General features: G+C 75.8%; 51 protein-coding genes and 1 pseudogene (2 of these 52 only partly in view). 32 read left to right on the top strand and 20 right to left on the bottom strand.

Annotated elements, in window-relative coordinates:
• On the top strand, positions 1–685 hold the 3' portion of the coding sequence (gene paaE, locus ACZ3J7_RS00720) for a 1,2-phenylacetyl-CoA epoxidase subunit PaaE (protein WP_465615377.1). 383 nt of this gene lie to the left of the window's left edge; 685 of the gene's 1,068 nt are visible here — the last part of the coding sequence; the start codon falls outside the window, past its left edge; its stop codon occupies positions 683–685.
• Positions 686–689: 4 nt separating this feature from the next.
• Here the strand turns inward: paaE and ACZ3J7_RS00715 are convergent, their stop codons facing one another.
• On the bottom strand, positions 690–1,373 hold the full coding sequence (locus ACZ3J7_RS00715) for an alpha/beta fold hydrolase (protein WP_465615375.1): 684 nt from the start codon (positions 1,371–1,373) through the stop codon (positions 690–692).
• A gap of 144 nt (positions 1,374–1,517) precedes the next feature.
• Between ACZ3J7_RS00715 and ACZ3J7_RS00710 the strand changes: the two genes are divergently transcribed.
• Positions 1,518–2,486 carry a helix-turn-helix transcriptional regulator gene (locus ACZ3J7_RS00710; protein WP_465615373.1) on the top strand — a complete coding sequence of 323 codons (969 nt, stop codon included), beginning with the start codon at positions 1,518–1,520 and terminating at the stop codon, positions 2,484–2,486.
• Between the two features lie 51 nt (positions 2,487–2,537).
• On the opposite strand, the gene ACZ3J7_RS00705 is transcribed toward ACZ3J7_RS00710, so the two are convergent.
• The gene (locus ACZ3J7_RS00705) at positions 2,538–3,635 is read right to left on the bottom strand and encodes an NAD(P)-binding domain-containing protein (RefSeq protein ID WP_465615371.1); all 1,098 of its coding nucleotides are present in this window, start codon (positions 3,633–3,635) and stop codon (positions 2,538–2,540) included.
• A 32-nt stretch (positions 3,636–3,667) separates the two neighbouring features.
• On the bottom strand, positions 3,668–4,579 hold the full coding sequence (locus tag ACZ3J7_RS00700; protein ID WP_465615370.1) for an ATP-grasp domain-containing protein: 912 nt from the start codon (positions 4,577–4,579) through the stop codon (positions 3,668–3,670).
• Positions 4,580–4,964: 385 nt separating this feature from the next.
• Between ACZ3J7_RS00700 and ACZ3J7_RS00695 the strand changes: the two genes are divergently transcribed.
• Positions 4,965–6,068 (top strand): vWA domain-containing protein, encoded by a 1,104-nt coding sequence (locus ACZ3J7_RS00695; RefSeq protein ID WP_465615368.1) that lies wholly within the window; start codon positions 4,965–4,967, stop codon positions 6,066–6,068.
• A gap of 105 nt (positions 6,069–6,173) precedes the next feature.
• On the opposite strand, the gene ACZ3J7_RS00690 is transcribed toward ACZ3J7_RS00695, so the two are convergent.
• Positions 6,174–6,545 carry a YbjQ family protein gene (locus tag ACZ3J7_RS00690; protein WP_465615366.1) on the bottom strand — a complete coding sequence of 124 codons (372 nt, stop codon included), beginning with the start codon at positions 6,543–6,545 and terminating at the stop codon, positions 6,174–6,176.
• 143 nt (positions 6,546–6,688) lie between these two features.
• Between ACZ3J7_RS00690 and ACZ3J7_RS00685 the strand changes: the two genes are divergently transcribed.
• From ACZ3J7_RS00685 to ACZ3J7_RS00670, 4 genes are all read left to right on the top strand, one after another.
• Complete coding sequence (locus tag ACZ3J7_RS00685) at positions 6,689–7,606, top strand: hypothetical protein (protein WP_465615364.1); 918 nt, start codon at positions 6,689–6,691, stop codon at positions 7,604–7,606.
• A 17-nt stretch (positions 7,607–7,623) separates the two neighbouring features.
• Positions 7,624–8,382, top strand: coding sequence for a peptidyl-tRNA hydrolase (locus ACZ3J7_RS00680; protein WP_465615363.1), 759 nt, complete (start codon positions 7,624–7,626; stop codon positions 8,380–8,382).
• Positions 8,383–8,503: 121 nt separating this feature from the next.
• Positions 8,504–8,860 carry an alpha-amylase gene (locus tag ACZ3J7_RS00675; protein WP_465615361.1) on the top strand — a complete coding sequence of 119 codons (357 nt, stop codon included), beginning with the start codon at positions 8,504–8,506 and terminating at the stop codon, positions 8,858–8,860.
• 119 nt (positions 8,861–8,979) lie between these two features.
• On the top strand, positions 8,980–10,254 hold the full coding sequence (locus tag ACZ3J7_RS00670) for an extracellular solute-binding protein (protein WP_465615359.1): 1,275 nt from the start codon (positions 8,980–8,982) through the stop codon (positions 10,252–10,254).
• A gap of 45 nt (positions 10,255–10,299) precedes the next feature.
• Here the strand turns inward: ACZ3J7_RS00670 and ACZ3J7_RS00665 are convergent, their stop codons facing one another.
• The 5 genes from ACZ3J7_RS00665 to modA form a co-directional block, all read right to left on the bottom strand.
• Positions 10,300–11,514, bottom strand: coding sequence for a PP2C family protein-serine/threonine phosphatase (locus ACZ3J7_RS00665; RefSeq protein WP_465615357.1), 1,215 nt, complete (start codon positions 11,512–11,514; stop codon positions 10,300–10,302).
• A gap of 128 nt (positions 11,515–11,642) precedes the next feature.
• Positions 11,643–12,566, bottom strand: coding sequence for a DMT family transporter (locus tag ACZ3J7_RS00660; protein WP_465615355.1), 924 nt, complete (start codon positions 12,564–12,566; stop codon positions 11,643–11,645).
• A gap of 203 nt (positions 12,567–12,769) precedes the next feature.
• Positions 12,770–13,834 carry an ABC transporter ATP-binding protein gene (locus ACZ3J7_RS00655; RefSeq protein ID WP_465615354.1) on the bottom strand — a complete coding sequence of 355 codons (1,065 nt, stop codon included), beginning with the start codon at positions 13,832–13,834 and terminating at the stop codon, positions 12,770–12,772.
• Positions 13,831–14,676, bottom strand: a complete 846-nt coding sequence (locus ACZ3J7_RS00650) for an ABC transporter permease (protein ID WP_465615352.1) — start codon at positions 14,674–14,676, stop codon at positions 13,831–13,833. Before ACZ3J7_RS00650 ends, ACZ3J7_RS00655 begins: the two co-directional genes overlap by 4 nt.
• Positions 14,673–15,467: a molybdate ABC transporter substrate-binding protein gene (gene modA / locus ACZ3J7_RS00645; RefSeq protein WP_465615350.1), complete on the bottom strand. Its 795-nt coding sequence runs from the start codon at positions 15,465–15,467 to the stop codon at positions 14,673–14,675. Before modA ends, ACZ3J7_RS00650 begins: the two co-directional genes overlap by 4 nt.
• 316 nt (positions 15,468–15,783) lie before the next feature.
• Here modA and ACZ3J7_RS00640 point away from each other — a divergent pair, with 316 nt between their 5' ends.
• The 8 genes from ACZ3J7_RS00640 to ACZ3J7_RS00605 all read left to right on the top strand — a co-directional run bounded on the left by ACZ3J7_RS00640 (position 15,784) and on the right by ACZ3J7_RS00605 (position 24,275).
• The gene (locus tag ACZ3J7_RS00640; RefSeq protein WP_465615348.1) at positions 15,784–17,142 is read left to right on the top strand and encodes a cytochrome P450; all 1,359 of its coding nucleotides are present in this window, start codon (positions 15,784–15,786) and stop codon (positions 17,140–17,142) included.
• A 95-nt stretch (positions 17,143–17,237) separates the two neighbouring features.
• Positions 17,238–17,747 (top strand): DUF2004 domain-containing protein, encoded by a 510-nt coding sequence (locus ACZ3J7_RS00635; RefSeq protein ID WP_465615346.1) that lies wholly within the window; start codon positions 17,238–17,240, stop codon positions 17,745–17,747.
• Between the two features lie 276 nt (positions 17,748–18,023).
• Positions 18,024–18,806 (top strand): MHYT domain-containing protein, encoded by a 783-nt coding sequence (locus ACZ3J7_RS00630; protein WP_465615344.1) that lies wholly within the window; start codon positions 18,024–18,026, stop codon positions 18,804–18,806.
• Positions 18,807–18,871: 65 nt separating this feature from the next.
• The gene (locus tag ACZ3J7_RS00625) at positions 18,872–21,379 is read left to right on the top strand and encodes a nitrate- and nitrite sensing domain-containing protein (protein WP_465615342.1); all 2,508 of its coding nucleotides are present in this window, start codon (positions 18,872–18,874) and stop codon (positions 21,377–21,379) included.
• Complete coding sequence (locus ACZ3J7_RS00620) at positions 21,376–21,777, top strand: roadblock/LC7 domain-containing protein (RefSeq protein WP_465615340.1); 402 nt, start codon at positions 21,376–21,378, stop codon at positions 21,775–21,777. The genes ACZ3J7_RS00625 and ACZ3J7_RS00620 overlap by 4 nt, the downstream gene beginning before the upstream one ends.
• 16 nt (positions 21,778–21,793) lie before the next feature.
• Positions 21,794–22,219 carry a DUF742 domain-containing protein gene (locus tag ACZ3J7_RS00615; RefSeq protein ID WP_465615338.1) on the top strand — a complete coding sequence of 142 codons (426 nt, stop codon included), beginning with the start codon at positions 21,794–21,796 and terminating at the stop codon, positions 22,217–22,219.
• Positions 22,200–22,793, top strand: a complete 594-nt coding sequence (locus ACZ3J7_RS00610; protein WP_465615336.1) for a GTP-binding protein — start codon at positions 22,200–22,202, stop codon at positions 22,791–22,793. The genes ACZ3J7_RS00615 and ACZ3J7_RS00610 overlap by 20 nt, the downstream gene beginning before the upstream one ends.
• A gap of 243 nt (positions 22,794–23,036) precedes the next feature.
• Positions 23,037–24,275 (top strand): MFS transporter, encoded by a 1,239-nt coding sequence (locus ACZ3J7_RS00605; protein ID WP_465615334.1) that lies wholly within the window; start codon positions 23,037–23,039, stop codon positions 24,273–24,275.
• 164 nt (positions 24,276–24,439) lie between these two features.
• Here ACZ3J7_RS00605 and ACZ3J7_RS00600 read toward each other — a convergent pair whose 3' ends face one another.
• Both ACZ3J7_RS00600 and ACZ3J7_RS00595 read right to left on the bottom strand, forming a co-directional pair.
• Positions 24,440–25,117: a response regulator gene (locus ACZ3J7_RS00600; RefSeq protein WP_465615332.1), complete on the bottom strand. Its 678-nt coding sequence runs from the start codon at positions 25,115–25,117 to the stop codon at positions 24,440–24,442.
• Positions 25,118–25,168: 51 nt separating this feature from the next.
• Positions 25,169–26,407 (bottom strand): sensor histidine kinase, encoded by a 1,239-nt coding sequence (locus ACZ3J7_RS00595; RefSeq protein ID WP_465615330.1) that lies wholly within the window; start codon positions 26,405–26,407, stop codon positions 25,169–25,171.
• Between the two features lie 227 nt (positions 26,408–26,634).
• On the opposite strand from ACZ3J7_RS00595, the gene ACZ3J7_RS00590 reads away from it, so the two are divergent.
• From ACZ3J7_RS00590 to ACZ3J7_RS00580, 3 genes are all read left to right on the top strand, one after another.
• The gene (locus ACZ3J7_RS00590) at positions 26,635–26,937 is read left to right on the top strand and encodes a hypothetical protein (protein WP_465615328.1); all 303 of its coding nucleotides are present in this window, start codon (positions 26,635–26,637) and stop codon (positions 26,935–26,937) included.
• A gap of 72 nt (positions 26,938–27,009) precedes the next feature.
• Positions 27,010–28,134 carry a hypothetical protein gene (locus tag ACZ3J7_RS00585; RefSeq protein WP_465615327.1) on the top strand — a complete coding sequence of 375 codons (1,125 nt, stop codon included), beginning with the start codon at positions 27,010–27,012 and terminating at the stop codon, positions 28,132–28,134.
• Between the two features lie 81 nt (positions 28,135–28,215).
• Entirely contained in the window at positions 28,216–29,064 is an 849-nt protein-coding gene (locus ACZ3J7_RS00580; protein WP_465615326.1) for an alpha/beta fold hydrolase, read from the top strand.
• Between the two features lie 83 nt (positions 29,065–29,147).
• On the opposite strand, the gene ACZ3J7_RS00575 is transcribed toward ACZ3J7_RS00580, so the two are convergent.
• Entirely contained in the window at positions 29,148–29,801 is a 654-nt protein-coding gene (locus ACZ3J7_RS00575; protein WP_465615324.1) for a DUF2306 domain-containing protein, read from the bottom strand.
• A 201-nt stretch (positions 29,802–30,002) separates the two neighbouring features.
• On the opposite strand from ACZ3J7_RS00575, the gene ACZ3J7_RS00570 reads away from it, so the two are divergent.
• From ACZ3J7_RS00570 to ACZ3J7_RS00555, 4 genes are all read left to right on the top strand, one after another.
• Positions 30,003–31,157 (top strand): sensor histidine kinase, encoded by a 1,155-nt coding sequence (locus tag ACZ3J7_RS00570; protein ID WP_465615322.1) that lies wholly within the window; start codon positions 30,003–30,005, stop codon positions 31,155–31,157.
• Positions 31,154–31,876, top strand: a complete 723-nt coding sequence (locus ACZ3J7_RS00565) for a response regulator (RefSeq protein ID WP_465615320.1) — start codon at positions 31,154–31,156, stop codon at positions 31,874–31,876. The genes ACZ3J7_RS00570 and ACZ3J7_RS00565 overlap by 4 nt, the downstream gene beginning before the upstream one ends.
• 58 nt (positions 31,877–31,934) lie before the next feature.
• Complete coding sequence (locus tag ACZ3J7_RS00560) at positions 31,935–32,906, top strand: hypothetical protein (RefSeq protein ID WP_465615318.1); 972 nt, start codon at positions 31,935–31,937, stop codon at positions 32,904–32,906.
• Positions 32,907–32,979: 73 nt separating this feature from the next.
• Positions 32,980–33,405 (top strand): hypothetical protein, encoded by a 426-nt coding sequence (locus tag ACZ3J7_RS00555; RefSeq protein WP_465615316.1) that lies wholly within the window; start codon positions 32,980–32,982, stop codon positions 33,403–33,405.
• On the opposite strand, the gene ACZ3J7_RS00550 is transcribed toward ACZ3J7_RS00555, so the two are convergent.
• On the bottom strand, positions 33,392–34,768 hold the full coding sequence (locus tag ACZ3J7_RS00550; RefSeq protein ID WP_465615314.1) for a cation:dicarboxylate symporter family transporter: 1,377 nt from the start codon (positions 34,766–34,768) through the stop codon (positions 33,392–33,394). The genes ACZ3J7_RS00555 and ACZ3J7_RS00550 overlap by 14 nt on opposite strands.
• Positions 34,769–34,960: 192 nt before the next feature.
• On the opposite strand from ACZ3J7_RS00550, the gene ACZ3J7_RS00545 reads away from it, so the two are divergent.
• Together ACZ3J7_RS00545 and ACZ3J7_RS00540 are read left to right on the top strand one after the other, a co-directional pair.
• Positions 34,961–36,589 carry a sensor histidine kinase gene (locus ACZ3J7_RS00545; protein ID WP_465615313.1) on the top strand — a complete coding sequence of 543 codons (1,629 nt, stop codon included), beginning with the start codon at positions 34,961–34,963 and terminating at the stop codon, positions 36,587–36,589.
• Positions 36,586–37,302 (top strand): response regulator, encoded by a 717-nt coding sequence (locus tag ACZ3J7_RS00540; RefSeq protein ID WP_465615311.1) that lies wholly within the window; start codon positions 36,586–36,588, stop codon positions 37,300–37,302. Before ACZ3J7_RS00545 ends, ACZ3J7_RS00540 begins: the two co-directional genes overlap by 4 nt.
• Here the strand turns inward: ACZ3J7_RS00540 and ACZ3J7_RS00535 are convergent.
• Entirely contained in the window at positions 37,299–37,916 is a 618-nt protein-coding gene (locus ACZ3J7_RS00535) for a class I SAM-dependent methyltransferase (protein WP_465615309.1), read from the bottom strand. The genes ACZ3J7_RS00540 and ACZ3J7_RS00535 overlap by 4 nt on opposite strands.
• Before the next feature lie 223 nt (positions 37,917–38,139).
• Between ACZ3J7_RS00535 and ACZ3J7_RS00530 the strand changes: the two genes are divergently transcribed.
• Together ACZ3J7_RS00530 and ACZ3J7_RS00525 are read left to right on the top strand one after the other, a co-directional pair.
• Positions 38,140–39,513 (top strand): diaminobutyrate--2-oxoglutarate transaminase family protein, encoded by a 1,374-nt coding sequence (locus ACZ3J7_RS00530; RefSeq protein WP_465615307.1) that lies wholly within the window; start codon positions 38,140–38,142, stop codon positions 39,511–39,513.
• A 67-nt stretch (positions 39,514–39,580) separates the two neighbouring features.
• On the top strand, positions 39,581–41,101 hold the full coding sequence (locus tag ACZ3J7_RS00525; RefSeq protein WP_465615305.1) for a pyridoxal phosphate-dependent decarboxylase family protein: 1,521 nt from the start codon (positions 39,581–39,583) through the stop codon (positions 41,099–41,101).
• 22 nt (positions 41,102–41,123) lie between these two features.
• Here the strand turns inward: ACZ3J7_RS00525 and ACZ3J7_RS00520 are convergent, their stop codons facing one another.
• On the bottom strand, positions 41,124–41,948 hold the full coding sequence (locus tag ACZ3J7_RS00520) for an inositol monophosphatase family protein (protein ID WP_465615303.1): 825 nt from the start codon (positions 41,946–41,948) through the stop codon (positions 41,124–41,126).
• A 327-nt stretch (positions 41,949–42,275) separates the two neighbouring features.
• Positions 42,276–43,046: a MerR family transcriptional regulator gene (locus ACZ3J7_RS00515; RefSeq protein ID WP_465615301.1), complete on the bottom strand. Its 771-nt coding sequence runs from the start codon at positions 43,044–43,046 to the stop codon at positions 42,276–42,278.
• Positions 43,047–43,238: 192 nt separating this feature from the next.
• Between ACZ3J7_RS00515 and ACZ3J7_RS00510 the strand changes: the two genes are divergently transcribed.
• Genes ACZ3J7_RS00510 through ACZ3J7_RS00500 form a run of 3 tightly spaced genes read left to right on the top strand, consistent with a single transcriptional unit; the run spans position 43,239 to position 46,698 of the window.
• Positions 43,239–44,813, top strand: coding sequence for a flavin-containing monooxygenase (locus ACZ3J7_RS00510; protein WP_465615300.1), 1,575 nt, complete (start codon positions 43,239–43,241; stop codon positions 44,811–44,813).
• Positions 44,810–45,811 carry an alpha/beta fold hydrolase gene (locus ACZ3J7_RS00505; RefSeq protein WP_465615299.1) on the top strand — a complete coding sequence of 334 codons (1,002 nt, stop codon included), beginning with the start codon at positions 44,810–44,812 and terminating at the stop codon, positions 45,809–45,811. Before ACZ3J7_RS00510 ends, ACZ3J7_RS00505 begins: the two co-directional genes overlap by 4 nt.
• Positions 45,808–46,698 carry an SDR family oxidoreductase gene (locus ACZ3J7_RS00500; RefSeq protein WP_465615298.1) on the top strand — a complete coding sequence of 297 codons (891 nt, stop codon included), beginning with the start codon at positions 45,808–45,810 and terminating at the stop codon, positions 46,696–46,698. The genes ACZ3J7_RS00505 and ACZ3J7_RS00500 overlap by 4 nt, the downstream gene beginning before the upstream one ends.
• Positions 46,699–46,911: 213 nt before the next feature.
• Here the strand turns inward: ACZ3J7_RS00500 and ACZ3J7_RS00495 are convergent.
• Positions 46,912–48,990: pseudogene (locus tag ACZ3J7_RS00495) on the bottom strand (discoidin domain-containing protein).
• Between the two features lie 474 nt (positions 48,991–49,464).
• Here ACZ3J7_RS00495 and ACZ3J7_RS00490 point away from each other — a divergent pair.
• A complete protein-coding gene (locus ACZ3J7_RS00490) occupies positions 49,465–50,238 on the top strand; it encodes an SDR family NAD(P)-dependent oxidoreductase (RefSeq protein ID WP_465615297.1) in 774 nt (257 codons plus the stop codon).
• A gap of 189 nt (positions 50,239–50,427) precedes the next feature.
• Complete coding sequence (locus tag ACZ3J7_RS00485) at positions 50,428–52,230, top strand: ABC transporter ATP-binding protein (RefSeq protein ID WP_465615295.1); 1,803 nt, start codon at positions 50,428–50,430, stop codon at positions 52,228–52,230.
• A gap of 9 nt (positions 52,231–52,239) precedes the next feature.
• Here the strand turns inward: ACZ3J7_RS00485 and sigJ are convergent, their stop codons facing one another.
• Positions 52,240–53,145: an RNA polymerase sigma factor SigJ gene (gene sigJ, locus ACZ3J7_RS00480; protein ID WP_465615294.1), complete on the bottom strand. Its 906-nt coding sequence runs from the start codon at positions 53,143–53,145 to the stop codon at positions 52,240–52,242.
• A gap of 123 nt (positions 53,146–53,268) precedes the next feature.
• On the opposite strand from sigJ, the gene ACZ3J7_RS00475 reads away from it, so the two are divergent.
• Complete coding sequence (locus ACZ3J7_RS00475; protein ID WP_465615292.1) at positions 53,269–54,327, top strand: nuclear transport factor 2 family protein; 1,059 nt, start codon at positions 53,269–53,271, stop codon at positions 54,325–54,327.
• 62 nt (positions 54,328–54,389) lie between these two features.
• Here ACZ3J7_RS00475 and ACZ3J7_RS00470 read toward each other — a convergent pair whose 3' ends face one another.
• Together ACZ3J7_RS00470 and ACZ3J7_RS00465 are read right to left on the bottom strand one after the other, a co-directional pair.
• Positions 54,390–55,052 carry an NADPH-dependent F420 reductase gene (locus tag ACZ3J7_RS00470; RefSeq protein WP_465615291.1) on the bottom strand — a complete coding sequence of 221 codons (663 nt, stop codon included), beginning with the start codon at positions 55,050–55,052 and terminating at the stop codon, positions 54,390–54,392.
• 122 nt (positions 55,053–55,174) lie between these two features.
• Positions 55,175–55,666, bottom strand: partial view of a lysophospholipid acyltransferase family protein gene (locus ACZ3J7_RS00465; protein WP_465615289.1) — the 3' portion only. 180 nt of this gene lie beyond the right edge of the window; only the last 492 of its 672 coding nucleotides appear in the window; its start codon lies off the right edge, out of view; its stop codon occupies positions 55,175–55,177.

Genomic DNA, 55,666 nt, shown 5'->3' with positions numbered 1-55,666 from the left:
GCTCTCCATCGCCGCCTCCGTACTGGCCGGCCACCCCGCGTCCCGGGTCACCCTGCTGTACGGCAACCGCCGCAGCGACACCGTGATGTTCGCCGACGAGCTCGCCGACCTCAAGGACCGGTACCTGGACCGCTTCCAGCTCGTCCACGTGCTCTCCCGGGAGAGCCGCGACGCCGAACTCCTCAGCGGCCGGCTCGACCCCGAACGGGTCGCCGCGCTGCTCGGCGCGCTGGTCGACGCCCCCGCCGTCGACCACTGGTGGCTGTGCGGCCCGTACGGGATGGTCGTCGGGACGAAGCAGCTGCTGGCCGAACTCGGCGTCCCCGCCGGGCGGGTGCACCAGGAGCTGTTCCACGCCGACGACGAGCGACCCGAGGAACGCCACCCCGAACCCGAGCCGGACGCCGCCGCCAGCGAGGTCACCCTCGTCCTCGACGGCCGGGCCAGCACCCTGGCGCTGCCCCGCGACCGCTCCATCCTGGACGGCGCCCAACGCGCCCGCCCCGACCTGCCGTTCGCCTGCAAGGGCGGCGTCTGCGGCACCTGCCGGGCCCTGGTGTGCGACGGCAAGGTCGAGATGCGGCGCAACTTCGCCTTGGAGGAGGCCGAGTTGGCGGCCGGCTACGTCCTCACCTGCCAGGCCCGGCCGGTCTCCGACCGGGTCACCGTCGACTACGACCGCTGACGGGTCAGCGGGCGGCCGCCGCGTCGATCAGGGTGGCCAGCTCGGCGGGGCGGGTGAACATCGGCCAGTGCCCGGAGTCCAGGTCGACGAACTCGACCCGCTCCATCCGGGACACCTCCGGCGCCGCGCCCTGCGCGATCCACCCGCGCACCTCCTCCGGCCGGGCCTCGGCGCAGACCATCGTCACCGGCACCCCGAACCGCCGCTCGTCCGCCAGCCGGACCGGCGCCTGCGCGACCCCCGCCGGGACGGGCACCGCCGCCGCCTCGATCCGGGCCCGCCACGCCGCGTCCAGGTCCGCGCTGGTCGACCCCTCGAACGGCTTCCAGCCCGGGAACGGCACCAGACCGTCCCGCACCGGGAACCGGCTCGCGTACGGCAGCCCGTCCTGGTACGGGAACCCGTCCACCAGCACCAGCCCCGCCACCTCGTCCGGCCGGGCGTCCACCGCCATCCACCCCAGCGAGCACGCCGCCGAGTGCGCCACCAGCAGCGGCGCCCCGTCCGCGGCGTCGACCGCCGCGAGCACCGCCGCGAGCTGCTCCTCCAGCGTCGCCGTGCCGCGGCCGTCGCCCTGCCCCGGCAGGGTCAGCGGCACCGGGTGGTGGCCGCGCGCGGCGAGGGCGGGGACGACGGCGTCCCAGGCGGTGCCGTCCAGCCAGAGGCCGCCGATCAACAGGACGTCCATGAGGGGACTCCTCTTCTCCGTGCGAGAGGGCCGCGAGCGGCCCGTTCGAGCAGGTCGGTGCCCATGCTAGGAGGGGTTCAGGACGATCGGCTTCCGGAATGCGGGCGGGCTCCGCGGCGGCGGGCGTCTTCTACGCTGGCCGGTGTGGCGAGTACTGGGAGCAGCCCCACCGCGCGGGCGCTGCGGGCGTTGGAGATCCTGCGGGACCGGCCCGGGACGACCTCGGAGCAGCTGGCGGAGCGGCTGGGGGTGACGGACCGGGCGGCGCGGCGCTACGTGGCGATCCTGCGGGAGGCCGGCGTGCCGGTGGAGTCGGAGCGGGGGCCGTACGGCGGGTACCGGCTGGGGCGCGGGGCGCGGCTGGCGCCCGTCTCGTTCACCCAGGAGGAGGCGCTCGGGCTGGTCATGGCGGTGCTGGACGGGCGGCCCGCCGCGACCGACCCGGACGACCTGGTCGGCTCGGCACTCGGCAAGGTGGTGCGGGCCCTGCCGGAGGCGATCGGGCGGCAGGCGGCGGCCCTGCGCGCGCACGCCGCCGCCGCACCCGACCCGTACCCCGCCCACCCCGACCCGGCGGTGGCCAGCACGCTGGTGGAGGCGATCGCGGCCCGCCGGCGGGCGGTGATCGCCCACCGGGGCAGCGACGGCGGCCCGGAGTGGCGGGCGGAGGTCGATCCGTGGGCGGTGGTGGTGCGCCGGGGCCGCTGGTACCTGCTGTGCCACTCGCACCGGGCCGACGCCACTCGCACCTACCGGATCGACCGGATCCGCTCCGCCGAGCACACCGGCACGCCGTTCGCCCCGCCGGAGGACCTCGACCCCGTCGCCGTACTGGAGCGGCACCTCGGCAGCGGCTGGGCGTTCCGCACCCGGGTGCTGTTCGACGCCCCGATCGAGCGGGTCGCGCCCTGGGTCGGCCCGACCATGGGACGCCTCCACCCCGACGGCGAACGCTGCGTCCTGGAGGGCAGCACCCGCAACCCCGCGATGTACGCGGGCGAGTGGCTGGCCGCCGTCCCGTTCCCGTTCCGGGTCCTGGACGGCCCCGAACTGCGGACCGCGGTCGCCGACCTGGCCGCCAGGTTCGCCACGGCGGCCTCGACGCCGCACTGAGCCGGGCCCCGGCCGCGCCCTTCCGGCGACGCCGGGGACGGCACCGGAGCCTCAGACCACCGCGGGCCGGGCCGGCGCGCCCAGCAGGCGGACCACCTCGTTGACGGCGGCGCGGCCCGCGCGGTTGGCGCCGACGGTGGAGGCGGACGGGCCGTAGCCGAGCAGGTGGATCCGGGGGTCGTCGGCGACCCGGGTGCCGTCCATCCGGATGCCGCCGCCGGCGGTGCGCAGGCCGAGCGGGGCGAGGTGGCTGAGCTCCGCGCGGAAGCCGGTCGCCCAGACGATCGCGTCGACGGGCAGCTCCTCGTCGCCCCAGGCGACCCCGCGCTCGGTGAGGCGGTCGAACATCGGGCGGCGGCGCAGCACGCCGAGCTCCTCGGCCCGGCGGTAGGCGACGCTCGGGCCCAGGCCGGTCACCGAGACGACGCTGCGCACCGGCAGGCCGGCCCGCACCCGCTCGTCCACCCTGGCGACCACCTCGCGGCCGAACTCCTCGGTGAACGGCCCCTGGTGGACCACCGGCGGGGTGCGGGTCACCCACACCGTCTCGGCGACGGCGCCGAGTTCGGAGAGCACCTGGACCGCCGAGGCGCCGCCGCCCACCACGACCACCCGCTGCCCGGCGAACCCGGCCGGGCCCCGGTAGTCGGCGTAGTGCAGCTGCCGCCCGGCGAAGTGGCCGGGGTAGCGGGGGAGGAAGGGCCGGGTCCAGGTGCCGGTGGCGTTGAGCAGGGCGCGCGTGGCCCAGCGCCCGGCGTCGGTCTCCACCAGCAGCCGCCCGTCCGTCCCCTCCCGCACGGCGAGCACCCGCACCGGCCGCAGCACCGGCAGCGCGTGCCGCGCCTCGTACGCGGCGAAGTAGCCGGGGACGGCGACCCGGGCCTCGGTGGCCGGGTCGGTGGCGGGCAGCTCGAAGTCCGGCAGGTCGTGGAAGCCGTGCACGGTCGCCATGGTGAGGGAGGGGGAGCGGTGCGCCCAGGCGCCGCCGGGGGCGTCGTCCGCGTCGAGCACCACGAAGCCGGTGTGCGGGGCGAAGCCGCGGCGGCGCAGGTGGTAGGCGGCGGACAGGCCGGCCTGGCCCGCGCCGATCACCAGCGCGTCCACCTCGCGGACCGGACCCGCCGCCGGACCCGCCGCCGTGTCCGCCACCGGGCCCTCCATGGTGCTTGCACGCTCAACAGTCACACCGGTGAAACATCGGGGCGGGGGCGGGTGTTCCCCGCCACCGGCCCCGGCAGCAGGGCGCGGGTCGCGGCGGCCAGCCGGTCCGGGCCGTCCGGGCACAGGTCGAGGAACAGCCGCGGCTCGGTCAGCTCCAGCTCGATCAGCGCGGGCGCGCCGTCGGCCAGCCGGACCAGGTCGACCCGGGCGTACAGCAACTCGCCCGGCTCCGCCGCCGCCGCCAGCACCCGCCCGGCGAGCGCCAGCTGGTCGGCCGCCGGCTCGCGCGCGACGTCCGCGAAGCCGCCGCCCAGCATCGGGCCCCGGCGCACCGCGTGGCTGAACTCCCCGCCCAGGTACAGCAGCGAGGTCTCGCCCTCGTCCTCCACCATCGCCAGGTACGGCTGCACCATCGCCGTCCGCCCGGCCGCCGTCAGCGCGGCGACCCGCGCCAGCGCCTCGGCCCGGTCGGTGGTGCGGACGGTGTCGCGCGCGCCGGAGGAGACCGTCGGCTTCACCACCAGCTCCGGCCAGTCGGCCGCCGCGACGGCGTCCAGCGGGTCGCCCGGAGCCACCCAGAGCGTCGGCACCACCGGCAGCCCGGCGGCGGCCAGGCCGCGCAGGTACGTCTTGTCGGTGTTCCGCTCCAGCACCCGCGCCGGGTTGGCCAGCCGGGTCAGCGCGGAGACCCGCCGCGTCCAGGCCAGGAACTCCGCGCGGTACAGGATGTAGTCCCACACGCTGCGCACCAGCACCAGGTCATAGTCCGCCCAGTCGACCGCCGGGTCGTTCCAGAACACCGCCTCCGCCCTCACCCCGAGCCGGGCGAACGCCGCCAGCACCGGCATCGCCTCGACGTCCTCCACGCCGCGGCAGGTGGCGTACGCGACCCGCGCGGGACGGGGGACGGGCGGCTGCGGGGCGGTGCTCACGGTGGCTCCAGGCGTCGGGGCGGATCAGGGGGTGCGTGCTGCGCTGCGAGCCTCCAACGCGCCCCTGACCAGTGTCAATCGGTTTGGCGGACGGTCTGACGAAATGATCGATCCCGGGCCGCCGACCCCCGCCTCCGTCTCCGGCCCCGGCCGCCGTTCCGCCTCTGCCCCCGGCCGCCGCCGCGTCCTCCCCGGCTGCCTGAGGGCGCCGCGCCTGATTTCTCCGCCCGGCCTCCGGCTATTCCCGGAAAAGCCCATCCGATCGAAGGAATTGAGTCCCCGTCGGCCCCGGCGGAACTGTCAGTGGCGGGCCGTAGTGTGGGAACAACGCTGGAGGGGACGCCGGGAATGGCGTCGCGAGGGGCGTTGGAAAAGGGGCGCAATCATGTCCGCGAACATCTCCGCGAACCGCATTCACCACAAGGTCAACCACGTTTCCCTGGTGGTCGACAAATCCGGTTCGATGCAGCGCCACGAGGCGCAGCTGATCCGCGTGGTGGACGAATTCGTGAAGGGCCTCCAGGAGGAGTCCGACCGCCTCGGCCACGAGACCCGGATCAGCCTCTACGCCTTCGACCACGAGGTGCACAACCTCGTGTGGGACATGGACGTCAAGCACCTGCCCTCGCTCAGGGGCCTCTACGCGGTCGACAACGGCGCGACGGCGCTGATCGAGGCGGCGGTGAAGTCCGTCGACGACCTGAAGCACATCTGGGAGGGGTACGGCGAGCACTCCTTCCTCCAGGTCGTCGTCACCGACGGCGAGGAGAACGCCTCCGGCCACTCCGAGCACGGCCGGATGCACGCCCGGATGAAGAAGGACGAGGGCAAGGCCGTCCTGCGCGGCTGGATGGACCGGATCCGCGGTGCCATGGCCGACCTCCCCGAGCACTGGACGTCGGCGATCCTGGTGCCCAACTCGCTGGCCAAGCGCACCGCCCAGGAGTACGGCTTCCCCGCCGGCAACATCGCGATCTGGGACGCCGACTCCAGCGGCGGCGTCGAGGAGGCCATCGACACCGTCAAGACCGCCGCCACCACCTTCCTGCGCGGCCGCGAGAAGGGCGTGCGCGGCACCCGGACGCTGTTCGCGATGGGCCAGGACCTCAGCGCGGACCAGGTCGGGGCCAGCCTCGAAGCGCTGCCGGCCGACACGTACGCCCTCGTCCCGGTCGACCGGCAGGCGGCGCTGCGCGAGTTCGTCACCGGCTCCGGGCACCCGTACAAGACGGGCTGCTCGTACTACGAGCTGACCAAGCGGGAGAAGATCCAGGCGGCCAAGCGGCTCGCTGTCGCCGAGAAGGACCCGGTCACCGGCGAGCTGACCGGCCGGGTGTTCTCCGGCCCGGCGGCCCGGGGCCTGCTCGGCCTGCCCGCCGCGGAGACCACCGTGAAGCCCGGCGACAACCCGGCGTACACCGTCTTCGTCCAGTCGACCTCGGTCAACCGGAAGCTGCTGCCCGGCACCCGGCTGCTCGTCATGCTGTAGCCGCCCCGCCCCACCCCGCCCGGCGGACGGCCCCGGAGCCCACCGCTCCGGGGCCGTCGCCGGCGTTCCAACCGACCGGTTTCCGACGTTCCGGCCGGGACGGGTTCAGCCGATCGGTTCGATGACGGCGGCCGTGCCGTACGCGCAGACCTCGGTGCCGACGTCCGCCGCCTCGGTGACGTCGAAGCGCATCATCAGCACCGCGTTGCCGCCCCGGGCCCTGGTCTGCTCGACCAGGCGTTCCATCGCCTGGTTCCGGGTCTCGACGAGGGTCTTCGTCAGACCCTTGAGTTCGCCGCCCATCAAGGACTTCAGGCCCGCGCCGATCTGCGAACCGATGTGCCGGGAGCGCACCGTCAGTCCGAACACCTCGCCGATCACCCGGACCACCCGGTGTCCCGGGACGTCGTTCGTGGTCACCACCAGCACACCGTCGGCCGGGTCCTGCCCGCCGCCGAAATCGTTCAGTTCGCTCATGCCCCCAGCCTCCCGCCCGACCCGGCCCGTCGGCCACCCCGGCGCGCCGGGCGGACGCGTTCCGCGCCCGCGCTCCACCACCGCCGGACACCGGATCGAGAGAGCTGATGGACACCGGGCACCGGGTTTGTCAACCTTGTCGCATGGGCGAGCGAAACGATCAACCACAGGGGCCGCACGCGGCGGAGGAGTCCGGCGCGCAGGAGATCGAGGCCACGGTGGTGCTGGGCCTGCGGATCACCGACTGGCCGGCCTTGCGGGCCGCCGCACGGGCCGCCGTCGAGGAACTCGACTTCGACGGCATCGACCCCGAGGGCCAGCGCGCCCAACTCCTCCGCGAAGTCGCCGAGGACCCCAACGCGGCCCTCGGCGCCCTGCTCCACCCCGACCGCCTGGTCGCCACCCTGCCCGGCATCGAAGCGCTCGGCGGCACCCTGGAGATCAGCGTCACCGACGACTTCGCCCCCGACTTCGCCGAGCTCTTCCCGCTCGACGACGACGGCGACACCGGCGACTGGACGCTCACCCCGCGCACCGCCTGCCTCCTGCACACCCAGCTGATCAGCCTCTCCGACGCCGCCTACGAGGACCTCGACGACCACGGCGACGACCCCGTCACCGTCGCCGACGAAGGCGACTGGACGGTCTTCGGCCGGCTCCCGCAGCGCACCTGGAACCTGCACCGGGGCTGGCGGCGCGCCTTCGCCCGGGCCTTCGACGACCTCGCCGACGACCTCGCCACCGGCGAGTGGCCGCTGCCCCGCTGCCCCGCCGAGGACGTCGCGCTGCGCCTCGCCCTGGCCGACGCCCGCGCCCTGCTCGGCGCCCAGCCCGAGTCCGTCGCCGACATGATGGGCGACCTGCCCGCCGACCTGTACGACTACGACTGGGACGGCTGCGCCGACGAACTGTTCGGCGTCTACGGCCCCGACGAGGAGGACGGCGACCTCGACGCGGGCCAGCGGATCGACCGGCTCCTCGCCGCCACCCACCCCGAGGGCTGGTTCCTCGGCTACGAGGACGCCGAGGAGCGCGACCCGGGCCGGGGCTACCGCCGCTGAACTGGCATCCTGAACGGGTGAGCTCACCCTTCGACCTCCCCGCCCAGCCGCCCGCCGCCGACGCGCCCGCCCCCGCCGTGGGCGGGCACGCCGAGGACCGCGACACCCGCCCGCAGTACGTGCTGCCGCTGGTGGTCCGGCTGGAGCGGGCCGACCCGCCCGCCCGCACCGACGCGCTGGAGACCTCCGCCCGCGCCGTCCTCACCCTGCTCGCCGACCCCCGGACCACCGGCCCGGACGGCGAGTGGACCGAGCGGGTCGCCGCCTGGGAGGACGCCCGGATCCGCAAGGTGGTCCGGCGCGCCCGCGGCGGCGAGTGGCGCAAGGCCGCCGAACTCCCCGGCATCACCGTCACCGGCCCGGGCGGCGCCGAGGTCCGGGTGTTCCCGCCGATCCCGCTGGACGGCTGGCCCAGGGAACTCGCCAAGCTCCAGGTCTCCGGCACCGACCTCGACGACCCCGAGCCCCCGGCCCCCGCCGCCGACGGCGTCCCCGTCCTCTGGCTCAACCCCGCACTCGAGATGAGCGCCGGCAAGACCATGGCCCAGACCGGCCACGCCGCCCAACTCGCCTGGTGGGAACTGGACGCCCCCGAGCGCGCCGCGTGGGCCGCCGCCGGCTTCCCCCTCGCCGTCCGCACCGCCTCCGCCACCGCCTGGCCCGCCCTCACCGACGGCCGCCTCCCGGTCGTCCGCGACGCCGGCTTCACCGAGATCGCCCCCGGCAGCGCCACCGTCGTCGCCGACCACCCGGCGCTGCGCCTCCGGCACCCGTGAGCGCACCGGCCCGGCCCCGCGGCCGGGTCGGCTCCGCAGTCCGTCCGCCCGCCGGACGGGAATGGCTGAAAAAGTTTTCAGGAAGTTGCGCAAGATCTTGGTGGTGAAGGACGCTTCCGGCATGACGAACACGACCGCCCTTCGCCGCAGGTCCCGCTCCTTCACCGCCGTCGCCGCCGTCGCCGTGGTCGGCGCCGCCGGCGTGCTCGTCCCGGCGGCGACCGCCTCGGCCGCCGCGGAGGACGCCCCCGCGCCGTCGTGCGTGGAGTACTACGCGAGCTGGCGCTACACCGACGTCCACAACGGCTGCTCCGGCGCCGAGGCCGTCGCCGTCCGGTACCAGGACGGCACGGTCTCGCCGTGCCAGGTCGTCCAGGCCGACGGCTGGATGACCTACGCGGGCTACGGCACCACCATGAACCACGTGACCGGCCTGCTCGCCTGCGACCCGGCCGCCACCCCGACCGTCCAGGGCTGACCGGGGCGGCCCGCTCGCAGAAAAAGCTTGCAGAGTTTTGCGAAAGCATTGCCACGCCTTGCGTGCGCGTGCTGGGATTCGGCCGTTCCGTCCGACGAGCCACCCCGACAGGAGTCACCGTGCGACGTGCCGGCCCGCCCGCCGTCCTCGCGCTCGCGGTCGCCCTCGTGCTGACCGCCTGCGGCCCCGCCACCACCCCGGCGGAACGCACCGCCGCGCCCACCCTCACCCTCACCTGGTGGGACACCTCCGACCCGGTGACCGAAGGCCCGACCTTCCGCACGCTGGCGCACGACTTCGAGGAGGTCAACCCGGGCGTCAGGGTGGAGTACGTCAGCGTGCCGTTCACCGAGGCGCGCGCCCGGTTCGAGGCCGCGAGCGGCGAGGACGCGCCGGACGTGCTCCGGGCCGACGTCGGCTGGACGGCCGGACTGGCGCGGGCGGGCCGCCTGCTCCCGCTGGACGGGACCGAGGCCGCGGCGGACGTCGCCGCGTTCGAACCCCGGCTGATCGAGCAGGCCCGCTACGAGGGGCGGCTGTACGCCGTGCCGCAGTCCACCGACATCCTCGCGCTGCTGTACAACAAGCGGCTGTTCGCCGCGGCGGGCATCTCCGGGCCGCCCGCCACCTGGTCCGACCTCAGGGCCGCGGCCGCGGCGGTCAAGGCGCGGACGGGTGCCGACGGCTTCGCCCTGCACGTCCAGGGGTACTACGCGATGCCGTTCCTGTACGGCGAGGACGTGGACCTGGTCGACGTCCCCGACCGGACGATCACCGTCAACTCCCCGGCCGCGGTCAAGGCGGTCAGCGGGCTGAAGGCACTGGTCTCCGCCCCCGGCGTGACCAGGGACGACGGCACCGACCAGGGCCACGCCGCGCTGCTCGCGGCGTTCTCGGCCGGCCGGGTCGCCGCCGTCGTCGAGGGACCGTGGGAGAACGCCGAACTCGCCCGCGGCGCGGCGTTCGACGACCCGGGCAACCTCGGGATCGCGCCCGTGCCGGCCGGCGGCTCCGGCCGGGCGGGCTCGCCGCTCGGCGGCCACAACCTCGTCGTCTCCGCCGCCTCCGATGCCGAACACCGGGCGGCCGCCGCGAAGTTCATCGCCTTCATCACCTCGGCCAACGCCCAGACCTGGACCGCGGTGCGCAACTCGACGCTGCCCACCCGGCCCGACGCCACCACCTCCTACGTGGAGGCCAACCCCGGCGTGACCGGCTTCCGCAACGCGCTGTCGGTCGGTCGGCCCCGGGCCGCCCTCGCCGAGTACGGTTCGCTGTACGACCCGTTCGGTGCCGAGCTGGTGAACATCCTCGACGGTCGGGAGGGCGTCAAGGCCGGCCTGGACCGCGCCGCCGAACAGGCCCGCCGGCTCCTGCCCGACTACCACTCCTGAGGGGCCGTCCGGCGCCGGTCCGGGCCGCCGCGGGCGGTGGCCGCTTCAGCTGTTGGCGCCGGCGTGGGCCCGGCGGCCCCCGGTGGCGGGGCCGTGCCAGTCCAGGCACACCACGGTGGCGTCGTCCTGGAGCCTGCCGTCGCAGGCGTCGGTGACGGCCGCCACCAGGGTGCGCACCACCTCGCGCGGGTGGTCGCCGGCGGTGGCGGCCAGGATGGCGGGCAGGTCCACGGACTTCGCGCGGCGCTCCTGCATCCCGTCGGTGTGGAGCAGCAGCCGGTCACCGGGCCGCAGGTCGATGTCCTGCACCTCGTACCGGCCCTGCCCGGGGACGCCGAAGGGCAGGTCGGCGTGCAGGGCGACTTCCTCGACGGCGCCCCCGCGCAGCCTCAGCGGACGCGGGTGGCCGGCGTTCACCAGCTGCGCCCCGCTTCCGTCCAGGGGGATCCGCAGGAGCTGGCCGGTGGCCAGGATCCCGGGCTTCCGTTCGAGGAGGGCGCGGTGCGCCTGCTCGGCCTGCTCGACCAGGGGGGCCGAGCCGCGGCGGGCGCCCCGGGAGGCGTTGACGAGGAGGGTGGCGATGAGCGCGGCGTTGAGGTCGTGGCCCATGGCGTCGGTCAGCGACAGGTGCAGCGTCTCGCGGTCCAGGGCGTAGTCGTAGGTGTCCCCGGCGACGCTCTCGGCGGGCACCAGGGCGCAGGCCAGGGTGAACTGGGCGGCCTCGCAGCTGGGGGCGTCGGGCAGGAGCTGGCGCTGGATCTCGGCGGCCAGGCTGACCGGGGCGGTGCGCTGGGCCCAGTGGTAGAGGTCGGTGAAGCGGCGGTCGGTGACCACGATGTAGGCGAGGGCGTGGGCGGCCTGCTCCACCTGCTCCAGCGTGTCCCCGGTGATCCGGGCGTCCGGGGGGAGGGACAGCTCCAGGAAGCCGATGGCGTCGCCGCGGTTGGTGACGGGGGCGATCACGCGGTGCCCGTGCCCGTCGGCGTCGTCCGGGGCGCGGACCAGGCGCTGGGTGCGCAGGACCTCCTCGTAGAGGCTGCCGTCGAGCCGGATCCGTTCGGCACCGTGCCCGTCCAGGGTGGTGGCGTCCTCCGCCACCCGCATCACGCTCTGGCCGACCAGGTCGAGGAACAGGAAGGAGACGTACCGCGCGCCGAACCGCTCGCGCAGCTCGTGCGCCACCACGTCCAGGGAGTCGACCGGTGCCGCCGCCTCGGCCGCCGCGAGCACGTCTCCCAGGACCATTCGCTCCCGCGCCACGCCAGCCTCCTCGGAGATCCACAGGGTTCCCACGTTCCCCCGATCGCCCGGGGAATTCCAGCTTCCCGCAGCGCGGCGCCGTCCGCCCGCGCCCCCGCCCCCCGCCCGGCCGCCGTTCAGTCCGTCGTTCAGTCCGCCCGGAGCTCGGCGCGGGCCAGGGCCGTCACCGACAGCAGCAGCACCGCCGTGCCCGACAGGGCCGCCGGGGTGAGCGGTTCGTCCAGCACGGCGGCCGCGATCGCGGTGGCGGCGACCGGTTCGATCAGCGCGACCACCGAGGCCGTCGCGGCCCGGATCACCGCCGCGCCCGCGAAGTACAGCGCGTACGCGAGGGCGGTCGGCACGGTCGCCAGGTAGCCGAGCAGCAGCAGGGTCGAGGGCAGCGCGCCGGTGGCCGGCAGCGGGCCCTCGGCCAGCGCGAACGGGAACAGGCAGACCGCGCACACCCCGAACGACCACAGCGTGGTGGCCGCCGGGTCGTCGGCGGTGCCGGTGCGGGCGGCCCGGTGGCGGGTGGCCACGGTGATCGCCGCGTAGCCCGCCGCCGAGGCCAGGGCCCAGGCCAGGCCCGCCGGTTCGAACCCGGCCGGGTCGTCCGCGCCGCCGAGCACCAGCACGCCCAGCCCGAGCACCGCCCCGACCACCGCCGCCAGCCCGGCCGCGCCCAGCCGTTCACCCGTCAGCAGCCGCCCGCCGAACGCCACCAGCACCGGGGCGGAACCGAGCGTCACCACGGTCGCCACCGCCAGCCCGGCGTCCCGGACGGCCAGGAAGTACGCGGCCTGGAACAGCGTCAGCCCCAGCCCATTCAGCAGGACCCGGCCCACCGCCGGGCGCGGCGCCGGGCGGCCCCGGCCGGTGAACGGGCGCAGCGCCAGCAGCACCGCCGCGCCGCCCAGCGAACGCCAGAACGTCAACGCGAGCGGCCCCAGGCCGCTGTGTCGGAACAGCAGCGCCGCCGCCGCTCCGGCGGTGCCCCAGGCGGTGGCGGCCAGGGCGACGTACAGCAGGCCCCGCCGCGCGGGCAGGGCGGAGGAAGGGAAGAGGGACAACGCGGGACTCCCGGAAAGCCGTGATGGTCGGTGGGCCACGGAAGCGGGCAGCACCGACCGGCCCGGGACAACCGCCCGCACTGGGGGGCGGGCCCGGGCGGGCTCAGGAAGTGGCCGGCCGCCCGCTCAGCGAGCGGGAGGGGGCAGGACGCCGCGATGCACGCCGCCACTGTACGGGACGGCGCGCCACGGGGGGCGGGCCCTCAGGCCGGGTAGGCGTGGGTCTGGGTGGCCTTGACGGCGGCCCAGACCCGGGTGCCCGGGCTGAGGTCGAGGTCGGCGGCGGCGGTGGGGGTGAGGTCGGCGGCGAGGGGGAGCGGGCCGGTGAGGTCGACGCGGAAGCGGTCGCCGTGCAGGTCGAGGCCGGCGACGGTGCAGGGGAAGAGGTTGCGGGCGCTGGTCTCGGGGCGGTGGCGGTGCAGGGTGACCGCGTCGGGCGGGAAGGCGACGAACGCGGGGCCGGTCAGCTCCTCGTCGGTGGCCAGCACCTGGCCCTCGGGCAGGGTGACCCTCCGGCCGTCGGCGGTGCCCTGGTAGAGGTTGAGGCCGACCAGCCGGGCGATGTAGTCGGTGCGCGGGTGCCGGGCGACCTCGGCCGGGCGGCCGCTCTGCACGACCCGGCCGCCCTCGATGACGACGAGGCGGTCGGCGAGCACCATGGCGTCCAGCGGGTCGTGCGTGACCAGCACCGCGACGGCCTCGAACTCGGCGAGGTGGCGCCGCAGTTCGGCCCGCACGTCGAGCCGGGTGCGGGCGTCCAGCGCGGCCAGCGGCTCGTCCAGCAGCAGCAGCCGGGGCCGGACGGCCAGCGCCCGGGCCAGGGCGACGCGCTGGGCCTGGCCCCCGGAGAGCTTCGCGGGGCGGCGGCCGGCGTGCTCGGCCAGGCCCATCCGCTCCAGCCAGGGCAGCGCCTCGGCCCGGGCGGCGGCCCGGCGCAGGCCGCGGGAGCGCGGCCCGAAGGCGACGTTGTCGAGCGCGGACAGGTGCGGGAAGAGCAGGTAGTCCTGGAAGACCACGCCGATCGGCCGCTGCTCGGCGGGCCGGAACACGCCGTCCGCGGGGGAGTCCAGCGGGGTGCCGTCCAGCCGCAGGTGGCCGCCGGTGAGCGGCAGCAGTCCGGCCAGCGCGCGCAGCGCCGTCGACTTGCCGGCGCCGTTCGGGCCGAGCAGCGCCAGCACCTCGCCGGGTTCGGCGGTCAGCGGTACGTCCAGGGTGAACGCGCCCCGGGTGACGGTCAGTCGGGCGTCCAGGGCGGGGGCGCGGGTCACGGGGCGGACATCCAGCGGTCCCGCAGCCCGGCGAGGACGGCGACGGAGACGGTGAGCAGGACCAGGCTGAGCGCGATCGCGGCCTCCGGGTCGGACTCCATGGCCAGGTAGACCGCCAGCGGCATGGTCTGGGTCCGGCCGGGGAAGTTCCCGGCGAAGGTGATGGTCGCGCCGAACTCGCCCAGCGCCCGGGCCCAGGCCAGCACGGCGCCGGCGCCGATGCCGGGGGCGACCAGCGGCAGGGTGACCCGGCGGAACGCGGTCAGCCGGGAGGCGCCCAGGGTGGCGGCGGCCTCCTCGTAGCGGGGGTCGGCGGCGCGCAGCGCGCCCTCGACGCTGATCACCAGGAACGGCATCGCGACGAACGCCTCGGCGACGACCACGCCGGTGGTGGTGAAGGGCAGGGTGAGGCCGGTCCAGGCGTCCAGCCAGCGGCCGACGATGCCGTTGCGGCCGAGCACCAGCAGCAGGGCCACGCCGCCGACCACCGGGGGCAGCACCAGCGGCAGGGTGACCAGGGCGCGCACCAGGCGGCGGCCGGGGAACTCGGTGCGGGCCAGCAGCCAGGCCAGCGGGACGCCGAGCAGCAGCGAGACGCCGGTGGCCAGGGTCGCGGAGAGCAGCGAGAGCTTGAGCGCCTGCCACACCTCGGGGCCGGTCAGCAGCGCGGGCAGCGCGCTCCACGGCGCCCGGACCAGCAGGCCGACCAGCGGCAGGACCAGGAAGGCGAGGCCGAGCAGCGCGGGCAGCAGCAGCGCGGCCGGGATCCGTCCGGCCCCCCGGGGCCGCCGCCGGCCCCGGGGGAGTGGTGCGGGTGCGGCGCGTGGGTCTACCGCCGTCACGGCGCCTGGAAGCCGGCGTCGGTGAGCACCCGGCGGGCGTCCGCGGAGCCCAGGTAGCCGAGGAACGCGGCCGCGCCGTTGCCGTTCGGGGCCTTGGCGAGCGGCGCGATCCGGTAGTCGTTGACGGCCTGCGCGGCCTCGGGGAAGTTCACGCCCTCGATCTTGGCAGAGTCGGCCTTGACGTCGGTCTGGTACACGAGCGACGCGTCGACCTCGCCCAGTTCGACCTTGGTCAGGGCGCCCTTGACGTCCTGCTCGTAGGTGACGGGGGTGAGCTCCACGCCGGCCGCCCGGAGCGCGGTGACGGCGGCCGCGCCGCACGGCACCTCCTGGGCGCACAGCGCGGTCTTGACGCCCTTGAGGTCCTTCAGCCCGGTGATGTGCTTCGGGTTGCCCTTGGCGACCGCGATCTCCAGCGTGTTGCGGGCGAACACGGTCGGGTCGCCGCCGGTCAGCTTGGCGTCGGTGACGGTCTTCATGGTGGCCGCGCTGGCCGCCGCGAAGACGTCCGCCGGCGCGCCGGAGACGATGTTCTGGGCGAGCGCGGAGGAGCCGCCGAAGTTGAAGGTGATCGTGGTGCCCGGGTAGGCCGTCTCGAAGCGCTTGCCGAGCTCGGTGAAGGACTCCTTCAGCGAGGCCGCGGCGAACACCGTCACGGTGCCCTTGACCTCGGGCCGGGACTGCGCCGGGCCGACCGAGGCGGAGCCGCCGCCGGAGCCGGTGCACGCGGTCAGGCCGGCCGCGAGGGCGAGGACGGCGGAGGCGGCGAGGAGTCGTCTGACGCTGCGCATGGATGGTTTCCCCTGGTCGTGTGGGCGCCGGCGGGCGGAGGACGGGCGGCCGGCTGCGGAGGACGGGCGGACGGCTGAGGGTGCGGTCAGGTGATCATAGTGCCGCAGCTGCGGGGCTCAAGACTGCTGTCTCATCGCACAAGCGACCTTAAGGCGAACTTAAGGGTTGCATGTGCAATGCCTCAAGGGCCCCGTTCCGGTCGAACCGGACGAACCGGGACGCGCCCTCGCACCCCCGTTCCCCGCCGGGGGATACTGACGCGGTTTCAGCGAACCGCCCCGCCAGGGCCGTTCGCCCGCCGAAGGAGGGGAACCCATGCCCGACACCCGCGTGCCCGGCCCGGCCGGACTGCCGCTGATCGGCTCGCTGCTCGACCTCAAGCGGGACGCGCTCGGCACCTACCTCGCCGCCCGCCGCGACCACGGCGACGTGATCCGGGTCCAGGCCGGTCCGCCCGGCCTGCGCGCGGAGCTCTGGATGGTCTTCTCGCCCGAGGGCGCCCAGCAGGTGCTCGCCACCGAATCCGCCAACTTCCGCAAGGACAACGTCTTCTACGGCGAGATCCGGGCCAGCTTCGGCAACGGCCTGCTCACCGCCCAGGACGCCGACTACCTGCGCCAGCGCCGACTCGTCCAGCCGCTGTTCACCCGCAAGCGGGTCGACGACTACGCCGACGCGATCGCCACCGAGACCGACGCGCTGGCCGCCCGCTGGGCCGCCGTCCCCGGCGGCACCGTCGACCTCGCCGAGGAGATGAACCGCTTCGCGCTGCGCACCGTCTCCCGGATCCTGTTCGGCCAGGACGTCGAGGAGGCCGTCGACACCGTCCACCACGCCTTCCCGGTCCTGAACGGCTTCGTCCGCGACCGGGGCTTCGCCCCGCTGCGGCTGCCCCGCCAGTGGCCGCTGCCCGCGCACCGCAAGGCGCTCGCCGCCGAACGCGCCCTCTACGAGGTGTGCGACTCCATCATCGCCCGCCGCACCGCCCAGGGCGGCGACGGCGGTAGCGACCTGCTCGGCCTGCTCGCCGCCGCCCGCGGCGAGGACGGCGAGCGGCTGGACGCCACCGAACTGCGCGAGCAGGTGCTGATCTTCCTGCTGGCCGGCCACGAGACCACCGCCACCTCGCTCACCTTCGCCCTGCACCTGCTCGGCAAGCACCCCGAGCAGCAGGCCCTCGCCCACCGCGAGGCCGCCGCCCTGCTCGCCGACGGCCGCCGCCCCACCGCCGCCGACTACGCCGGACTCCCGTACCTCACCCGGGTGCTGAAGGAGAGCATGCGGCTCTACCCCGCCGCCCCCTCGGTCGGCCGGCGGGCCGTCGCCGGCACCACGATCGGCGGCGTCGACATCCCGGCCGGCGCGGACGTCCTGGTCGTCCCGTACGTCACCCACCGCCACCCCGGGCACTGGGAGGACCCGGAGCGCTTCGACCCCGAGCGCTTCACCCCCGAGCGCGAGGCCGCCCGGCACCGCTACGCCTGGTTCCCGTTCGGCGGCGGGCCGCGCGCCTGCATCGGCCAGCACTTCTCGATGCTGGAGTCGGTGCTCGCGCTGGCCGTGCTGCTGCGCGAGTTCGAGGTCACCGCGGTCGACACCGACGTCCCGCTCGGGCAGGGCATCACCCTGGAGGTCCGCGGCCCGGTCCGGGTGAAGCTCACCCCGCGCGGCTGACCCCGGGCCGGCCGGCTGACGGCGGTTGTCGGCCCGCCCCGCTACGGTGGCGCCGACGCCGCCGACCACGACGGCGGCAGAGCGGAGCGGCACGGATGACGACCATCGAGCACCCCTACTTCGGCCGCCTGGGGACCGGCGCGTCCCAGGAGCCGGACGTCGTCTGGCGGGGCACCGTGCGGCTGGGCGGGGACGAGGTCGAGGTCGTCCTGTGGGCCGGGGCCGGCCGGCTGCCGGACGCCGCCGAACTGGACGCCCTCGCCGCCCGCCTCGCCGACCCGGCGGCCCTCGACGCGACCGCCCGCGCCGCGCTGCGGGCCCACCTGCGCGCCGACCGCCACTTCGTCGACCACCACGTCGAGGAACTGGCCGAGGAGAGCGAGCAGGTCGCCCGGCTGCTCCGGGAGGCCGCGGGCGGCGAGGTCGGCGTGGACGCCTTCCTGGCCGCCCTGCGGCCGTGCGGCGTCGGCCTCTGGCCGGCCGGCCTGGCCGACGGGCCGCCGATCGTTCTGGACTACGCCTTCGAACCCGGACTCAGCGACCAGGTCCTGGCCGTCCGGGCCACCGCGGACGGCACGGTGACCGCCGTCGACTGGGAGAGCTGACCGCCGCCCGCAGCCTCCCGGCCTCCGTGCCCGGCGCGGACCGGGCACGGGGTCCAGGGGCCCACCGGCGCTGCCACGGGCTGCTCGCGGACGCCTGCCGGAAACATGAGGCGGGCACACGTCGCCGGGCCATTCGAGCACAGAACCCCCGCATCGCGTGGTGCTTTTCACATCTTCTGGTGACCATTCATCAGCTCTGGGTAGCGTCCACGGTCCCTGGACCACAGGGGCTCGGGCGAGTGGCGGACACCTCTCGCGAAAGGCGGGAGGCGCCGGATGGGATCGACGGACCACTTCAGCTTCGGCTGGCTCACGCCGCTGCTGTCCTACGCGATGGCCTGCGTCGGCGCCGCGCTCGGCCTGCGGTGCACGCTGCGCGCGCTGTCCGCGACCGGCGCCTCCCGGCGCAACTGGCTGCTCACCGCCGCCGCCGCGATCGGCTCCGGGATCTGGACGATGCACTTCGTCGCCATGTTCGGCTTCACCGTCGACGGCACCGACCTGCGCTACGACGTCCCGCTGACCATCCTCAGCCTGCTGGTCGCGATCGCCGTCGTCGGGCTCGGCGTCTTCGTGGTCGGCTACGGCCGGCACCGGGGCCGCAGCCTGCTGCTCGGCGGGCTCACCACCGGCGTCGGGGTCGCCGCGATGCACTACCTCGGCATGTCGGCGGTCCGGATCCACGGCGAACTGCGCTACCAGGTCGGCACCGTGGCGCTGTCCGTGCTGATCGCCGTCGGCGCCGCCACCGCCGCGCTCTGGGCCGCCGTCACCATCCGCAACGTGTACGCCGCCGCCGCGGCCGCGCTGGTGATGGGCATCGCCGTCAGCTGCATGCACTACACCGGGATGGCCGCCGTCCACATCCACATGGACCCCGCCCGCACCGGCCTCGGCGGCGCCACCCCCATGCAGTTCGTCTTCCCGCTCGCCGTCGGGCTCGGCTCCTTCCTCTTCCTGACCTCCGCCTTCGTCGCGCTCTCCCCGACCGCGCAGGAGCGCGCCGCCTACCGCGAGGCCGGTGAACTCACCGTCGAGGACCTCGGCCGCGCCGCCTGAGCCTCCCCGCACGGCCGGCACCCCCCGTCCCGACGAGACCCGTAGCCCGAAAGGCCGCCACACCCATGCGCGCAAGCCGAGGCACCTCCCGCAGCGGACCGCCCGCCCCCAGCACCCCGCGCGGCCCCGCCCGCAGCCGGCCCGGCGCGCCCCGGCGCGGCGCCCACGCCGGGCCGCCCGCCGACGAGACGCCGCCGGCCGTCCCCGCCGCCACCCGGATCGGCCTGCGCCCGCGCACCGTCCGGGCCCGGATCGTCGCCGTGCTGATGGTGCCCGTGGTGTCCGTGATGGCGCTGTGGGCGTTCGCCACCGTCACCGCCGCCGGGGACGTCTGGGAGCTGCTGCGGATCAAGAGCGTCGACGCGCGCCTGCGCACCCCCCTGGACCGCACCGTCGCCGCCCTGCAGGCCGAACGCGCCGCCGCCGGACAGCTGCTGGCCGCCCCCGGCGCCGACCGGGCCGCCGCGCTGCGCGCCGCCGCCCAGCAGACCGACCAGGCCGCCGCCCCGCTGCTCCTCGCCCCCGACTACAACCGCGCCGACGCCGAGGGCCTCGGCCCCGAGGCGGCCGGCCGCCTCGACGTCCTGGGCCGCGCCGTCGCCGCCCTCCCCGCGCTGCGCGCCCGGCTGCTGGACCGCGCCGTCCCCTGGGCGGACGCCTACGCCGTCTACACCGCCGCCGTCGACGAGGCGTTCGCGGTCGGCGGCTCGCTCACCGCCCTCCAGGACCACCGGGTCGCCGCGGACGCCCGGGTGCTGCTCGAGTTCGCCCGCTCCCGGGAGCAACTCGCCCGCGAGGACGCCCTGTTGCGCACCGCCCAGCGGGCCGGCCAGCTCACCGAGGCGCAGTACCGGCAGATCCTCCAGGCCGGCTACGCCCGCACCCAGTTCGAGCAGACCGCCGCCGCCGACCTGCGCCCCGCCGACCGCACCGCGCTCGCCGCCGTCACCGGCGGCCCCGACTACCAGGAACTGCGCCGCTACGAGGAGCAGTTGCTGAACGCCGCCGATCCGCGCGCCGCCCTCACCGCCGCCCCCGACACCCGCTGGGCCGCCGTCGCCGACAGCACCGCGCACGCCCTGGCCGACCTCGAACGGCAGGCCGGCGCGACCGCCGCCGAACGCTCCGACCCGTACGCGCTGGGCCTGTTCAGCACCTCCGGCGCGACCGTGCTGCTCGGCCTGCTCGCGGTGCTCGCCTCGCTGCTGATCTCGGTCCGGATCGGCCGCGGCCTGGTCGCCGAACTGCACGCCCTGCGCAACTCCGCACTCGAACTCGCCGGCCGCACGCTCCCGGCCACCATGCGGCGGTTGCGGGCCGGTGAGGAGGTCGACGTGGACGCCGAGGTGCCGCCGCGCGACCACGGCGACGACGAGATCGGCCAGGTCCACCACGCCCTCGACAGTGTCCAGCGGGCCGCCGTCACCGCCGCCGTCGAACGTGCCGAGGTGCTCTCCGGCGTCTCCGGCGTCTTCGTCAACCTGGCCCGCCGCAGCCAGGTCCTGGTGCACCGCCAACTCACCCTGCTGGACGCCATGGAGCGCCGCACCGAGGACCCCGCCGAACTCGACGACCTGTTCCGGCTCGACCACCTCACCACCCGGATGCGCCGCCACGCCGAAGGCCTGATCATCCTCTCCGGCGCCGCCCCCGGCCGGGCCTGGCGCAGGCCCGTCCCGCTCACCGACGTGGTCCGGGCCGCCGTCGCCGAGGTCGAGGAGTACGCCCGGGTCGACGTACACCGCCTCCCGTACGCCGCCGTCACCGGACCCGCCGTCGCCGACCTCACCCACCTGATCGCCGAACTCGTCGAGAACGCCACCGGGTTCTCGCCCCCGCACACCAAGGTCCGGATCCGCGGCGAGGCGGTCGGCAACGGCTACGCCCTGGAGATCGAGGACCGCGGCCTCGGCATGGGCCCCGAAGCCCTCGCCGACGCCAACCGGCGGATCGACGCCAGCGAACAGGTCGACCTCTTCGACAGCGACCGCCTCGGCCTGTTCGTGGTCAGCCGCCTCGCCAAGCGCCACGCCGTCAAGGTCTCGCTGCGCCCCTCCGCGTACGGCGGCACCACCGCGGTCGTGCTGCTGCCGCTCGCCCTGCTCGACCTGCGCGAGGGCGACCCCCGGCCGGGCGGACGGGAACCGGCCGCCGGATCCGAACCCGAACCCACCAGCCCCGTACGGTCGTTGCCCGCCGCCACCGAACTGCCGCAACCTCCGAGGCAGTTGCCCAAGGCACCCGAACTGCCTCCCACGGCAAAGCCGTTCGTCCCCGCTCCGATCGCCGCCCCGACCCCCGTCCAGGCGCTGCCCTCGCGGGCGGTCCCCGCCCGGCAGGAGGACGAACTCCCGCGCCGGGTGCGGCAGGCCAGCCTCGCCCCGCAACTGCGCGACGCCCCCGAACCGCCCCGCCCCGGGCTGCGCCCCGCCGAACCCGCCGACCGCGACCCCGAGCAGGCCCGCAGCGCGATGACCGCCTTCCAGCGCGGCTGGCAGCGCGGACGGCACCCCGACGGCCCGTACGACGCCCCGCCCCAGCACCCCCGTCAGCGAGGAGAGAGCGCCCGATGATCGGAACCACCCGCCAGAGCGGCGAACTGAACTGGCTCCTCGACGAGTTGGTCACCCGGACGGCCCGGGTCAGGTTCACCGTCATGCTCTCCGCCGACGGCCTGCCGATGGGCAACTCCACCGGCCTCGGCCGCGAGGACGCCGAACACCTGGCCGCCGTCGCCTCCGGCTTCCACAGCCTCGCCAAGGGCGCCGGACGCCACTTCGACGCGGGCGAAGTACGGCAGACCATGGTCGAGTTGGAGCGCGGCTACCTGTTCGTCGCGGCCGCCGGACAGGGCTCCTGCCTGGCCGTCTTCGCCGAACCCGACGCCGACCTCGGCCTGATCGCCTACGAGACGGCCCGCCTGGTCCGCCGGGTCGGCGAACACCTGCACGCCGCCCCGCGCGGCTACTAGGAGGGGCGACCGCACGATGGCCTACCCGCCCCGGCGCTACCTGCCCGGCTCGCCCTTCGGCTGCCCGCCGCCACCCGACCGCCCCGTCCAGTGGTACGACGAGGACGCCGGGCCGATGGTCCGCCCCTACGCCCTCACCAAGGGCCGCACCCGGCCCGGCCAGCCCTTCGACCTGATCGCCCTGGTCGTCACCGACATCCCCGACCCGACCGGGCTGCCGGTCGGCCCCGAACAGGTCGCCATCCTGGAGATCTGCCGGGGCAACGCCCTCTCCGTCGCCGAGATCGCCGCCGACCTCGACCTGCCGCTCGGCGTGGTCCGGGTCCTGCTCGGCGACCTGCTCGACGCCGAACACATCCGGGTCAGCCGCCCCGTCCCGCCCGCGCTGCTCCCGCACGAACACATCCTCCAGGAGGTCATCCATGGGCTCCGCGCCCTCTGACAGCGCCGACCTGGCGTTGAAGATCCTGGTCGCCGGCGGCTTCGGCGTCGGCAAGACCACCCTGGTCGGCGCCGTCAGCGAGATCAAACCCCTGCGCACCGAGGAGCAGCTGACCGCCGCCGGGACCCACGTCGACGACCTCGGCGGCGTCGAACGCAAGACCACCACCACCGTCGCCATGGACTTCGGCCGGATCACCATCCGCGACGGCCTCTCCGTCTACCTGTTCGGCACCCCCGGCCAGGACCGGTTCTGGTTCCTCTGGGACGAACTCGCCCAGGGCGCGCTCGGCGCCGTCGTCCTCGCAGACACCCGCCGCCTCACCGACTGCTTCCCCGCCGTCGACTTCTTCGAGCACCGGGGCATCCCCTTCGTGGTCGCCGTCAACCACTTCGAGGGCAGCCGCAGCTTCCACCCCGAGGACGTCTCCCGGGCCCTCGACCTCGACACCGCCACCCCCGTGGTGCCCTGCGACGCCCGCGAACGCGCCTCCGGCAAGGACGTCCTGATCAGCCTGGTCGAACACGCCGGCAAGGTGCACGCCGCCCGGGTGCTCGCCCAGACCAGGAGCTGACGCCGGACGGACCCCGGGCCGACCGGCACCGGCACCGGCGGCCGGTCACCGGCACCGGCCGCCGGTGCCGGAAACCGGGTTGACGCGTCCGCGCGGAGCTCGGCTAGCATGCCCGGCATGTTCCTCACCCGCGACTAGGACCCCGCACCGCGACCGCCCGCCGTACCCGGCGCCGCGGTCGCTCCGGCGTCCCCGTCCACCGGCGCACCGCGCGCCGCCACCGTTGAGGAACCCCACCCCGCCATGTCCGCGTCCTACCTGGCCGTGCTGCGCACACCCGGCGCCGCCCGGCTGATCCCCGCCGCCCTGCTCGGCCGCCTCTCCTACGGCACCGCCCCGCTCTCCCTGCTGCTCGCCGCCGCCGACACCACCGGCTCGTACAGCCGGGCCGGCTGGCTGATGGCCGTCTTCTCCGCCGTCAGCGTCCTGCTCTTCCCGTACCGCGCCGGACTCGTCGACCGGCACGGCCCGCGCCGCGCCCTGCCCCCCATGGCCCTCGGGTACGCCGCCGCCCTGCTCGCCCTCGCCGCCACCACCTGGCGCTCCGGCACCCCTTACTGGGCCCTGCTGCTGCTCGCCACCGCCGCCGGCGTCCTCGCCCCGCCGCTCGGACCCGTCACCCGGGCCCAGTGGAGCGTCCTCGCCGCCGACCCCGAACTGCGCCGCCGCGCCTACAGCCTGGACACCGTCGCCGAGGAACTCCTGTACGTCACCGGCCCGTTGCTGGCCGGCCTGCTGGCCGCCACCGTCCGCCCCGCCGCCGGACTCCTGCTCGGCGCCGCCCTCGCCCTCACCGGCACCCTCGCCCTCGCCGCCGTCGCCGTCCCCGTCGCCCCCCGCGACCCGGCGGCCCCGCCGCCGCCGCGGGCCGCCACCCGCCGACTGCTCGGCCGCGCCCGCCAGCCCCTCACCGCCGCGGCCGGTGCCGGCGCGGGCCTCGCCGCGTTCTCGCTGCTCGCCGTGGTCTTCGCCGCCCGGCACGGCCGCCCCGCCGACGTCGCCTGGGTCGAAGCCGCGCTCGCCGCCGGCAGCGCCACCGGCGGACTCGTCCTCGGCGCGGTCGACTGGCGCGCCCCCGCCCGCACCCGCCTCACCCTCCTCACCGCCGCCCTCGCCGCGGCCCTCGCCCTCGCCGCCCTCGCCCCGACCCTGCCCGCCCTCAGCGCCGTCGCCGCCCTGGCCGGCCTCACCGTCGCTCCCACCCTCACCACCGCCTACCTCCTGGGCGACGAACTCGCCGCCCCCACCGAGCGCACCCGGGCCGGCGCCTGGGTCAACACCGCCTTCAACGCCGGCAACTCCACCGCCACCGCGCTCACCGGCACCCTGCTCGCCCACCTCCCCCTCACCACCTGCCTGCTCCTCGCCGCCACCCCGCCGCTCGCCGCCCTCGCCCTCCGCGGCGGGACCGGCCCGGCGGACGGACAGGACGGCCCGGGCGACCCGGTGGACGGACCGGCGCGGCCTACCGCGGCGGGATGACCCGACTGCCGCGGCGGGATGGGACCGGATCAACCCGCCGCGGGTCGAACCGGCGGCCGGACCGGGCCTAGGTTGGTCACCGGAGGTCGCCGCGCCCGCGCCCGCACACACGGGGGTGCTCGCGGGGGAGGGCGCGGCGCGGCGACCGAACCGCCGGACGGCTGCTACCCGTCGGCCTCGGGCCGGCCGGGGACGACCAGGCCGTTCTCGTAGCCGAACACCACGGCCTGGGCCCGGCTGGAGAGCCCCAACTTGGCCATCGTGCGGTTGAGATGGGTCTTGACGGTGGCCTCGCTCAGGAACAGCGCGGCGGCGATCTCGGCGTTGGAGAGCCCGCGGGCGACCTGCCGCAGCACCTCGCGCTCCCGGTTGGTGACGCTCGGCCAGGCCGCCGGATCGGGCCGCTCCGGCGCCGGCGCGGGCGCGTACGCCTCGATCAGGCGGCGGGTGACGGACGGCGCGAACAGCATGTCGCCGGCCGCCACCGTGTGGATCGCGGCGATCAGCCGCTCGGGCGGCGTCTCCTTCAGCAGGAAGCCGCTGGCGCCCGCCCGCAGCGCGCCGTAGACGTACTCGTCCAGGTCGAAGGTGGTGAGCACGACGACCCGGGGCGGCCGGCCGGACGGCAGGGCGAGGATCCGCTCGGTGGCCTGGATGCCGTCGGTGCCGGGCATCCGGATGTCCATCAGCACCACGTCGGGGTGGCTCTGCGCCGCCTGCCGGACCGCGTCCTCCCCGTCGCCGGCCTCGCCGACCACCTCCAGGCCGGGGGCGGCCCGCAGCAGTGCTCCGAGTCCGGCGCGCACGAGGACGTGGTCGTCGGCGATCAGGACGGTGGGCATCGGGGCAACCTCGCCGGGGACGGTCGGCACCGGTCGGGGCCCGGTGCCGGACTACGGGTGCGGGCGGCCCGGTGCGTCGTCGCCCGCGCCGGCCGGGACCGGGAGGTTCAGCACGACCTCGAACCCGCCCCCGGGCCGGGGGTCGGCGCTCACCGTCCCCCGGTAGATCCTGGCGCGTTCACGCATGCCGATCAAGCCGTGGCCGGAACCCGGTGCGGACTCGGCCGAAACGGGCCGGGTGCCGTTGTCGGCGATCCGCACCGCGAGCGCCCGCGGCGCGTACCGGACGGTCACCGACGCCTCGGCCGGCCCGGCGTGCCGCAGCACGTTGGTCAGCGCCTCCTGGACCACCCGGTACGCGCACAGGTCCATCCCCGGCGGGAGCCGGAACGGAGTTCCCTCCAACCGCAGTTCGGTCGGCACGCCCGCCGCCCGCACCCGCCGCACCAGCTCCTCCAGCCGGCCCAGCCCGGGGGCCGGCGCGTACTCGGCCGCCTCCTCGGCGCCCGACCCGCCCTCCGGCCCGACCCGCAGCAGCACCAGCAGCCGCCGCAACTCCTCCAGCGCCTCCCGGCTGGTCGCCGCGATCGTCTCCAACGCCCCCTTGGCGGTGGCCGGATCGGCCTCCACCACGTACGAGGCCATCCCGGCCTGCAGCGAGACCACCGACATGTGGTGGGCCACCACGTCGTGCAACTCCCTTGCGATCCGGACGCGTTCCTCGGTGATCGCCCGCGCCGCCCGCAACTCCTGTTCGGCGCGCAGCCGTTCGGTCAGCTCGGCCAGCCGGCGGCTGCGCTCGGCGGAGACCCCCGCCGCCCGGCCGAGGAAGGCGACCACCCCCGGGAAGGCGACCGCCTGGACCAGCACCGCCGACATCTCCGAGTGCTCCCCGCCCAGCACCCCGGCCACCGTCCAGGCCGCGCCCACCGCCACCGCGCCGAGCACCGCCGTCCGGGCGGGGCGCGCCGCCGCGACGGCGTACAGCACCAGCAGCACCGCCGGGGAGTTGACCACCGGCCAGTACCCGCAGCCGATGTAGCCGAGCCACACCGCGACCACCGCGACCAGCACCGGCACCGGCGCGGTCCGCCGCAGCACCAGCGCCGCGCCCACCAGCAGGATCAGCAGCCGCCCGAGGAGGTCCATCCGGTGCCAGGGCGCGGGCGGCGCCTCGTGGCCGAGGACCAGGCTCGCGGCCGCGTACAGCGCGGCGAGCGCCGAGTCCACCACCAGTGGCCGGCGCGCACCCCCCACCAGCCGGCCGAGGCCCCCGGATCCCGTTCGCACCGGCGCAGCCTACGTCCTCGCCCGGTCCGCTCCAACCGCCTTGCCGGACGGTCCGGTTCGGGGGACGGGGAACCCTACCGGCGCGGCAGCGGACGGCCCGCCGGTACCGCAGGGGTTTACCCGGAGCTCAAACCGCCGCCGGATGCGGGGGCGGACCCGGCTTTGGCAGGTTCGTTCCGCGCGGGAGACCGCCACCACCACGAAGACCCGAGGGAGGGACGGACCCCGTGAGCGTTTCGGTGACCCCGGACTGGCTCCGCCAGCGCGGCGACGACTGCGAACAGCTCGCCCAGCAGGTGGGCGCCCAGCGCGGACCCGGCCTGGCGACCTGCGACGCGCTCAGCGGCGGGGCGGCCGGCTGGTCGTTCCCGGGCGGCGTGGAGGCGCTCGCCGACCGCTGGGAGAAGCTCAACAAGGTGGTGGAGAAGCGCCTGTCCGAGGCCTCCGACGCCTTCCACACCAACGGCGGCAACTGGGAGAAGCACGAGAACACCGTCGTCGACTTCTTCCACCGCCTGCTGTTCGGCTGACGCCGTCCGGCACGCGATCCGACACGCCATTCGACACGCGATCCGACACGCGATCCGACGGGGGACCCGCACATGGTGGACTTCGACACGCTGGCCCGTTTCGACGCCGGCGTCCTGGACCGGTTCGTCGACGGCTGGAAGGCCGTCCTCGGCCGGCTGAACGAGACCGGGGAGGGCTTCTCCAGCCGGGTGGTCGGCCAGGTCCGCTCGGGCGAGTGGGTCGGCAAGGACGCCGAGGCCGCCGGCCCGCACTGCGACCGGATCCTGGTGGACATCCAGGCGGTGGCCAAGGAGGTCAAGGGGGTGATCGACTTCGCCGGGAAGATGGCCGGCGCGGGCGAGGAGGACTTCCAAGGGCTGCGCGGACTCTCCGAGAAGGCCAGGAAGTACCAGCGGGAGGCGGCCGGCCTCCAGCTGGCCATCGGCCCGGACGGCACGCTGACCTCCACCGACCCGCGGCCGGCCGACCCCAACCCGCAGCCGGCCGAGGTCGCCCGGCTGCGGGAGCGGGAGGCGCGGGCCGCCGATCTCCAGGCGAAGGTCAGGCTGGTCCTCGAACAGGCCACCAAGGCCGACGAGTGGTTCACCAAGGGACTGAAGGTGGCCTTCGGCACCGAGGACAACTTCGAGAGCGAGAACCGCGAGTTCCGCCAGGTCGAGGCCGGCTGGAACGACTACAAGACCTACGCGGAGATGGAGCTCGTCGCGCAGGCCCTGCGGCGCCACTACCACTACGACGACGCCGCGAACCTGCTCGACCACTGGCTCGGGGGCAGCGGCGACCCGGCCGCGGTCGACCCGGCGAAGATGATGCGGGACATGCCCACCACCTTCGGCAAGGACGTGAAGGCGCAGCTGGCGTCGCTGAAGAAGATGCCGGACGGGCCGGTCGAGACGAAGTGGCAGGGCAGCCACCCGAACCCGGCCACCGACCCCGGCGGGCAGAACTGGTACTACGCGCTGAACCACTTCGAGTACCGGCTGGTCGGCGACAAGCGCGACGGCACCATCACCTACCGCGTCGAGGTGCGCAAGGACTACGACTGGGGAACCCCCAGCGAGCACCGCAGCAACCTGGAGAAGCTCAAGGGCCTCGTCCACATCGAACAGGCCGACGTGGCCCGGCTGAACAACACCCGCCAGGCCCGCGACTTCAAGGTCAACGGCAGCACCGGCCCGCTCACCGAACCGAGCTGACCCGCCCCGGGCCCGGTCCGCCCCCGGGGCCTCCCGCCCCGCCGCCGATGAGTTCCGGCGGCGGGACCCGTCCAACCGGGCATGACACGAATCGCCGTCAACGGAACCACGCTCGGCACCGAGTCCTTCGGCCCCGAGGACGCCCCGCCCGTCCTGCTCGTCGGCGGGGTGACCATGCTCTCCTGGCCCGACGCGCTGTGCGAGCGCCTCGCCGCCGGCGGCCGCCGGGTGGTGCGCTACGACCTGCGCGACAGCGGCGCCTCGGCGACCGCCGACCCGGACGCGCCCGGCTACACGCTGCGCACCCTCGCCGCCGACGCCGCCGCCCTCGCCGCCTCGCTCGGCGGGGGCCCCGCGCACCTCGCGGGCATCGGCGTCGGCGGGATGGTCGCGCAGGTCGCCGCGCTCGACCACCCGGACGCGTTCGCCGCGCTCACCCTGGTCGGCACCCGTCCCGTCGCGCCCGGCCGGACCGACCCGGACCTGCCCGACCACGACCGGGCGACGATGGGCCGGCTGTTCTCCCGCCCGATGCCGGACTGGACCGACCGCGCGGCCGTCGCGGAGTTCGCCGCCGCCGGCGCGGAGGTCCTCGGCGACGACCCCGCCGCCGCCCGCGCCCGGGCCGCCCGGATCTGGGACCGCACGCCCGCCGGCCCGGCCGCCGTCCACCTCGCCAACCAGCTGGGCGCGGTGTTCTCCCGCCTGGACTGCGCACCCCGCTGGCGCGAACGCCTCCCCGGGATCGCCGTCCCCACCCTCGTCGTGCACGGCCGCCACGACCGGTTCTTCCCGGTCGGCAACGCCGAGGCGATCGCCCGCGAGATCCCGGGCGCGCGACTGCTCGTCCTGGAGGACGCCGCGACGGCGCTGCCCGCTTCGGGGGACGGCGTGGCGGCGGTCGCCGCAGCGATGCTCGCGCTGCGCTGAAGGGGCCCGGCCGGGACCGGAAGCGGGCCGCCGCTCCCGGTCCCGGTTCTCCGCGGCACCCGGCCGCACCGACCCACCGGTCCCTAGGCGGGGCGGCCGCTCCGCAGGAGCTTTTCGGCGGCGGCCAGGTTGACGGCCACGCAGGCCCACGCGCCGGAGGTGTAGACGACGGAGGCGGGCAGGCCGGTGGCGCCGAGCAGGACGAGCCAGAGGCGGAAGGTGACGGCGGCGAAGATCAGGGCGTAGGAGCGGAGCATCCACGCGCGGTGGGCGGGGATCCGGCCGTGCCGGGCGTGGTGGAGGCCGAGGGCGGTGGTGGTGAGGACGAGGGCGGCGAGCAGGGTGAAGGCGAGCGGCGCCAGCGGGGGGTAGAGGCCGTACGGGGCGACCAGCAGACCGCCGACGCCGGTCGCGGCCGCGGCCAGGACGTAGAGCCGCCCGGTCCAGCGGTGGACGGCGGGGCGGCGGGCGCGCAGGCGGGGGAGGAACTGGAGCGGGCCGAGGGAGAGCGCGAGGACGCCACCGCCGATGTGCGTCAGCAGGACCGGCAGGTGGGCGGCGTAGACGTCGCGCTGCTCCTCCAGGAAGGCGCCCCGGTCGAGGGTGAAGTAGCGGGCGGAGAAGGCGGCGACGAGCAGCGCCAGGGTGGGGACGGCGACCCGGCCGGCCCGGCGCAGGACGCCGGACTTCCGCGCGGCGGTGGGGACTTCGGCCTCGACGGGGCGGTGGAGTGTCATGCCGGGGACGCTACGGACCGGCCCCGGCCTGCGGCGTCCCCCCGCCGGGGTGGCCCGGCGTACCCCGCCGGGGGTAGCGACCCGGGCCCGTCCCGGATCCCGGTGGACGGCCCGTCCGGGGCCGGGCCGGTTCGGGTAGGTTCTCCCCGGCCACCCGCCCCGGCCGCCCGCCCCGCCTACCAGCACCGAGGACGCCGCACCATGCCGCCCACCGTCGCCAGCAGGCTCCGACCACCCGAGTTCCCCCGGCTGTCGGGCCTCGTCCCGGCCGTGCTCACGGACGTCGTGCCGGCCGCGGTGCTGTGCGCCGCGATGCTCGCCGAACGCCTCGGCGCGGAGGACCGGACGGCCGGCCGGCTGCCGTTCGCGCTCACCCTGACCGCGCTGCTCACCGCCGCCGCCGCGGCCCGCCGCCGGGCCCCGCTGGCGGCGTACCTGGTGGCGACGCTGGCGCTGACCGCCGAGGCGCAGCTGGTCGCGCCGAGCCCGATCTCGCCGTACGCCAACCTGCTGGGCGCGTACGCCGTCGGACGGTACGGGGGCCGGGGCCGGGCCGGGTGGGGGCCGCCGCTGGTGCTGGTCGGGGTGGTCGGGTACTTCGCCGGGCAGGACGTCGAGGTGGTGATGCCGGCGGGCGTGCTCGCGGTGTGGCTGGCGGTGTGGGCGTTCGGCTACGGCGGCGCCCTCCGGCTGGCCCGGCAGGCGGCCGAACGGCGGCGCGCCCGGGCCGAGTTGCTCGCCGAGGAGCGGGCCCGGATCGCCCGCGAGGTGCACGACCTGGTCGGCCACTCGCTGAACCTGATGCTGGTCCAGGCGGGCGCCGCACGGCGGTTGATCGACCGGACGCCCGAACGCAGCCGCGACCTGCTCGCCGAGATCGAGCGCACCGGAAACGACGCGCTCGGCGAACTCGACCGCGTCCTCGGCCTGTTGCGCGGCACCGCGCCCCAACGGCCCGGCGCCGCCACGGTGTCCGAGCCCGGACTGGACGAACTCCCGGCGCTGGCCGAACGGATGGGCCGGGCCGGGTTGGCCGTCGAGCTGCACCGCGACACCCCGCCGCTGCCCCCGGAACAGGACGCCTGCGCGTACCGGGTGGTCCAGGAGTCGCTGACCAACGCGCTGCGGCACTCCGGCGCCGGGCACGCCGCCGTCCGGATCGTCCGGCAGGGCGGGGCGACCCTGGTCGAGGTCGCCGACGACGGCTCCGGCCCGCCGCCCGGCCACCGCCCCGGCCGCGGCCTGACCGGCATCGCCGAACGCGCCGCCCGCCTGCACGGCACCGCCGAGCACGGGCTCGGGGCGAACGGCGGCTTCCTGGTCCGGGTCAGCCTCCCGGTCGGGGGCGCCCGGTGAGCGGGCCGCGCACCGTCCGGGTGCTGATCGCCGACGACGACCCGCTGCTGCGCGCCGGGCTCGCCGTGGTGCTGGAGACCGCCGACCGGATCGAGGTGGTCGGCCAGGCCGGGGACGGGCTGCGGGCCGTCGAACTGGCCCGGCAGCTGCGGCCCGACGTCGTCCTGATGGACGTCCGGATGCCCGGCTGCGACGGCGTCGAGGCTACCCGCCGGCTGGCCGGGTCGGCGAGCCGGGTGCTGGTGCTGACCACCTTCCACCACGACGCGTACGTGTGGGGCGCGCTGCGGGCCGGGGCCGCCGGGTTCCTGCTGAAGCGGGCCTCCCCGGAGCGGCTGATCGACGCCGTGCACGCCGTCGCGGACGGCGAGGCCGTCCTCGACCCCGCCGTCACCCGCGACCTGCTCGGCCACCTGCTGGCCGCCCCCGCACCGTCCCCGTCGCCCTCGTCGTCCCCGTCGTCCCCGGAGGCCGGTTCCGGCCCGCTGGCGGTGCTGACCGTCCGCGAGCGCGAGGTGCTGCGGCTGGCCGCCGAGGGGCACCCGAACGAGGAGATCGCCGCGCTGCTGCACCTGGCCGAGTCGACCGTGAAGACGCACGTCAAGCGGATCCTCGGCAAGCTCGGCGCGCGCGACCGCTCGCAGGCGGTGGCCGCCGCGTACCGGCACGGCCTGATGGGACCGCAGCACCGCAGGCCGCCCGCGCCGGAGGCTCCGTGACACTCCGTCACGGACCGGGTGCCCGGGGAACGCGTCGGTACGGTCGTACATTGAGCGGATGATCGTGGAGAACGGACCGGGAGCCGTGCGGCCGGAGCGCTACGGGTGGGGCCCGTCCGGGCGGCGGCTCGCCGAGCAGGGCCGCTGGGACGAACTGCTGGAGCGCTTCCGGCTCGCCCGGGCACTCGGCGACCCGCTCGCCGGACCGCTCGGCCACCTCGTCGCGTACGGCGCGCCCGCCGCCCTCGCCGCCCGGCTGTTCGACCCCGACGGCGGGCCCGGCGCCCCCGCGACCATCGCCGACCACGACGCCGGACCGCTCTGGGAGGTCCTCGCCACCCGGCACCCGCGCACCGTCCTCGACGCCCTGCCGCTGCCGCCCGCGATCGGCCGCCTCGCCGCCCACACCCGCGCCCTGCTCGGCGACGACCCCGGCCCCGGCGCCCCGCCCGACGACGGCGGCGTCCCCTACCGGCTGCTGCCCTGGGAGGACGGCGGCTGGGAACGCGACACCCGCGTCCGCGAGTACCTCCCCGGCGGCGGCGCCCGCCGCGCCCTGCACCTCGCCCCGCCCACCCGCGAAGGCCTCGCTGTCCTCGAACTCCCCAACCCCGGGCCCCGGTTGACCGGCCTCCCCGCCACCCGCGCGCTGGCCGCGCTCGCCGACTGGACCACCGCCGTCTGCGTCCGGGGCCGCGCCGCCGACGCCGCCGCCCAACTCGCCGGCGGCCCCGAGGTCACCGGCGGCCAGCTCCCGTTCGCCGCGCTCTACCCCGCCCTGGTCCACCTCGCCTCCGCCCGCCCCGACCGCGGCGCCGCCCAAGGACGCCTCGCCGTCTGGCAGTTGCTCGCCGCGATGGACGGCACCCCCACCCCCACCCGGCAGGCCGCCGACGCCCTCGTCGCCCGCCTGCGCTGCCTCGCCTGGAGCGAACCCGCCGACGACCTGCGGCATCTCCACCTCGCCCTGGAGGACCCCGCCACCGGCCTCGCCTGGGCCCTCTCCGGCACCACCCCGACCCCCGCCTGAGCCCGGCCCCCTTCCGGGGAACCGTCGAACCCCCGTTCGCGTGAAGAGGGTTGGTCACGCGAACGGAGGTCGAATGGGAACGACGGTGCTGGGCTGGAAGGGCTGGCGCGTCCCGGCGAACGGGTGCGCCTGGGTGCCGCTGGCGGTGGGCTTCGGGATCTGGGCGGCGCTGCTCGGCAGCGGCTGGGCCGACGACGCCTGGCACTGGTGCCTCGTCCAGGACCACGAGGCGCTGCCGGGCCGCTTCGTGCCGCTGCTGGTGACGGCGGGCATCTGCGTCGCCGTCATGCTGCTGCTCGCCGCCCCGCTGTCCCGCAGGCCCGGCAGCGCCTGGTGGCTGTGGCCGGTGCTGCTGCTGGCCGGGTACGCGCTGGCCGCGCTGTACGCGTACGGCATGGGCTCGCTCGCCGAGGCCCCGCCCGGGGTGGAACCGGACTGCGAGCCGATGCCGCGCTGGCCGTTCGGCCCGCCCTACCTGGAGTGGCTCAGGAGCCGCTGACCGGCCGCCGCTCCGCCGCCGGCGCCCCGGCCTGGGCCGGGACCGCCGGGTCCGCCACCGGCGCGCCCTCGTCGTACGGCAGCGCGCCGGACAGGACGGACGCCAGCCGCGCCCGGTCGAGCTCGCCCGTCCAGTGCCCGATCAGGACGGTGGCGACCGCGTTCCCGGCGAAGTTGGTGAGCGCCCGGGCCTCCGACATGAAGCGGTCGATGCCGACGATCAGCCCGACGCCGTCGACCAGTTCGGGCCGGTGCGACTGCAGGCCGCCGGCCAGCGTGGCCAGGCCCGCGCCGGTGACGCCCGCCGCGCCCTTGGAGGCGAGCACCATGAACAGCAGCAGCGAGAGCTGCTCGCCCAGCGACATCGGCCTGTCCATCGCCTCGGAGACGAAGATCGACGCCATGGTGAGGTAGATCGCGGTGCCGTCCAGGTTGAAGCTGTAGCCGGTCGGCACCGTGATGCCGACCACCGGGCGGCTCACCCCGAGGTGCTCCATCTTGGCGATCAGCCGGGGCAGCGCGCTCTCCGAGGACGAGGTCGACAGGATCAGCAGGAACTCCCGCCCGAGGTAGCGCAGCAGCGCGAACAGGTTCACCCCGGCGGCCAGCCGCAGCAGCAGGCCCAGCACCACGACCACGAACAGCACGCAGGTCACGTAGAAGCCGACCATGATCACGGCGAGGCTCTTCAGCGCCGCCGTGCCGGTCGCCCCGACCACCGCCGCCATCGCGCCGAACGCGCCGACCGGCGCCACCCACATGATCATCGACATCACCTTGAACACCAGCCGCTGCAGGTGCTCCACCCCGCGCAGCACCGGCGCCCCCGCCGCGCCCATCGCCTGCAGCGCGAACCCGACCAGCAGCGCCACCAGCAGGGTCTGCAGCACCTGCCCGGCGGTCAGCGCCGACACCAGGGTGGTCGGGATGATCCCGAGCAGGAACCCGGTGGTCGACTCCGCGCCGGCCGCGGCCTGCGCGTGGCCCGACTTGGCCAGCGCCGAGGTCAGGTGCAGCCCGCTGCCCGGCTCCAGCAGGTTGCCCACCAGCAGGCCGATGCCCAGCGCCACCGTCGAGGTCAGCAGGAAGTAGCCCAGCGCCAGGCCGCCGACCCGGCCGACCTTCGCCGCCTTCGTCACCGAGCCCACGCCCAGCACGATCGTGCAGAAGATCACCGGGGAGATCATCATCTTGATCAGGTTGACGAACCCGGTGCCCACCGGCTTCAGCTCCACCGCGAACCCCGGCGCCGCCAGGCCCACCGCCACGCCCGCGACCACCGCCGCGATCACCGCCAGGTACAGGTAGGGGGTGCGGTCGGCCCGCGCCGCCCGGGGCGGGGTCTCGTGCTGGGTCGGCTCCATGCTCGCGGCTCCTTCGCCGTAGGCTCGGTCAGGCCCCCGGGTGGCGGGCCGGGCCCGACTATCCGGCCGCCCCGCGCCCCGGTCACCCTTGCGGTCATAGCGTTCACACCGCCGCCCGGCCCTTCGGCCCGCCCGCTCCTCCGGGCCGCCCGCTCCTTCAGTCCACCCGGCCCGAGCGTGCACACTGTCGGCATGCACCCGACCAGCAGCCCGCGGCCGCCCCGCCACCGCCGGCGCAGCCTGGCCGGCCGGCTGTTCGCCGTCCAGGTCGTGATCGTCGCGGCCGTGGTCGCCGGCGGCGCCGTCCTCGCCTACCTGTTCACCGCCCGGCGCGCCGAGGACGCGGCCCTCCGGCAGGCCACCGCCGTCGCCCTCGCCGTCGCCGACACCCCCACCGTTCGCGAGGCCGCCGCCCGCCCCGACCCCAGCACCGTCCTGCAGCCGTACGCCGAACGGGTCCGGACCGACACCGGCGTCGACTTCGTCACCGTGATGGCCCCCGACGGCACCCGCTGGACCCACCCCGACCCCGCCCGGATCGGCCGCCCCTTCCTCGGCCACACCGACCGGGCCCGCGCCGGCCGCACCCAGCACGAGACGTACACCGGCACCCTCGGCCCGTCCGTCCGCGTCGTCACCCCCGTCCTGGACGGACAGCGGCACGTCGTCGCCCTGGTCAGCGCCGGCATCACCGTCGACAACATCACCGCCCGGCTGCGCACCCCGCTGCTCGCCCTCACCGGCGTCGCGGCCGGCGCGCTCGCCCTCGGCGCCACCGCCAGCTACCTGCTCGCCGCCCGATTGCGCCGGCACACCCACGGCATGGACGCCGAACAGCTCGCCCACCTGTACGACTACCACCAGGCGACGCTGCACTCCGTCCGCGAGGGGCTGGTGCTGCTCGACCGCGAGCACCGCGTCCTGCTGTGCAACGACGCCGCCCGCGAACTGCTCGGACTGCCGGAGGAGGCAACGGGACTGACGGTACGTCAACTCGACCTGCCGGGCTCGCTCACCCGCGCGCTGGAGGGCGCCGACCCCGTCCGCGACGAGGTGCACCTGACCGCGGAGCGCGTCGTACTGCTCAACACCTCCCCGGTCGGGCCCGGCCTCGGCAGTGTGGTCACCCTTCGCGACCACACCGAACTCCAGGGACTGACCGGAGAGTTGGACAACGTCCGGGGCATCGCCGCGGCCCTCGACGCGCAGGCCCACGAGGCCGCCAACCGGCTGCACGCCGTCGTCTCGCTGATCGAACTCGGCCGCCACCGCGAGGCGGTGGAGTTCGCCACCGCCGAACTCGCCCTCGCCCAGAGGCTCACCGACCAGGTCGTCGGCGCCGTCGCCGAACCCCTGCTCGCCGCGCTGCTGCTGGGCAAGGCCGCGCAGGCCGCCGAACGCGGCGTCGACCTCGCCCTCACCGAGGACAGCCGGATCGACGACGGCCTGCTGCCCGACCGGCTCACCCCGCGCGACCTGGTCACCCTGCTCGGCAACCTGCTCGACAACGCGATGGACGCCGCGATCGAGAACGCCGCCCACGCCGCCCCCGGAGTCCGCGTCACCGCCCGCACCGACGGCGGCCACCTGCTGCTGCGGGTCGCCGACACCGGCCCCGGCGTCGACCCGGCCGCCGCCGAGGACGTCTTCCGGCGCGGCTGGACCACCAAGCAGCACGGCCGGGGCCTCGGCCTCGCCCTGGTCGCCCAGACCGCCCGCCGCAACGGCGGCGAGGTCCGGATCGAGGGCGGGCCCGGACCCGGCGCCGTGCTCGCCGTCCGGCTCCCGCTCCAGCGCACCGGAACGGACCCCGCCCCGTGACCGACCAGCCCATCCGCGTCCTGGTGGTCGAGGACGACCCGGTCGCCGCCGACGCCCACGCCCGCTACGTCGCCCGCACCCCCGGCTTCGCCGTCGCCGCCGTCGCGCACTCCCGCGCCGCCGCGATCCGCGCCCTCGACGCCCACGCCCCGGTCGACCTGATCCTGCTCGACCTCTACCTGCCCGACGGCCACGGCCTGCAACTGTGCGCCGCGCTGCGCGCCGCCGGGCACGGCGCCGACGTCATCGCCGTCACCTCCGCCCGCGACCTGGCCGTGGTCCGGCGGGCGGTCAGCGCGGGCGTCGTCCAGTACCTGCTGAAGCCGTTCGGCGCGGCCGCCCTCGCCGACCGCCTGCGCCAGTACGCCCGCTACCGCGCCAACCTCGACCGCCCCGGCCAGGCCCTCGGCCAGGACGAGGTCGACCGGGCCCTCGCCCTGCTGCGCGGCAGCGACCGCAGCAGCCTCCCCAAGGGCCTGGCCGCCGACACCCTCGACACCCTCGCCGCCGCCCTGCGCGCCGCCCCCGACGGCCTCTCGGCCGCCGCCGCCGCCCGGGCCACCGGCGTCTCCCGGATCACCGCCCGCCGCTACCTGGAGCACCTGGTCACCACTGGCCGCGCCACCCGGGTACCCCGCTACGGCCAGGTCGGCCGCCCCGAACTCGGCTACCGCTGGAGCGACGCCGGCACCGGTGCCGACGCCGGCGCCTAGGCCCGGGCCCGTTCGGCCAGCACCAGGTAGCGGGTCGGCTCGTCGGCGTACGACAGCGGGGTCCAGCCGTTGGCGGCGAGCAGCGGGAAGAGGTGCTCGCGGGCGCGCAGGTCGTCCGGGGTGAGCGGGCGGCCCTTGCGGGCGGCGAGGGCGGCGCGGCCGAGCGGGTGGTAGAGGGCGAGGCGGCCGCCGGGGCGGGTGACCCGGGCGAGTTCGCGCAGGCCCGCGGCCGGGCCGGGGAGGTGGGAGACCAGGCCCGCGCCGAAGACCAGGTCGGCGACCGCGTCGGGCAGCGGCAGCCGGGTGCAGTCGGCCTGGACCAGGGCGGCGTCGGCGCGGTGGGCGGCGGCCCGTTCCAGCATCTCGGGCGTCAGGTCGACGCCGAGCACGGTCCCGTCCGGTCCGACGGCGGCGCGCAGCAGGGGCAGGGCGCGGCCGGTTCCGCAGCCCGCGTCGATCACGAACTGCCCGGCCGCCAGGCCGGTGTCGGCGATCGCGGCGGCGTAACGCGGGCTGTCGTCCGGGTACTTGCTGTCCCAGGTGGCGGCGCGCTCGGCGAAGAAGGCGCGGGTCTCGGCGAGTTCGCGGGCGTGGGCGGGCTGCGGGGTGGTCATGGACGGGAGGCTACCCGGGGGCGGGCCGTGACCCGTCGCGGTGCGGCTCGTTGGACGGGCGGGGGTGTCCGTCGGGGGGTCGCCCGGCTCCGTCCACCGGGGCGTGCGGGGGAGTCGGTGAGTGCGCTCGTCCGGTCGGGTGATCGAAGGGCCCGGTGGCGGCGGATCCCGCACCCCCGTAGATAAAGTTAGGCTTACCTAACTTCGTAAGGGAGCTCCTGCTGTGACCCTCACCGTCGGCACGTACGCCGCACCGGCCGGCGACGCGATCCTGCGCCGCCAGCGCGTCCGCGAATCGGCCGCCCGCACCTACGCCCGGTCCTTCCCGATCGTCCCGGTGCGCGCGAACGGCATGACGGTCGAGGGCGCCGACGGCCGCCGCTACCTCGACTGCCTCTCCGGCGCCGGCACCCTCGCGCTCGGCCACAACCACCCCGTCGTGCTGGAGGCGATCCGCCGCACCCTGGACAGCGGCGCCCCGCTGCACCTGCTCGACCTCGCCACCGCCGAGAAGGACGACTTCACCACCGCCCTGCTGGCCAGCCTCCCGCAGGAGTTCGCCGCCCGGGCCCGGATCCACTTCTGCGGCCCGGCCGGCACCGACGCCGTCGAGGCCGCCCTCAAGCTGATGCAGACCGCCACCGGCCGGCGCGGCGCGCTCGCCTTCACCGGCGCCTACCACGGCATGACCGCCGGCGCCCTCGCCGTCACCGGCAACACCGCCGTCAAGGCCCCGCTGCCCAGCGGCGGCGAGGTCACCCGGCTGCCCTACCCGTACGCCTACCGCTGCCCGTTCGGCGTCGGCGGCGAACGCGGCGCGGAGCTCGCCGTCGCCTACACCGAGCGGCTGCTCGACGACCCGTCCGGCGGGGTGCTGCCGCCCGCCGCGATGATCCTGGAACCCGTGCAGGGCGAGGGCGGCGTCGTCCCCGCCCCCGACGCCTGGCTGCGCGAGATGCGCCGGATCACCGCCGAACGCGGCATCCCGCTGATCCTCGACGAGGTGCAGACCGGCGTCGGCCGCACCGGCCGGATGTGGGCCGTCGAGCACAGCGGCGTCGAACCCGACGCGATGGTGCTCTCCAAGGCCATCGGCGGCAGCCTCCCGCTCGCCGTCGTGGTCTACCGCGAGGAGTACGACGGCTGGCAGCCCGGCGCCCACACCGGCACCTTTCGCGGCAACACCCTCGCCATGGCCGCCGGCGCCGCCACCCTGCGGTACGTCGCCGCCCACGGCCTGGTCGCCCGCGCCGAGACCGTCGGCGCCCGGATCACCGCCCGCCTCGACGGCGCCCGCGACCGCCTCCCGGTGATCGGCGACGTCCGCGGCCGCGGCCTGATGCTCGGCGTCGAACTCGTCGACCCCGAGGGCGAACCCGACAGCTGCGGCGCCCGCCCCGCCGACCCGCGCCTCGCCGTCCGGGTCCGCGAAGCCTGCCTCGCCCGCGGCCTGATCGTCGAGCTCGGCGGCCGCCACGACGCCGTCCTGCGGCTGCTCCCGCCGCTCACCATCACCGACGAGCAGGCCGACGCCGTCCTCGAACGACTCTGCGACGCCATCGAGTTCGCGATGCGCCGACCGGCGGAGGGCAAGTGACCCGCCCCACCGCCAGGCCGGTGGGCCGCCGGTTCCCGCGTGCGGAACGGAAGTCGACGGCCGCCTCATGAACGGAACGAACCACCTCCCCCCTCAGGCGGCCGAACTCCCCGCCGGGGCGGCCGAACTCCCCGCCGGGGCGGCCGAACTCTCCGGTGGGACGGCCGGCCCGCAGGCCCTGCGGCCGCTGATCGCCGAGGTGCTGGCCGGGCTCGCCGCCGGCGCGGTCCGGCGCGACGGGCCGATCGTCCCCGGCGAGCCCGCCGAGGTCGCGGCGGCCGTCCGGGCGGCGCTGGCCGAAGCCCAAGGCCCTTCCGCGCTCGGCCAGTTGGCGGAACTGCTGGCGTACGGCGCGGCCGACCCGGCCGACCCCCGCTGCGCCGCGCACCTGCACTGCCCGCCGCTGGCCGTCGCGGTCGCCGCCGACCTCGCGGTCAGCGCGCTCAACCCCTCCCAGGACTCCTGGGACCAGGCCCCCGCCGCGACCGCCCTGGAGAGCGAACTGCTCGCCGAACTCGCCGTGTCGGTCGGCTTCCGCGCCGACCGGGCGGCCGGCGTGCTGACCACCGGCGGCACCGAGTCCAACCTGATGGGCCTGATGCTCGCCCGGGACCAACGCCTCGGCCCCGACGTCGAGTTGAACGGCCTGCCGGTCGGCGTCCGGCCGTGGATCCTGGCCTCCGAAGCCGCGCACTTCTCCGTCCAGCGCGCCGCCGCGCTGCTCGGCCTCGGCGAACGCGCCGTCCGCACCGTCCCCGTCGACCGCCAACTGCGGATGGAACCGGCCGGATTGGCCCGCGCCTTCGCCGAGGCCGACCGGGAGGGCGCCACCCCCATCGCCGTGGTCGCCACCGCCGGCACCACCGACACCGGCGCGATCGACCCGCTGCCCGCCGTCGCCGACCTGGCCGCCCGCCACGGCACCTGGCTGCACGTCGACGCGGCCTACGGCGGCGGCGCGCTCTTCTCGAAACGGCTCGCCCCGCTGCTCGACGGCATCGAACGCGCCGACTCCGTCTCCCTCGACTGGCACAAACTCGGCTGGCAACCCGCCGCCGTCGGCGTCTTCCTGGCCCGCGAGGCCGGCACCTACGCCTCGCTCGCCCGCCGCGCCGTCTACCTCAACCCGGCCGACGACGAGCAGGCCGGCTACCCCAGCCTGCTCGGCCAGTCGCTGCGCACCACCCGCAGGCCCGACGCGTTCAAACTCGCCGCGACCCTGCGGGTGCTGGGCCGGGACGGCCTCGGCGAACTGGTCGACCGCTGCCACCACACGGCCCGGCGGGCCGCCGAAGTCGTCAGCGAAGCAGATGAGTTGGAGCTGCACTGCGACCCGGTGCTGACCACCGTGGTGTTCCGCTACCGCACCGCCGATCCGGCCCGCGCCGACCACGTCAACGCCGAACTCCGCCGCCGGCTGCTGCGCGAGGGCCGGGCAGTGGTCGGCCGCACCGAACTCCCCGGCCACGGTCCGGGCCGCGTCCGGCTCAAACTCACCCTGCTCAACCCGCACACCACGGAAGAGCAGGTGGCCGCCCTGCTGCGCGCCGTCGTCGAGGCCGGGGCGCACGTCGAGGGCCGCCGGTAGGCAAGGAGGTGGCGGGTGCGCCTCAGACCCCCTCCAGCAGGATCCCCCGGAGGGTCTCCCACTGGTCGGGGTCGGCGGCGACCAGCAGGCCGTTGACGCCGCCAGGGGCCTCGGGGCGGTAGGGGCTGCCGTCGAAGCGGGCGCTGCGGCCGCCGGCCTCGGCGACCAGGAGGGAGCCGGGGGCGTGGTCCCAGGGGAGGGTGCGCCAGTAGAGGAGGAAGTCGAGGGTGCCGTCGACGACCAGCGGGTACTCGATCCCGGCAGCGCCGCGTCCGGGGTCGAGCGGGCCGAGGGCGAGGGCGTTGGCGAGCAGCCGGTGCCCGCCGGGGTGGGCGACGTAGCGGGTCTTCAGGGCGCCGGTCCACCGCTCGGGCGGGGTGGCGACCTTGTCCAGGGTGAGGCGTTCGCCGTCGCGCCAGGCGCCGGCGCCGAGTTCGGCGGTGTACGCGGTGCGGGAGCACGGCTGCCAGATCCAGGACGCCACCGTCTCGCCGCCGCGGACCAGCGAGGCCATCACCGCGTACGAGGAGCGGCCGGCCACGAAGTTGCGGGTGCCGTCGACCGGGTCGACCAGCCAGGCGGCGGGCTCGGCGTGCAGGGCGCGGGCGAGTTCGGGGTCCGCGGCGACCGCCTCCTCGCCGACCACCGGGACGGGGAGCAGCTCGCGCAGGCGCCGGGCGATGATCCGCTCGGCTTCCCGGTCGGCGACGGTGACGATCTCGCCGGGCGCCTTCTCCATCACCTCGCCCTCGGCCAGCGCCCGGAACCGCGGCTCGACCGCCTCCGCCGACGCCTCGACCAGGATCTCGGTGACCTTCTCCATCAGCACGCCCGTGCTCCCTTCCACCACCCCCACTCTCCCATGCCGGGACGTGACGGACGTTGCTCAGGTTGCTGGTGGGGCGGAAGGGGCGCGGCGCGGGCCGGTCAGCGTCCGGTCGGCCGGTCGTACTCGGCGGGGCCCGGCGGTCCATCGCGAGCGCGGACTGGGTCTTGTCGAGGGGTGTGGCGGATATTGCTCAGGTGGCGGGAGGAGCGCGGCGCGGGCGGGTCAGCGTCCGGTCAGCCGGTCGTACTCGGCGGGGACCCGGCGGTCCATCGCGAGCGCGGACCGGGCCTTGTCGAAGGGTGGGGCGGACGTTGCTCAGGCGGCGGGGGGCGCGGCGCGGGCCGGTCAGTGTCCGGTCGGCCGGTCGTACTCGGCGCGGACCCGGCGGTCCATCGCGAGCGCGAACTGGGCCTCGTTGACCGCCCGGGCGAGCGGGCGGACGCGTTCGACCTGCTCGGTCAGCCGGGCCGCCTCGGCGGGCGCGAGGTCGCGGACTCGGGCGAGCGAGCCGAACAGGTGGTCGCGGACCAGGGCGACGAACGCGTCGGCCATCGCGTCGGCGTACTCGCTGGCCCGTCGGCTGACGTCCAGGACGGCGGCCAGCGGCACGCCCTCGTCGACCAGGGCGACGGTGGCATCCATCAGGCGGCGGCTGACGTGGGTGATGCCGTCGGGGTCGACGGTGATGTAGCCCTGGGCGATCGACTCGGCGGTGTTGGCCTCGGTCAGCTGGTCGCCGAACGCGGCGCGCAGCTCGTCCCAGTCGAGGTGCACCGGCGTCTCGTCGGACCAGGGGGCGACCAGCGCGGCCCGCAGGCCGATCAGTTCGGCGACGTCCCGGCCGTCCTCGCCGGCGCCGATCAGTTCGGCGATGCCGCCCAGGGCGTGCCCGCGGTCGAGGAGCTCGGCGATCAGCCGGAGCCGGGCCAGGTGCTCGTCCCCGTACCAGGCGATCCGGCCCTCCTTGCGGGGCGGCTGGAGCAGGCGGCGCTCGCGGTAGAAGCGGACGGTGCGCACGCTGACGCCGGCCGCCTCGGCCAGCTCGGCGACGCGGTAGGCGCGGGGCCCTCCGCCCGGTTCACGGTCCTGCTCGGTCTCCGCCACGCCGGTCAGCATAGGGCCGCCCGGCGGCGCGGAAACAGCGACGCCCCGCGCTATTCCACTCGGTGTCAACAAGGGCTACTCTGCCAAACGCGCCAGTGATTACTGGCAGCATCCAGCGGGACCCCGGACCGCACCGGCACCACCCGGTCCCGCACCGGCACCCCCCACCCTCGCCACCCTCGCCACCCGCCAGGAGGCCCGCCCATGGCACCCCGCACCAAGCAGCCCCCCGCGCCCGCCGGCGACACCCCCCAGCAGCCCGTCCCGCACGTCCGGGTCGCCGTCATCGGCTCCGGATTCGGCGGCCTCGGCGCCGGCGTCCGCCTGCGCCGGGCCGGCTTCACCGACTTCGTCATCCTGGAGCGCGCGGACTCGGTCGGCGGCACCTGGCGCGACAACTCCTACCCGGGCTGCGCCTGCGACGTCCCCTCGCACCTGTACTCGTTCTCGTTCGCGCCCAACCCCGAGTGGCCCCGGGTGTTCTCCGGCCAGCCCGACATCCGCGCCTACCTGGAGCGCGTCGCCGACACCTTCGGCCTCCGCCCCCACCTGCGCTTCGGCGCCGAGGTCACCGAACTGCGCTGGGACGAGGAGCGCGCCCACTGGCGGGTCGCCACCACCGCCGGGAACTGGACCGCCGACGCCGTGGTCTCGGCCGCCGGACCGCTCGCCGACCCGCAGATCCCCGACCTGCCCGGCCTGGACGCCTTCCCCGGCAAGGTCTTCCACTCCTCCCGCTGGGACCACGACTACGACCTGACCGGCAAGCGCGTCGCCGTGGTCGGCACCGGCGCGTCCGCCGCCCAGATCGTCCCCGCCATCCAGCCGACCGTCGGCACGCTCACCGTCTTCCAGCGCACCCCCGCCTGGGTCCTGCCGCGCGCCGACCGCGAGGTCACCGGCGTCGAGCGCTGGCTGCACGCCAAGCTCCCGCCCACCGGACTGCTGCGCCGCGCCGGGCTCTTCGCGATGCGCGAACTCCAGGTCGACGCGTTCGTCCGCCGCCCGCAGCTGCTGAAGCTCGTCCAGCAGGTCGCGCTGCGGCACCTGCACCGGGCCGTCGCCGACCCGGCCCTGCGGGCCAAGCTCACCCCCGACTACCGGATCGGCTGCAAGCGCATCCTGCTCAGCAACACCTACTACCCGGCGCTGGCCGCCGCCAACACCGAGGTGGTCGCCGGGGGCCTGCGCGAACTGCGCGGCTCCACCCTGATCGGCGCGGACGGCAGCGAGCACGAGGTCGACGCCATCGTGTTCGGCACCGGCTTCCACGTCACCGACCTGCCGATCGCCGAACGGGTCTTCGGCATCGGCGGCACCGCGCTCGCCGAGAGCTGGAAGGACGGCATGGAGGCGCTGCGCGGCTCCACCGTGCACGGCTTCCCCAACCTGTTCTTCCTGATCGGCCCGAACACCGGACTCGGCAACAACTCGATGATCCTGATGATCGAGTCCCAGCTGAACTACCTGGTCGACGCGCTCACCACCCTCGACTCGGTCGGCGCCACCGCCATGCAGCCCACCGTGCGGGCCCAGCGCCGGTGGAACCTGGAACTCCAGCACCGGATGGGCCGCACCGTCTGGACCACCGGCGGCTGCCGCAGCTGGTACCTCGACCAGGACGGCAAGAACACCGTCCTGTGGCCCGCCTCCACCAGCGCCTTCCGCCGCGCCACCCGGCACGTCGACCTCACCGAGTACGAGCTGATCAAGCGCCCCGCCGCCGCGCGGGCCACCGCCGCGACCGCGGCCGACACCGCCGGGAAGGTGACCGCGTGAGCCCCGCCCGCCCGGTCCCCGCCGACTGCGTCCTGCCCGACCCCGCCGCCGTGCGCACCGTCCGCTCCGCCGACGGCGCGGTGCTCAACGTCGAGGAGTACGGGCCCGACGGCGCGCCGCTGATCGTCCTCGCCCACGGCTGGACCTGCTCCACCGCCTTCTGGGCGCCGGTCGTCAACCGGCTCGCCGCCGACTTCCGGATCGTCGCCTACGACCAGCGCGGCCACGGCCGCAGCCCCGCCCCCGCCGGCGCGGCCGGCTACTCCACCGCCAAGCTCGCCGACGACCTCGAAGCGGTGCTCGACGCCACCGTCCCCGCCGGGCGGCGCGCCGTCGTCGTCGGGCACAGCATGGGAGGCATGACCGTCATGGCGGCCGGCGACCGGCCCGGCGTCGCCCGGCGCACCGCCGCCAACGTGCTGCTCAACACCGGCCCCGGCGCGCTCGTCGCCGAACTCGCCGTGCTGCCGCCCGCCGTCCGCGCCAAGGCCGTCCGGCGCTTCCTGCACCGGCGGATCCTGCGCTCCCGGCTCCCGCTCGGCCCCGTCACCGGCTTCAGCCGGGCCGCCCTCAAGTACGCCACCATGGGCCCCGCCACGCCCGCCGACCGGGTCGAGGCCTGCGCGCAGGTGGTGCACGCCTGCCCGACCGGGGTCCGCTACCACTGGGCGACCGTGCTCGACACCCTCGACGTCCACGACGCACTGGCCCGGATCACCGCCCCCACCGCCGTCATCGCCGGCAGCCACGACCGGCTCACCCCGCCCGTCCACGCCCGCCGGATCGCCGCCGCCCTCGCCGACCCGCGCGGCCTGCTCGAACTCCCCGGCACCGGCCACATGAGCCCGGTCGAACGCCCCGCCGAGGTCGCCGCCGAGATCCGCCGGGTCGCCGCCCTGGTCCAGGACCCGCCCGCCGCGGAGCCCGCCGCCGGCCCGTACGCCGCCGAACCCACCGCCGACCCGTCCACCGCGCAGCCCCTTGAGGAGACCGCATGACACCGCCGCTGTCCTCGCAGGTCGTCGTCATCACCGGAGCCGCCCGCGGCCTCGGCGCGCTGATGGCCCGCAAGCTCGCCGAACGCGGCGCCAAGGTCGCCCTGGTCGGCCTGGAGCCCGCCGAACTCAAGGCGGTGGCCGCCCAGTGCGGCGACCACGCCTCCGCCTGGGAGGCCGACGTCACCGACCTGGACGCGCTCACCGAGGTCGCGAACCGGATCAAGGACCGCTACGGGCGGATCGACGCCGTGGTCGCCAACGCCGGCATCGCGCTCGGCGGCCCGATGCAGGACAGCGACCACCGCACCTGGACCCGGGTCGTCGAGGTCAACCTGCTCGGCTCCGTCGCCACCGCCCGGGCCTTCCTGCCCGCGCTCGCCGAGAGCCGCGGCTACCTGCTGCAGATCGCCTCGCTCGCCGCGCTCACCCCCGCCCCGCTGATGTCCGCGTACTGCGCCTCCAAGGCCGGGGTCGAGTCCTTCGCCCACGCGCTCCGCGCCGAGGTCGCCCACCAGGGCGTCAAGGTCGGCGTCGGCTACCTGAGCTGGACCGACACCGACATGGTGCGCGGCGCCGACCAGGACGCCGTGCTGCGGCAGATGCGGGCCAAACTGCCCTGGCCCGCCAACAAGACCTACCCGATCGGCCCCGCCGTCGACCGCCTGGTGGCCGGCCTCGCCCGCCGCTCCGCCCACGTCTACGCCCAGGCCTGGCTGCGCGGCATGCAGCCGGTCCGCGGCTTCCTCCCCGGCCTGATCGCCCTCGTCGGCTCCCGCGACGTCGCCCGCCTCGCCCCCGAACTCAAGGCCACCGCCGCCACCCGCCTGCGCCCCGTCGGCGCGGGCGGCCGGGCCGACCAGGCCGCCCGGACCGGTCAGGGGGAGTGACCGGTCAGGGGGAGTGACCGGCCCACCGGAGCGGACCGGCGGAGGGGGACGGGCGGGTGGCCGGCTCGGGGGAGAGCCGGTCACCCGCCCGTCGTCCGGTGACGACCGGACCGGCGCTCGTCCGATCATCGGTGGTGGGAGGTCCGATCATCGTCCTGGCGTCGGTCCGATCATCGGTGGTGGGAGGTCCGATCATCGCCCGCCGGGCCGCCGTCAGGTCCCGTGCACCGACACCTCGCGCAGCGAGTAGCCCCACTGGGTCGCCCGCGCCGTCCCGTGGAAGCGGACGTACCGGGCGGCGGTCGGCGGGAAGGCGGCGGTGTCCAGGCCGCCGTCGCCCGCCGTGGTGGACCAGACGGTGCGCCAGGCGGTGCCGTCGGTGGAGACCTCGATCCGGTAGGACCTGGCGTAGGCCCGCTCTCAGTCCAGGGTCACCCGGTCGACCGGGTGGACGGCGCCGAGGTCGAGGCGCAGCCACTGGTCGTCGCTCCAGTCGCTGGCCCAGCGGGTGGCGCGGTCGCCGTCCACGGCGCGGCCGGGCTGGTAGGAGGTGAACGGGTTCCACTCGGCGGAACTGGCGGAGGCGGCCGCGCCGGTGGCCAACTCCCGTCCCGGGCCGTGCTGTTCGGTGGCCCGCCAGGTGGTCAGGTAGGACTGCGCGCCGCGCAGCAGGTCGTCCACCACCCGCTGCCCGCCGGGGGCGAGGCGGATCTGCTCGATCCAGTCCGGCAGCAGTCCGGCGTGCGCCAGGCCGTCCGTGTTGACGTCCCACGTCCGGTCGCCGGTGACCTGCCGGTCCAGCAGCGAGCCGCCGTCCGCCGAGCGGAACGGGTACGTCACGCTGGTCGGCGCGTTCGGGCCGACCGGGCCCGGCCAGCCGCCGACGCCGTTCAGGTCGCTGCCGTAGCCGTAGCCGACCCCGTACGCCGCGCGCAGCGCCGAGGTGCGGTCCGCCTCGGCGACGAAGCCGGCCGCGTCGTGCGGGTACTGGGCGGCGAACCCGCCCAGCCGGTAGAGGCGTTCGGTCCAGTCGAGGTCCATCCAGCTGTGGCTGGAGAGCACGCCCGGGTAGCCCTTCGCCTCCAGCAGCTCGAAGGCGCCGCGGGCCGCCTTGGCGCTCATGTGGTCGACCTCCAGCATCATGTGGCGCTTGACCAGGCCGTCGATCGCGTACGCGCCGAGTTCGGTCAGGCCGCGGGTGTTGCACTGCGCGGCGGCCGCGTACGTCGGCAGGCTCACGCCGGCGGGCAGCAGCGCGTTCGCCTGCGCGGTGGGCAGGCCGATCGGGTTGTCGTGCTGCGGGCCGGTGCACTGCTCGGTGGTCCAGAAGGTGCCGGTGGAGAGGAACTGCCCGGCGTTGACGGCCACCCCGGTGGTGCCCTCGTCGAAGCGCACCCCGCACAGCGCGTTGTCGAACTTGTGGCACAGGAACATGCTGCGCACGCCCAGCGCGTACAGCTCGTCCAGCCCGCGGTCGATCGCCGCCCGGTCGCACTGCGGCACGTCCAGCACCTGCTTGCAGCCGAAGGGTTCCGAGGTCTCCACGCCGAGCACCACGGCCAGTTTGCCCTGCGCGACGACCGCCCGGGCCTGCTCGGAGTCGGTCACGATGCGGAACCAGCCCCTGCCGGGGCCGCCGTACATCCGGTCCACGTAGTCCTGGAGTTCGTACGACTTCTTCGCCTCGGTGCGGATCGCCGTCATCTCGTCGCAGGGGCGGTCCTTGTACGGGTAGATCGAGCAGAGCAGCCCGTTGGTCACCAGGTCGTTCACCAGGACGCGCTCGCCGCCGCGCCAGGCCCGCTCGACCCAGGCGTAGTAGTCCTGCTGGTGGCTGAGCGAGTCGTGGGCGGGCCAGTCGGTGAAGGTCGGCCAGCCGACCGGGTCGTGGTGGCCGTCCGCGCCGCCGGTGACGTTCTCGAAGAGGGCGAGCGCGCCGTCCGGGTAGTGCTCGGGGCAGTCCTTCAGCGCGTCCGCGACGCCCTGCGCGGAGAACGCGGAGCCGCAGATCACCCGGCCGCCGAAACCCTCGGCCGACATCAGGTGGTTGTGGGCGTCGACGAAGCCGCGGACGGCGCCGTCCGGGCCGGTGCCGCGGAACGGTTCGCCGGTCACGTCGATCCGCGAGTCCGGCACCGGCCGGGCGACCGGGTCCCACCACCCGTCGGCGGCCCGGGCGGTGGGCGTCGGCCCGGCGCCGGTGGCGAGGACGGCCGCGAACAGGAGCAGCGGCAGCAGGCGGGCGAGGGCGTTCCTGGCGCGGTGGTTCCTGGCTCGGTGGTTCCCGGTCATGGTCACCTCTCGGCTCGGGGGAGGCGGCGCTGGTGGGGCGTCCGGTGTGCGGTCTCCCGAGAATCCCGAGGGTCTGACGTGCCGTCAAGGCGTCCGACCGGATTTACTGACCGGTCAGTAGGGGGCGGCGGCCGGTGCGCCGCCGGTCCCCGGACGCGCGTCGGGCCCGGCCCCGTGGGGAGGGGCGGGCCCGGGCGTGCGAAGGCGGTGCCGGGCCGTCAGTGCCGCGGGGGGCGGGGGCGGGCCGGCGGTGCGACTTCTATGGAGCGAGCGTGGAGCCGAACGGACATCAGTTCTCCTGGAAGGGATGGGGCGCCGCGTGGGACGGCGGCGCTGCCCGAAACCGTAGGGTGATCGGACGAACGCCGGGGCGGGGCGCGCCGCCGACGCCGTCCGGGTCGCCCGAAGGGCCGAGGCGTCCGTGGGCCGGTCGGTCGATGCGGTGTCGGGCTACCGCCCGGTACGGTCGGGTCCATGACCACCGCTCTCATCACCGGCGCCACCGCCGGCATCGGCGCCGCCTACGCCAACCGCCTGGCCCGCGACGGCCGCGACCTGGTGCTGGTCGCCCGCGACACCGAACGCCTCGCCGCGTCCGCCGCCGAACTCACCGCCCGCCACGGCGTCCGGGTCGAGACGCTGACCGCCGACCTCGCCACCGAGGCCGGCATCGAGGCCGTCGAGGAACGCCTGCGCGACTCCGCCCGCCCCGTCGACGTCCTGGTCAACAACGCCGGCTTCGGCCACCGGGGCACCTACCTGGACGTTCCCGTGCAGGACGAGCTCGACATGCTGAAGGTGCACGTCGAGGCGGTGCTGCGGCTCACCACGGCCGCCGTCCCCGGCATGCGCGAGCGCGGCTTCGGCGCGGTCGTCAACGTCGCCTCGGTGGCCGCGTTCCTGCCGCGCGGCACCTACGGCGCGACCAAGGCCTGGGTGGTCAACTTCACCCTCGGCATCGCCCGCGACCTGGCCGGCAGCGGCGTCCGCCTGCAGGTGCTCTGCCCCGGCTTCACCCGCACCGAGTTCCACCAGCGGGCCGGCATGGGCACCTCCTCCATCCCGGCCTGGGGCTGGCTGACCGCCGACCGCGTCGTCGACGACTCGCTGCGCGACCTGGCCCGCAACCGCCCGCTCTGCGTCCCCAGCAAGCGCTACAAGGCGGCCGTCGCCGCCGCGAAGCTGCTGCCGCCGGGCGGCCTCGGCAAGGTCTCCAACACGGCGGGCCGCGACTACCGCAAGCCCTAGCGGAGCGGCCCCGGCGGCGGGGGGCCCGGCGACAGAGGAACCGGCGGCGGGGGCCCGGCGGCGGGGCGGCCGGTGCGGGGGTGCCGGGGGTGGCGGGGCGGGAATGCCGAGAAGTTTAGGTTTGCTAATGATGAGCAAGGCTCGCTAAGCTCGGCCCGTCACCCCTACACCGACCCCCAGGAGGTCCCCGTGCAACCGAACCGGATCGACTGGACGCCGCCCGAGGGCCAGCGGAGGGAACCCGCCCAGGTGCGGCGGATCCTGCGGCTCTTCCGCCCCTACGCCGGGCGGCTGGGTCTGGTGGGACTGCTGGTCGCGGCGTCCGCCGTGGTGTCGGTGGTCACGCCGTTCCTGCTGCGCGCGGTGCTGGACACCGCGATACCGCAGGGGCGGACGGGGCTGCTCAGCCTGCTCGCGCTCGGGATGATCGCGGCCGCCGTGGTCACCAGCGTGCTGAACGTGCTGCAGACGCTGATCTCCACCACCGTCGGCCAGCGCGTCATGCACGACCTGCGGACGTCCGTCTACCGGCACCTGCAGCGGATGTCGCTGGCGTTCTTCACCCGCACCCGCACCGGCGAGGTGCAGTCCCGGATCGCCAACGACATCGGCGGCATGCAGGCCACCGTCACCGGCACCGCCACCTCGCTGGTGTCGAACCTGACCGCCGTGGTCGCCAGCGTGGCCGCGATGGTCGCGCTCGACTGGCGGCTGACGGTCGTCTCGCTGCTGCTGCTCCCGGTGTTCGTCTGGATCAGCCGCCGGGTCGGCCGCGAGCGCAAGAAGATCACCGGTGAGCGGCAGCGCCGGCTGGCCGGGCTGTCCTCCGCCGTCCAGGAGTCGCTGTCGGTCAGCGGCATCCTGCTCGGCCGCACGATGGGCCGCTCCGACTCGCTGACCCGCGAGTTCGCCGAGCAGTCGGACGAGCTGGCCGGACTGGAGGTGCGCGCCAGCATGGCCGGGCGGTGGCGGATGTCCACCATCGGCATCGTGATGGCCGCGATGCCCGCGCTGATCTACTGGGCGGCCGGCCTGGCCTCCGCCGCCGGGGCGCCGATCGTCTCGCTCGGCACCCTGGTCGCGTTCGTCTCGCTCCAGCAGGGCCTGTTCCGGCCCACCGTCAGCCTGCTGTCCACCGGCGTGGAGGTGCAGACCTCGCTCGCCCTGTTCCAGCGGATCTTCGAGTACCTCGACCTGCCGGTGGAGATCGACGAGCCCGAGCACCCCGTCCACCTGGAGCGGATCCGCGGCGACGTCCGGTTCGAGGGCGTCGAGTTCCACTACCGCCCCGACCAGGACCGCCCCACCCTGTCCGGCATCGACCTGACCGTCCCGGCCGGCGGCTCGCTCGCCGTGGTCGGCGAGACCGGCTCCGGCAAGTCGACCCTGTCCTACCTGGTGCCGAGGCTGTACGACGCCACCGCCGGCCGGGTCCTGATCGACGGGGTGGACGTGCGCGAGCTGTCCTTCGAGACGCTGGCCCGCGCGGTCGGCGTGGTCTCCCAGGAGACCTACCTGTTCCACGCCTCGGTCGCCGACAACCTGCGCTTCGCCAAGCCCGACGCCACCGACGCCGAACTCGTCGAGGCCGCCCGGGCCGCCCAGGTCCACGACATGATCGCCGCGCTCCCGGACGGCTACGACACCATGGTCGGCGAACGCGGCTACCGCTTCTCCGGCGGCGAGAAGCAGCGCCTGGCGATCGCCCGCACCGTGCTGCGCAACCCGCCGATCCTGGTCCTGGACGAGGCGACCAGCGCCCTCGACAACCAGACCGAGCACGCCGTCCAGCAGGCCCTGGACGCCCTCGCCGCCGGCCGCACCACCCTCACCATCGCGCACCGGCTCTCCACCGTCCGGGACGCCGACCGGATCGCCGTCCTCGACCGGGGCGAGATCACCGAACTCGGCACCCACGACGAGCTCCTCGCCCGGGACGGCCGCTACGCCGCGCTGGTCCGCCGCGAGGCGCTCCCGGTGCCCGCGGCCTGAGCCGGGGGCTCACCCCCAGGGCCGCAGCTTCTCCGGGTTGCGCACCACCCAGACCCGGGCGATCCGGTCCCCGACGACGTCGAACGCGAACACGCCCACGGTGACCCCGGCCACCCGCGCGACCAGCCCCGGGCGGCCGTTCACCGGGCACTCCACCAGCACCGTGCCGGCCGGCGCCCCGCCGTACCCGGCCACCGTGCGGGCGATCCGCTCCCCGCCCGTCAGCGGCTCCAGCAGCGCGCCGACCAGGCCGCCGCCGTCCGCGACCACGGTCGCGTCCGGGTCCAGCAGCCCCACCAGCGCGCGGACGTCCTTCGCCTCCCAGGCCCGCTTGAACTCCCGCACCAGCGCGCCCTGCACCGGCGCCGGGGCGGTCGACGGCGCCGCCGCCCGGACCCGGCGGCGCCCCGAGACGGCCAGCTGGCGGCAGGCCGCCGCCGAACGGCCCACCACCACCGCCACCTCGGGGAACGGGTAGCCGAACACGTCGTGCAGCACGAAGGCGACCCGCTCGGCCGGGGTCATCGACTCCAGCACCACCAGGAACGCCATGTGCACCGACTCGTCCAGGGTGACCCGGTCCGCCGGGTCCCCGTCCGCGCCCCGCCCCGGGCCGTCCCCCGGCACCGGCTCGGGCAGCCACTCGCCCACGTAGCGCTCCCGCCGCACCCGGGCCGAGCCCAGCAGGTCCAGGCAGATCCGCCCGACCACCGTGGTCAGCCAGCCGCCCGGCGCCACCACCTCCGCCCGCCGCCCCGGCGCCATCGCGTACCAGCGGGCGTACGCCTCCTGCACCACGTCCTCGGCGTCGGCCAGCGAACCCAGCAGCCGGTACGCCACGTCGGTCAGCCGCCGCCGCTCGGCCGCCACCACCCGCAGGACCTCGTCCCGCCGTCCGTCCACGGTCTCCTCCACGCCGCTCCTCCTCGTTCCGTCCCCCCGTAGACCGGACAGCGCCCCGGAACGTGACAGCGGCCCGCACCTCACACGTCGGCGGGCCGTTTCGTCGTACTGGTGGACAACCGAACGGAGAGAGCGATGAACGACTTCCAGCCGGTCGCGGACCGGGTCGAGATCCAGGCCCTGCAGGCCGAGTTCACCGACGCGGTGATGATGCGCGACCGCCCCCGGCTCGCGGCGCTGTTCACCCCCGACGGGGTGCTGCGGATGCCCGACGTGCCGATCGAGCTGACCGGCCCCGAGCAGATCCGGGCCGGCGGCGAGAGACTCCAGGAGCAGTGGGAGTTCTTCGTGCAGAACACCCACCCCGGCACCGTCCGGATCGACGGCGACACCGCCACCGGACGGGCCCACATGTACGAGCTGATCCGGCTCCGCGACGGCTGGCAGGGCGTCAACCACGCCGTCTACCACGACCGTTACCGGCGCACCCCGGAAGGCTGGCGGTTCACCGAACGGGTCTACGAGATCCGCTACCTGGACACCAGCCCGCTCGGCGGCACCGCCCCCGGCACCGCCCCCGGCACCACCCGCCCCGACCCCGCCGCCCCCGCCACCGAGGACCGGCTCCAGCGGGCCGCCGCCGCCCTCGCCGCGCGCGGCTTCGCCGTCGAGGTCCTGGACGACGCCGCGGCCGCCCGCGAGCGCGTCCGCGCGCTCCTCCCGGACGGCGCGAGCGTGCTCACCACCGCCAGCGAGACGCTCCGGCTCTCCGGCATCGAGGAGGACGTCGACGGCCGCCCCGGCGCGGTCAAGCCCCGCCTGCTCGCCATGGACCGCGAACGCGAGGCCGACGAGCTGCGCCGCCTGCTCGCCACCCCCGACGTCGTCCTCGGCAGCGTCAACGCCCTCGTCGAGACCGGCGCCCTGGTGCTCGCCTCCGCCTCCGGCAGCCAGCTGCCCGCCCACGGCGGGGGCGCGGGCCACGCCGTCTGGGTGGTCGGCGCCCAGAAGCTCGTCCCCGACCTGCCCGCCGCCCTGCGCCGGGTGCACGAGCACACCCTGCCGCTGGAGGACGCCCGCAGCCGGGAGGCGTACGGCGCGCCCGCCGCCGTCAACCAGCTCCTGGTGCTGCACGCCCCGCCCCGGCTCGCCCGCGGCACCGTCCTGCTGCTGCGGGAGGCCATCGGCTACTGAACCGGCGCCGCCCGGGCCCGCCGCTCCCCGCGCCGGGGGAGGAGCGGGCCGGGCGGCGGGCCTCAGGCGCTGAAGTCGGCCGTCCGCTCCGGGGAGGCCTCGGCGAGCGCCTTCGTGACGGCCTCGACGCCCGCGCGCAGGCCGTAGACCGGCGTCGCGGGCTGCTGGCGCCAGGAGTCGTCGATGCCGCCGGCGTCGACCGTGTCGAAGCCGAGCGCGTCGATCAGCCCGCGCACCAGCTCCTTGGCGGCCGGGTCGTCGCCCGCCACCGGCAGGGCGATCCGCTCCGGGTCGCCGGCCGGGCGCGGGGCGTCCAGGATGTCCTGCGCGTAGGTGCCGTTGAAGGCCTTCACCACGGGGTGGCCGAGCTGCCGCTCGACCCAGCGGCTCTCGGTCAGGCCCTCGTCCTCGATGGCGGCGATCCGGCCGTCCCGCTGGCGCGGGTAGTAGTTGTTGGTGTCGAGCACGGCGAAGCCCTCGGCCGCGCCGGCCAGCACGTCGTCGGGCAGGTCGGGGACGTTCTTCAGCGGGATGGTCACCACGACCAGCTCCGCGCCCGCCGCCGCCTCGCCGACCGGCACGGGCGTCGCGCCCGTCTCGGCGGCGAGGTCGGCCAGTGTCTCGGGGCCGCGCGAGTTGGCCACCGCCACCTGGTGGCCGAGGGAGGTGAGGCGGCGGGCCAGGTTGCCGCCGATGTTGCCCGCGCCGATGATGCCGATCTTCATGGAACGCTCTCCGTGCCTCTCGGGTCCGTGTCGCGAGCCCGGGGAGGAAGGGCCCGCGAGGAAGCCGAACAGGCTCGCCCGCCCGGTTGTTCCCGGACGGGCGGAAGTCTCCCGACGGAGCGTCAGGCGGCCTTGGGCGACTCGTTGTACTGCTCGGCCAGCTCCTGCCCGGACAGCGCGTGGATCGCCGCCATCACCTCGTCGGTGACCTGGCGGCGGGCCTTGGCCGAACGGGCCTGGCCGTGCAGCTCGTCGAAGTGCAGCGGCTCGCCGAACCGCACGCTGATCCTGCGCAGCCGGGGGATCCGCTTGCCGACCGGCAGGATGTGCTGCGGCCCCTCCAGCGCGACCGGCACCACCGGGACGCCGGCGGTCAGCGCCAGCCAGGCCACGCCGGTCTTGCCGCGGTACAGGCGGCCGTCCAGCGAGCGGGTGCCCTCCGGGTAGATGCCGAAGGCCCGGCCGGAGTTCAGGATCTCCAGGCCCTCGTCCAGCGAGGCGGTGGCGGCCCGGACGCTGCCCCGCTCGACCGGGACGGCGTTGATCACGTGGGTGAAGAAGAACCGGGACACCGCGCCCTTGAGGCCGGTGCCGGTGAAGTACTCGGCCTTGGC

The organism is Kitasatospora sp. NPDC015121 (genome assembly GCF_055562955.1).
Note: the sequence above shows the minus strand (reverse complement) of the source record. Positions and strands in the feature narration are given on the sequence as shown.

What these genes read in the sequence shown, in the direction of transcription:
- ACZ3J7_RS00715 (WP_465615375.1), bottom strand. Translation starts at nt 1,373, where the DNA reads ATGGACGTCCTGTTGATCGGCGGCCTCTGGCTGGACGGCACCGCCTGG.
- ACZ3J7_RS00695 (WP_465615368.1), top strand. Translation starts at nt 4,965, where the DNA reads ATGTCCGCGAACATCTCCGCGAACCGCATTCACCACAAGGTCAACCAC.
- ACZ3J7_RS00690 (WP_465615366.1), bottom strand. Translation starts at nt 6,545, where the DNA reads ATGAGCGAACTGAACGATTTCGGCGGCGGGCAGGACCCGGCCGACGGT.
- ACZ3J7_RS00685 (WP_465615364.1), top strand. Translation starts at nt 6,689, where the DNA reads ATGGGCGAGCGAAACGATCAACCACAGGGGCCGCACGCGGCGGAGGAG.
- ACZ3J7_RS00675 (WP_465615361.1), top strand. Translation starts at nt 8,504, where the DNA reads ATGACGAACACGACCGCCCTTCGCCGCAGGTCCCGCTCCTTCACCGCC.
- modA (WP_465615350.1), bottom strand. Translation starts at nt 15,467, where the DNA reads ATGCGCAGCGTCAGACGACTCCTCGCCGCCTCCGCCGTCCTCGCCCTC.
- ACZ3J7_RS00640 (WP_465615348.1), top strand. Translation starts at nt 15,784, where the DNA reads ATGCCCGACACCCGCGTGCCCGGCCCGGCCGGACTGCCGCTGATCGGC.
- ACZ3J7_RS00635 (WP_465615346.1), top strand. Translation starts at nt 17,238, where the DNA reads ATGACGACCATCGAGCACCCCTACTTCGGCCGCCTGGGGACCGGCGCG.
- ACZ3J7_RS00630 (WP_465615344.1), top strand. Translation starts at nt 18,024, where the DNA reads ATGGGATCGACGGACCACTTCAGCTTCGGCTGGCTCACGCCGCTGCTG.
- ACZ3J7_RS00625 (WP_465615342.1), top strand. Translation starts at nt 18,872, where the DNA reads ATGCGCGCAAGCCGAGGCACCTCCCGCAGCGGACCGCCCGCCCCCAGC.
- ACZ3J7_RS00620 (WP_465615340.1), top strand. Translation starts at nt 21,376, where the DNA reads ATGATCGGAACCACCCGCCAGAGCGGCGAACTGAACTGGCTCCTCGAC.
- ACZ3J7_RS00615 (WP_465615338.1), top strand. Translation starts at nt 21,794, where the DNA reads ATGGCCTACCCGCCCCGGCGCTACCTGCCCGGCTCGCCCTTCGGCTGC.
- ACZ3J7_RS00610 (WP_465615336.1), top strand. Translation starts at nt 22,200, where the DNA reads ATGGGCTCCGCGCCCTCTGACAGCGCCGACCTGGCGTTGAAGATCCTG.
- ACZ3J7_RS00605 (WP_465615334.1), top strand. Translation starts at nt 23,037, where the DNA reads ATGTCCGCGTCCTACCTGGCCGTGCTGCGCACACCCGGCGCCGCCCGG.
- ACZ3J7_RS00600 (WP_465615332.1), bottom strand. Translation starts at nt 25,117, where the DNA reads ATGCCCACCGTCCTGATCGCCGACGACCACGTCCTCGTGCGCGCCGGA.
- ACZ3J7_RS00585 (WP_465615327.1), top strand. Translation starts at nt 27,010, where the DNA reads ATGGTGGACTTCGACACGCTGGCCCGTTTCGACGCCGGCGTCCTGGAC.
- ACZ3J7_RS00580 (WP_465615326.1), top strand. Translation starts at nt 28,216, where the DNA reads ATGACACGAATCGCCGTCAACGGAACCACGCTCGGCACCGAGTCCTTC.
- ACZ3J7_RS00575 (WP_465615324.1), bottom strand. Translation starts at nt 29,801, where the DNA reads ATGACACTCCACCGCCCCGTCGAGGCCGAAGTCCCCACCGCCGCGCGG.
- ACZ3J7_RS00570 (WP_465615322.1), top strand. Translation starts at nt 30,003, where the DNA reads ATGCCGCCCACCGTCGCCAGCAGGCTCCGACCACCCGAGTTCCCCCGG.
- ACZ3J7_RS00560 (WP_465615318.1), top strand. Translation starts at nt 31,935, where the DNA reads ATGATCGTGGAGAACGGACCGGGAGCCGTGCGGCCGGAGCGCTACGGG.
- ACZ3J7_RS00555 (WP_465615316.1), top strand. Translation starts at nt 32,980, where the DNA reads ATGGGAACGACGGTGCTGGGCTGGAAGGGCTGGCGCGTCCCGGCGAAC.
- ACZ3J7_RS00550 (WP_465615314.1), bottom strand. Translation starts at nt 34,768, where the DNA reads ATGGAGCCGACCCAGCACGAGACCCCGCCCCGGGCGGCGCGGGCCGAC.
- ACZ3J7_RS00545 (WP_465615313.1), top strand. Translation starts at nt 34,961, where the DNA reads ATGCACCCGACCAGCAGCCCGCGGCCGCCCCGCCACCGCCGGCGCAGC.
- ACZ3J7_RS00535 (WP_465615309.1), bottom strand. Translation starts at nt 37,916, where the DNA reads ATGACCACCCCGCAGCCCGCCCACGCCCGCGAACTCGCCGAGACCCGC.
- ACZ3J7_RS00525 (WP_465615305.1), top strand. Translation starts at nt 39,581, where the DNA reads ATGAACGGAACGAACCACCTCCCCCCTCAGGCGGCCGAACTCCCCGCC.
- ACZ3J7_RS00515 (WP_465615301.1), bottom strand. Translation starts at nt 43,046, where the DNA reads ATGCTGACCGGCGTGGCGGAGACCGAGCAGGACCGTGAACCGGGCGGA.
- ACZ3J7_RS00510 (WP_465615300.1), top strand. Translation starts at nt 43,239, where the DNA reads ATGGCACCCCGCACCAAGCAGCCCCCCGCGCCCGCCGGCGACACCCCC.
- ACZ3J7_RS00500 (WP_465615298.1), top strand. Translation starts at nt 45,808, where the DNA reads ATGACACCGCCGCTGTCCTCGCAGGTCGTCGTCATCACCGGAGCCGCC.
- ACZ3J7_RS00490 (WP_465615297.1), top strand. Translation starts at nt 49,465, where the DNA reads ATGACCACCGCTCTCATCACCGGCGCCACCGCCGGCATCGGCGCCGCC.
- ACZ3J7_RS00475 (WP_465615292.1), top strand. Translation starts at nt 53,269, where the DNA reads ATGAACGACTTCCAGCCGGTCGCGGACCGGGTCGAGATCCAGGCCCTG.
- ACZ3J7_RS00470 (WP_465615291.1), bottom strand. Translation starts at nt 55,052, where the DNA reads ATGAAGATCGGCATCATCGGCGCGGGCAACATCGGCGGCAACCTGGCC.